At 66.1% G+C, this 57,671-nt stretch carries 38 protein-coding genes, 8 pseudogenes and 1 riboswitch (1 of these 47 only partly in view); of the genes and pseudogenes, 25 read left to right on the top strand and 21 right to left on the bottom strand.

Annotated features, from left to right (window positions below; translation table 11 throughout):
- Positions 1-100: 100 nt before the first annotated feature.
- A complete protein-coding gene (locus tag SHTP_RS12090; protein WP_096370715.1) occupies positions 101-3,259 on the bottom strand; it encodes an MFS transporter in 3,159 nt (1,052 codons plus the stop codon).
- The gene (locus tag SHTP_RS12095) at positions 3,210-5,042 is read right to left on the bottom strand and encodes an FAD-dependent oxidoreductase (RefSeq protein WP_096370716.1); all 1,833 of its coding nucleotides are present in this window, start codon (positions 5,040-5,042) and stop codon (positions 3,210-3,212) included. Before SHTP_RS12095 ends, SHTP_RS12090 begins: the two co-directional genes overlap by 50 nt.
- A 225-nt stretch (positions 5,043-5,267) precedes the next feature.
- On the opposite strand from SHTP_RS12095, the pseudogene SHTP_RS12100 reads away from it, so the two are divergent.
- Positions 5,268-8,504: pseudogene (locus tag SHTP_RS12100) on the top strand (LuxR C-terminal-related transcriptional regulator).
- A 46-nt stretch (positions 8,505-8,550) separates the two neighbouring features.
- Here the strand turns inward: SHTP_RS12100 and SHTP_RS12105 are convergent.
- Both SHTP_RS12105 and SHTP_RS12110 read right to left on the bottom strand, forming a co-directional pair.
- Positions 8,551-8,883, bottom strand: coding sequence for a YnfA family protein (locus SHTP_RS12105; RefSeq protein WP_096370717.1), 333 nt, complete (start codon positions 8,881-8,883; stop codon positions 8,551-8,553).
- Positions 8,884-8,903: 20 nt separating this feature from the next.
- Positions 8,904-9,503, bottom strand: coding sequence for a TetR/AcrR family transcriptional regulator (locus SHTP_RS12110; RefSeq protein ID WP_096370718.1), 600 nt, complete (start codon positions 9,501-9,503; stop codon positions 8,904-8,906).
- A 76-nt stretch (positions 9,504-9,579) separates the two neighbouring features.
- Here SHTP_RS12110 and SHTP_RS12115 point away from each other — a divergent pair, with 76 nt between their 5' ends.
- From SHTP_RS12115 to SHTP_RS12125, 3 genes and pseudogenes are all read left to right on the top strand, one after another.
- The gene (locus SHTP_RS12115) at positions 9,580-10,608 is read left to right on the top strand and encodes a zinc-dependent alcohol dehydrogenase (protein ID WP_096370719.1); all 1,029 of its coding nucleotides are present in this window, start codon (positions 9,580-9,582) and stop codon (positions 10,606-10,608) included.
- Positions 10,609-11,212: 604 nt separating this feature from the next.
- Positions 11,213-11,410: pseudogene (locus SHTP_RS12120) on the top strand (GMC oxidoreductase); the annotation flags it as partial.
- 328 nt (positions 11,411-11,738) lie between these two features.
- Positions 11,739-12,566 carry a DUF1906 domain-containing protein gene (locus tag SHTP_RS12125; protein ID WP_096370720.1) on the top strand — a complete coding sequence of 276 codons (828 nt, stop codon included), beginning with the start codon at positions 11,739-11,741 and terminating at the stop codon, positions 12,564-12,566.
- A gap of 92 nt (positions 12,567-12,658) precedes the next feature.
- Here the strand turns inward: SHTP_RS12125 and SHTP_RS12130 are convergent, their stop codons facing one another.
- From SHTP_RS12130 to SHTP_RS12140, 3 genes are all read right to left on the bottom strand, one after another.
- Positions 12,659-13,384 carry a ParA family protein gene (locus tag SHTP_RS12130; RefSeq protein ID WP_231991416.1) on the bottom strand — a complete coding sequence of 242 codons (726 nt, stop codon included), beginning with the start codon at positions 13,382-13,384 and terminating at the stop codon, positions 12,659-12,661.
- A gap of 292 nt (positions 13,385-13,676) precedes the next feature.
- Entirely contained in the window at positions 13,677-14,105 is a 429-nt protein-coding gene (locus SHTP_RS12135; RefSeq protein ID WP_012394646.1) for a cellulose-binding domain-containing protein, read from the bottom strand.
- 192 nt (positions 14,106-14,297) lie between these two features.
- Positions 14,298-15,269 carry an NAD(P)-dependent alcohol dehydrogenase gene (locus tag SHTP_RS12140; RefSeq protein WP_096370721.1) on the bottom strand — a complete coding sequence of 324 codons (972 nt, stop codon included), beginning with the start codon at positions 15,267-15,269 and terminating at the stop codon, positions 14,298-14,300.
- Between the two features lie 91 nt (positions 15,270-15,360).
- Here SHTP_RS12140 and SHTP_RS12145 point away from each other — a divergent pair, with 91 nt between their 5' ends.
- Entirely contained in the window at positions 15,361-15,750 is a 390-nt protein-coding gene (locus SHTP_RS12145; protein ID WP_231507238.1) for a hypothetical protein, read from the top strand.
- A 102-nt stretch (positions 15,751-15,852) separates the two neighbouring features.
- Positions 15,853-16,419 (top strand): FKBP-type peptidyl-prolyl cis-trans isomerase, encoded by a 567-nt coding sequence (locus tag SHTP_RS12150; protein ID WP_373122364.1) that lies wholly within the window; start codon positions 15,853-15,855, stop codon positions 16,417-16,419.
- A gap of 59 nt (positions 16,420-16,478) precedes the next feature.
- Here SHTP_RS12150 and SHTP_RS12155 read toward each other — a convergent pair whose 3' ends face one another.
- Positions 16,479-19,061 (bottom strand): PE family protein, encoded by a 2,583-nt coding sequence (locus tag SHTP_RS12155; protein ID WP_096370722.1) that lies wholly within the window; start codon positions 19,059-19,061, stop codon positions 16,479-16,481.
- 118 nt (positions 19,062-19,179) lie between these two features.
- Positions 19,180-23,122, bottom strand: a pseudogene (hrpA, locus tag SHTP_RS12160) (ATP-dependent RNA helicase HrpA).
- A gap of 172 nt (positions 23,123-23,294) precedes the next feature.
- On the opposite strand from hrpA, the gene SHTP_RS12165 reads away from it, so the two are divergent.
- A complete protein-coding gene (locus tag SHTP_RS12165; protein WP_096370723.1) occupies positions 23,295-23,765 on the top strand; it encodes a DIP1984 family protein in 471 nt (156 codons plus the stop codon).
- Positions 23,766-24,036: 271 nt separating this feature from the next.
- Here the strand turns inward: SHTP_RS12165 and SHTP_RS12170 are convergent, their stop codons facing one another.
- Complete coding sequence (locus tag SHTP_RS12170; protein ID WP_012394641.1) at positions 24,037-25,026, bottom strand: 1-aminocyclopropane-1-carboxylate deaminase/D-cysteine desulfhydrase; 990 nt, start codon at positions 25,024-25,026, stop codon at positions 24,037-24,039.
- A 385-nt stretch (positions 25,027-25,411) separates the two neighbouring features.
- Positions 25,412-25,624: riboswitch (cobalamin riboswitch) on the top strand.
- A 222-nt stretch (positions 25,625-25,846) separates the two neighbouring features.
- Here SHTP_RS12170 and SHTP_RS12175 point away from each other — a divergent pair.
- Positions 25,847-27,555, top strand: a pseudogene (locus tag SHTP_RS12175) (PPE domain-containing protein).
- Between the two features lie 31 nt (positions 27,556-27,586).
- Here SHTP_RS12175 and SHTP_RS12180 read toward each other — a convergent pair.
- From SHTP_RS12180 to SHTP_RS12200, 4 genes are all read right to left on the bottom strand, one after another.
- Entirely contained in the window at positions 27,587-28,159 is a 573-nt protein-coding gene (locus tag SHTP_RS12180) for a cyclic nucleotide-binding domain-containing protein (protein ID WP_096370724.1), read from the bottom strand.
- An 868-nt stretch (positions 28,160-29,027) separates the two neighbouring features.
- Complete coding sequence (locus tag SHTP_RS12190) at positions 29,028-30,992, bottom strand: serine/threonine-protein kinase (protein WP_096370725.1); 1,965 nt, start codon at positions 30,990-30,992, stop codon at positions 29,028-29,030.
- 140 nt (positions 30,993-31,132) lie between these two features.
- Positions 31,133-32,296 carry a DUF3179 domain-containing protein gene (locus SHTP_RS12195; protein WP_096372442.1) on the bottom strand — a complete coding sequence of 388 codons (1,164 nt, stop codon included), beginning with the start codon at positions 32,294-32,296 and terminating at the stop codon, positions 31,133-31,135.
- Positions 32,296-32,841, bottom strand: a complete 546-nt coding sequence (locus SHTP_RS12200; RefSeq protein WP_096370726.1) for a MarR family winged helix-turn-helix transcriptional regulator — start codon at positions 32,839-32,841, stop codon at positions 32,296-32,298. The genes SHTP_RS12195 and SHTP_RS12200 overlap by 1 nt, the downstream gene beginning before the upstream one ends.
- 123 nt (positions 32,842-32,964) lie before the next feature.
- Between SHTP_RS12200 and SHTP_RS12205 the strand changes: the two genes are divergently transcribed.
- Together SHTP_RS12205 and SHTP_RS12210 are read left to right on the top strand one after the other, a co-directional pair.
- Positions 32,965-33,594 carry a nitroreductase family protein gene (locus tag SHTP_RS12205; RefSeq protein ID WP_096372443.1) on the top strand — a complete coding sequence of 210 codons (630 nt, stop codon included), beginning with the start codon at positions 32,965-32,967 and terminating at the stop codon, positions 33,592-33,594.
- Between the two features lie 109 nt (positions 33,595-33,703).
- Positions 33,704-34,252: a thioredoxin family protein gene (locus SHTP_RS12210; protein WP_011740216.1), complete on the top strand. Its 549-nt coding sequence runs from the start codon at positions 33,704-33,706 to the stop codon at positions 34,250-34,252.
- Between the two features lie 39 nt (positions 34,253-34,291).
- On the opposite strand, the pseudogene car reads toward SHTP_RS12210, so the two are convergent.
- Positions 34,292-37,819 (bottom strand): annotated as a pseudogene (gene car / locus SHTP_RS12215) (carboxylic acid reductase).
- Positions 37,820-38,163: 344 nt separating this feature from the next.
- Between car and SHTP_RS30400 the strand changes: the two are divergent.
- The 3 genes from SHTP_RS30400 (at position 38,164) to SHTP_RS12230 (ending at position 40,177) form a co-directional block, all read left to right on the top strand.
- Positions 38,164-39,048, top strand: a complete 885-nt coding sequence (locus SHTP_RS30400) for a YcaO-like family protein (protein ID WP_420866662.1) — start codon at positions 38,164-38,166, stop codon at positions 39,046-39,048.
- Positions 38,931-39,431, top strand: coding sequence for a YcaO-like family protein (locus SHTP_RS29800; RefSeq protein WP_420866691.1), 501 nt, complete (start codon positions 38,931-38,933; stop codon positions 39,429-39,431). Before SHTP_RS30400 ends, SHTP_RS29800 begins: the two co-directional genes overlap by 118 nt.
- A gap of 104 nt (positions 39,432-39,535) precedes the next feature.
- Positions 39,536-40,177 (top strand): cutinase family protein, encoded by a 642-nt coding sequence (locus SHTP_RS12230; RefSeq protein WP_020725426.1) that lies wholly within the window; start codon positions 39,536-39,538, stop codon positions 40,175-40,177.
- Positions 40,178-40,220: 43 nt separating this feature from the next.
- Here SHTP_RS12230 and SHTP_RS12235 read toward each other — a convergent pair.
- Positions 40,221-41,883 (bottom strand): annotated as a pseudogene (locus SHTP_RS12235) (PecA family PE domain-processing aspartic protease).
- Positions 41,884-42,141: 258 nt separating this feature from the next.
- Between SHTP_RS12235 and SHTP_RS12240 the strand changes: the two are divergent.
- The 4 genes and pseudogenes from SHTP_RS12240 to SHTP_RS12250 all read left to right on the top strand — a co-directional run bounded on the left by SHTP_RS12240 (position 42,142) and on the right by SHTP_RS12250 (position 45,066).
- Positions 42,142-42,357, top strand: coding sequence for a ferredoxin (locus SHTP_RS12240; RefSeq protein WP_015355775.1), 216 nt, complete (start codon positions 42,142-42,144; stop codon positions 42,355-42,357).
- Positions 42,354-43,121 (top strand): annotated as a pseudogene (locus SHTP_RS30405) (NAD(P)/FAD-dependent oxidoreductase); the annotation flags it as partial. The gene SHTP_RS12240 and the pseudogene SHTP_RS30405, both read left to right, overlap by 4 nt.
- 208 nt (positions 43,122-43,329) lie before the next feature.
- Complete coding sequence (locus tag SHTP_RS30410) at positions 43,330-43,755, top strand: oxidoreductase C-terminal domain-containing protein (RefSeq protein WP_231991417.1); 426 nt, start codon at positions 43,330-43,332, stop codon at positions 43,753-43,755.
- A gap of 42 nt (positions 43,756-43,797) precedes the next feature.
- Positions 43,798-45,066: a cytochrome P450 gene (locus SHTP_RS12250; RefSeq protein WP_231991419.1), complete on the top strand. Its 1,269-nt coding sequence runs from the start codon at positions 43,798-43,800 to the stop codon at positions 45,064-45,066.
- A gap of 113 nt (positions 45,067-45,179) precedes the next feature.
- Here the strand turns inward: SHTP_RS12250 and SHTP_RS12255 are convergent, their stop codons facing one another.
- The gene (locus tag SHTP_RS12255) at positions 45,180-45,503 is read right to left on the bottom strand and encodes a DUF732 domain-containing protein (protein ID WP_096370729.1); all 324 of its coding nucleotides are present in this window, start codon (positions 45,501-45,503) and stop codon (positions 45,180-45,182) included.
- Between the two features lie 494 nt (positions 45,504-45,997).
- Between SHTP_RS12255 and SHTP_RS12265 the strand changes: the two genes are divergently transcribed.
- Positions 45,998-47,200 (top strand): ISAs1-like element IS2404/ISMul1 family transposase, encoded by a 1,203-nt coding sequence (locus SHTP_RS12265; RefSeq protein ID WP_420872999.1) that lies wholly within the window; start codon positions 45,998-46,000, stop codon positions 47,198-47,200.
- 32 nt (positions 47,201-47,232) lie between these two features.
- On the opposite strand, the gene SHTP_RS12270 is transcribed toward SHTP_RS12265, so the two are convergent.
- Positions 47,233-48,561, bottom strand: a complete 1,329-nt coding sequence (locus SHTP_RS12270) for a PPE family protein, SVP subgroup (RefSeq protein ID WP_096370732.1) — start codon at positions 48,559-48,561, stop codon at positions 47,233-47,235.
- 227 nt (positions 48,562-48,788) lie between these two features.
- Between SHTP_RS12270 and SHTP_RS12275 the strand changes: the two genes are divergently transcribed.
- The 5 genes from SHTP_RS12275 (at position 48,789) to SHTP_RS12295 (ending at position 53,706) form a co-directional block, all read left to right on the top strand.
- On the top strand, positions 48,789-49,202 hold the full coding sequence (locus SHTP_RS12275) for a VOC family protein (protein ID WP_096370733.1): 414 nt from the start codon (positions 48,789-48,791) through the stop codon (positions 49,200-49,202).
- Between the two features lie 164 nt (positions 49,203-49,366).
- Positions 49,367-50,467, top strand: a complete 1,101-nt coding sequence (locus tag SHTP_RS12280) for an NAD(P)/FAD-dependent oxidoreductase (protein ID WP_096370734.1) — start codon at positions 49,367-49,369, stop codon at positions 50,465-50,467.
- 164 nt (positions 50,468-50,631) lie between these two features.
- Complete coding sequence (locus SHTP_RS12285) at positions 50,632-51,891, top strand: MMP alpha-(1->4)-mannosyltransferase (RefSeq protein ID WP_096370735.1); 1,260 nt, start codon at positions 50,632-50,634, stop codon at positions 51,889-51,891.
- Positions 51,885-52,643, top strand: coding sequence for a class I SAM-dependent methyltransferase (locus SHTP_RS12290; RefSeq protein ID WP_096370736.1), 759 nt, complete (start codon positions 51,885-51,887; stop codon positions 52,641-52,643). Before SHTP_RS12285 ends, SHTP_RS12290 begins: the two co-directional genes overlap by 7 nt.
- Positions 52,630-53,706, top strand: a complete 1,077-nt coding sequence (locus SHTP_RS12295; protein ID WP_096370737.1) for an MMP endo-(1,4)-3-O-methyl-alpha-D-mannosidase — start codon at positions 52,630-52,632, stop codon at positions 53,704-53,706. Before SHTP_RS12290 ends, SHTP_RS12295 begins: the two co-directional genes overlap by 14 nt.
- Here the strand turns inward: SHTP_RS12295 and SHTP_RS12300 are convergent.
- The 3 genes from SHTP_RS12300 to SHTP_RS12315 all read right to left on the bottom strand — a co-directional run bounded on the left by SHTP_RS12300 (position 53,687) and on the right by SHTP_RS12315 (position 56,152).
- Positions 53,687-54,370, bottom strand: a complete 684-nt coding sequence (locus SHTP_RS12300) for a class I SAM-dependent methyltransferase (protein ID WP_096370738.1) — start codon at positions 54,368-54,370, stop codon at positions 53,687-53,689. The two genes, SHTP_RS12295 and SHTP_RS12300, sit on opposite strands and share 20 nt — an antisense overlap.
- 106 nt (positions 54,371-54,476) lie before the next feature.
- Positions 54,477-54,755: a hypothetical protein gene (locus SHTP_RS12305; protein WP_096370739.1), complete on the bottom strand. Its 279-nt coding sequence runs from the start codon at positions 54,753-54,755 to the stop codon at positions 54,477-54,479.
- A 533-nt stretch (positions 54,756-55,288) separates the two neighbouring features.
- The gene (locus SHTP_RS12315) at positions 55,289-56,152 is read right to left on the bottom strand and encodes a cyclopropane mycolic acid synthase family methyltransferase (RefSeq protein ID WP_096370741.1); all 864 of its coding nucleotides are present in this window, start codon (positions 56,150-56,152) and stop codon (positions 55,289-55,291) included.
- A gap of 246 nt (positions 56,153-56,398) precedes the next feature.
- On the opposite strand from SHTP_RS12315, the pseudogene SHTP_RS12320 reads away from it, so the two are divergent.
- Positions 56,399-57,094: pseudogene (locus SHTP_RS12320) on the top strand (DUF899 family protein).
- A 133-nt stretch (positions 57,095-57,227) separates the two neighbouring features.
- Positions 57,228-57,671: the 5' portion of a sulfurtransferase gene (locus tag SHTP_RS12325; RefSeq protein WP_096370742.1), read on the top strand. Its footprint extends 411 nt past the window's final position; the window shows 444 of its 855 coding nt (coding positions 1-444); the start codon lies at positions 57,228-57,230; its stop codon lies off the right edge, out of view.

Consider the following 57,671-nt stretch of genomic DNA (forward strand, 5'->3'; position numbering starts at 1 on the left):
TCAGTTTGCTGGCGGTGCCACCGGTGGTGGGTGGTTCACGCCCAACCCCGCTGGCGTCCTGGTGCGTCAGGCAGGGGGGATTTGTTGGCGGCCTGTCGGTTCACGGGAACACCAGCTTCATGATCTGCGGCAGCGCTTGGCGGGCAGCCATCCGTCCCGCCTCACGGGCGCGGTCGATCTGGTGGAACTCGAGAAACCCAATGCCGCTGGGATTGGGCTGAATCACCACGTCGGCGTGCGCTAGTACCTCGGAGGAGGTCATCGCGCTGCCAATCGTCAACGCGCGCAACAGGGTATCGGTGATCCCTGGCACCTGTAGCCGCTTACCATGCCGACTGTCTGGAGCGCTGTCCCGATTGCCGCCGGCCACGTTCACCGCAATCACCGGGCCTTCCGGCCCGGCGAGCGCGGTCACGGGCACGTTGTCGAGGATGCCGCCGTCGACGTGCAGGGACCCCGCATGGGCCATCGGCGGGTACATCACCGGCAGCCGCATCGAGCAGCTGATCACGTCGGTGAGTAGACCGCTGCGGTGCACGACCGACTGGCGGGCCAGTAGATCGACACTGACGCAGCGGAACTGCTTCGGCAACTCCTCGACCAGCCGGTCCCCGAAGGCACTGCGCAGGGCGACCTCGGTGCGCTTCCCCCGCAGGAATCCCTTACTCGGGAGGGTGAAGTCGCTGTGGTTCTTGCGCACGAAGTACTCGTAGATGTAGGCGTCCACTCCGGCCGCGTCCACGCCGTCGGCGGCCAGCGCCGCCATGAGCGCGCCCATACTGGTGCCGGCGTAGCGGTCGACGGTGATCCCGGCCGCCTCCAGCTCCTCCAACACGCCTAGGTGGGCACACGCCAACGCACCGCCGCCGCCAAGGACCAGCCCGACCGAACGGCCGGCGATGCGCGCGGCCAGAGGGCGCAGGTCGTCGGCAATCGTTGCGGGGTGAACCGTATGCACCGACCGCGGGGTGATCAACTCCTCCCACTCCCGCCGGTACACGGGAGCCGCCGAGGGGCCGGTGAGGACCAGGTCGACGCCCGGTGCTTTGGCCGTTAGTCGCCGAGGAGGCGCCAAGAAGTCCCGGGCCACCAGCACCACCCGATCGGCGACGCGCACGCAGAAGTCCAGCCACGGTCCGTCACCGACCGTCGCCTGCAACACCACCCGGTCGGCGGACCGCTCGGCACGCTCCAGCCCGTCGGCGTTGACCCGGCCGGGGGCCACCGCCCGCAACCGCTGGGACAGGGCGGCGCACAGTTCGGTGGCCACCACCGTCGCGGGCGCGCCGGCGTCGACACCGATGACCGCGACGACGACCTCGCGTGCCGGCGGCCGGCTAGCCGTGCGCGATGTCGGCACCTGACGATTGGCCAGTACCGAGGCCAACACACCGAGCAGCCGCGCGTCGGCGATCTTGGCGAATTCGGACTTGGGCACGCGCAGCAGGGACGAGTCGCGCACCGCCAGGACCGACGCGCTGCGGGGCGCGTCGCGCAGCACCCCGACTTCGCCCACCAGTTGGCCGCGACCCAGTACGGCCACCAAGCCGTGTTCGTCGATCACCTGCAGGCGCCCGCTGCGCACCACGTAGAGCGAGTCCGATACGTCGCCGGCCCGGAACAGGTACGAACGCGCTTGCAGCTCAACGTGTTCGGCGTGGCGATGCAGGTCGGGCACGGCCTGCAGCACGTCGATATCAGGGGAAGTCGACACAACCGGGGCCACGCTCGGCTGCGGTAGGGGCGCCTGCGCCGGCGGTACGGATTCGGGCGTGACGGCCTCTGCGGGGGCAGGGCGGATGCGGCCCAGCCAAACCGCGCCGAGCGCGACGGCGACGAAGCAGATCGCCGCCATCGTCCAGCCGCGGCGCAGAGACTCTTCAGCCGCACCAGGCGCCGGTGTGCCCACCAGAATCACCAGCAGCGCGACGCCGATTACGGCCCCGACCTGGCGGATGGTTCCGGTCACCGCCGAAGCGGTGGCATAGCTGCTGCCCGAGGCCAGCCCGGCCAGGGCGGCGCTGCCCAACAGCGGGAACGCGGCGCCCACACCGATGCCCTGCAATATCTGGCCGGGAAGCCATTCGCCGAGGAAGTTGGGGGTGGTCCCGACGCAGGTCAGGGACCACAGCAGGCTGCCGGCCCAGATCAGCGCGCCGACGCCGATGATGACGCGGTAGCCGTGCCGGTCGGCAACCCGGCCCAGCAGCCCCGCGGTGACGGCCGCGATGATCGCGGCCGGACACACCGCCAGGCCGGCCTGTAGCAGCGTGTAACCCCACACGTAACTCAGGAACAGGACATGGGTAAGCAGATAGGCGTAGAAGCCGGCGCTCGCGATGGCGGTGAGTGCGCTGCCGGCCACGAACGAGCGGATGCGCAACAGCGCCGGCTCCACCAGCGGCGTCGGGTGGTTTCGCGAGCTCATGACAAATCCGATCATCGCCAGCGCCGCGGCCACCAAGGACCCGATTGCGGGCAGGCTGGACCAGCCCCAGTCCGGGCCCTTGATCAAGCCCAGGGTCAGCAGTCCCAGCGCAGTGGCCAGCATCGCCGCGCCTCGAACGTCGGGCACCCGTCGACGCCCGCAAGCCCGGCTCTCCACCAGCGCCCGGCGCGCGGCCAGCACTGCCACGATGCCCAGCGGCAGATTCACCAAGAAGACCCAGCGCCAGTTCAGCGCCTCGACGAGCGCGCCCCCAATGGGTGGGCCGAGACCGGCCGCGATCGCCCCGGCGGCACCCCACAGGTTCACCCCGTGGGCTCGCCGCTCGGCGGGAAAGCTCTCCACGACGAGCCCGAGTGACGCCGGAACCAGCACCGCCGCGCCGATGCCCTGCAGCACCCGGAATGCAACCAGCTGCTCGACGCTGTCGGCGGCCGCACAGAGCCCGGACGCGATGGTGAACAACACGACGCCGTAGACGAAGAGCCGCTTGCGCCCCAGCAAGTCAGCGAGCTTGCCCGCGGCCACCAGGAATGCGGCGAAGACGATGTTGTAGGCGTTGAGTACCCACGATAAATCGCTGATGCCGCTGTGGAAGTACCGCTGGATATCGGGGAACGCGACGTTGACGATTGTGGAGTCGAGAAACGCCAGGAAGGCGCCGAAGGCCGCTACCAGCAACACCGTGGCCGGGGAAGGCTGGCGTCGCCGGCCAAGCCGGAAATGAGGGCCGCCAAGGCGCCCGGATCTATCGGGCTCCGCGTCACCGACGGGGGGCGCTTTCCGGGTGGGGGACAGGGGTTGGACAGCCATGGGGGACTCCGTTCTCTGATGGGCAGGCTGCGCCGGGTGGATCGCAGGGTGATTCGGGAGGGCGGCGACGGTTCCAAAACCATCGATCCACCCGTCGCAGAACCGCGAATGGGACGGGATCGTTGAAGTCGATCCGTAATTCGGGTGCGGCGTCGGCAGCGCCGACACCGAGGATGTTGTGGGCCGCCAAATAGCCTGAGCTTGCGGCCTTCTCCATGGTGGGGACCAGAAAAGTCAACTCCGGTGAATAGCTGGCCTCGCCGGCCGGAAAGAGGTTGCCTACCTCGGTGCGAATGCGTGGCGATCGGTCGCGCGCACCGGGCAGCAAAATAGTGAGCGGTGACAGATTGGCCATGCGCTGTCCGCGGGCCGGCGCGCTGGCCAGATGCGGAGGCAAATCACTGGCCAGTCTTTGATAGTCGGTCTCGCTCAGGTGTTTCAACTCATCATCAATGTGCCAACCCGCTATGTGCGAGCGATCAAGGCCGCATTGGGCCAGACATTCGGTCGCGATTTCATCCGGCGTGCACTCGCTTGCCGGCTGACCGAAAACCGGGCCAGGCGTGTCGACGTCACTCCAGGTGATCGACAGAACGTATTTGGTGCCCGCGGGCAGCGCGACATCTGCCCAAAACCCTTCGCCCTGCAGAACCGAAACCAGCGCCCACTCGCTTTCGAAGTGCGTACCGACGACTCCCGGTCGCACATGCGCAGGCCATGTTGGGGGAATGTCGCGCAAGAAGACCTGCAATCCGTTCGATGACTCGAGCGCGATCGCGTGCTGCTGGGTGAGGTGAGGGAGATGTCGGCTGACACAATCTCGTTCGGCTAGCCGGCGCAGCGTGAGATAGGGCAGGGCAAGAACGGCGAAGTCGCAGCCAAACCGACGCCCATCAGCCGACACCAACGCGGTGACGCGGCCGTCTCGAAACTCGAGATCGTCTATGCGCGTGTCGAACTTAAGGTCGACACCGAGGGTCTGCAGGTGCCGAATCCAGGGATCGACCATGCGCTCGCTGGGCGGGCCGTTCATCATCATGATTGACGGCGCGGTAATGCCGTTGAGGGCCGCCGGTCGGCTGGTGAAGTGGAACAGGCCCTTGAGGATGATCGGTGCAATCGCGGCTGCCTCGGCATTAGGTCGCACTGCGACGAAAATGCGTGGCAACGCTGAAAAGAACGCCTGCGCGCGAGGGGCCTTCTTGCCGAGTTGCAGATAATCCTCATACGCGACATCGGCCAGCTCCGCAGTCAGTCGCTCTGGGCACATCCAGAGCAGCCGCACGTGTGCAGGCAGGTAGCGGATGGCATCGATGGGTGACACTCCCCTGGAGGCCATGCCGACGATGACCAGTGCGCTGCGCGCCACCATCCGGCTGAATTGTGCAAGTGGCTCAAACACTCTGGCGAGCAACGCGAAGGTCGTCCGCCGGCGTCGCGCCGGAGCGGGGGCGGCGGCCCGACCGAAGGTGCGGTGACGGTATACGCGAACCGCATTGACCCCGACGAGATTGTCGAGAACGGTTTTGCCGCTTTCGGTGGGTATGCGCAAGAACAGCGTCAGCAGAGTTTGGTAGTAGTCCAGGTAGACCCGAAGACTGTGTTCGGTGGGGTGACCATCCGGTCGGCGCAGACTCTTTGCTTTCCCACCGGCTTCGGGTGCCGCCTCGCACACCGTGACCCGAACCCCGGCTTCTGCCAGGATCATCGCGGCAGCCATCCCGGCAATTCCTGCTCCGGCAATGACCACGTGCGGGATTGGCGATTTTTCGGGGTGACGCACGACAGAATTCCTTCAGGGCTGGTACTGGAAATTGCGGATGATCCGACGGTCCCATGCGCGCTGCCCGAAGGAATCGGTCGGAACGCGTAACTCGGTCGGTCGGGGGGTCGTAGCTTTGCGAGCGCCGTCGTCCGTGCATACGTACTTCGACCGATATTTGGGCTATCGCCGTTGAGCTGCTGGTTAAGATGATGACGTTGCAGACCGGCCGTCATTGACTGGAGCGTGGATGAGTTGCTGCTGACGGACACGGTGACGCTGCTATCGGCCGATATCGAGGATTCTGCGCGGCTGCGGCAGACACAACCCACCGAACTCAGTGCGGCGCTGGAACGGCTGGATCAGATCCTGACCGATGCCGTGTCGGCATACGGCGGTGTTCGAGCTGTCGAGCAGCCCCCCGGTGAGAGCCTGGTGGTCGCGTTCGGACGTGCGCAGGACGCGGTGGAGTGCGCGTTGCAGTTGCAGCAGGCGCCGCTGGCGCCCATTCGGTTGTGTATCGGAATACACACCGGTGAGGTGGCACAGCCGCGTGACGACGGCACCTACGTCGGCCCGACGATCGACCGCACGGCGCGGCTGCGGGACCTGGCGCGCGGCGGCCAGACGCTGCTGTCGGCCGCGACCAAGGACATTGTTATCAACCAGCTTCCGGAGCAGGCCTGGTTAACCGACCGCGGATTGGCGCCGCTGCGCGATCTCATTCACTTCGAACGCGTAGCGCAGCTGTGTCATCCCAACCTTCGCAACGAGTTCCCGCCGCTCTGTGTGACGAAAAGCCCTGCCGCGTCCGGTCTTCCGGTGCACCTGACAAGTTTTGTGGGCCGCGGCCGCGAGCTGGCCGAGGTCCACGGGCTGGTGGTGGAGAACCGACTGGTGACATTGATCGGGTCCGGTGGGGTGGGCAAGAGCCGCCTAGCCGAACAGGTCGTTGCCCAACTGGCGGCGCAGTTCGTCGATGGTGTGCGCTACGTCGATCTGGGCTCGATCACCGATCCCGCCGTCGCGCCGATCACGATGGCTCGCGCGCTGGGCCTGCCGAACCAGCCCGGCCGCTCGGCGATGGACACGCTGCTGCACCACCTCGGTGATCGCCAGATGCTGCTGCTGGTCGACAACTGTGAGCATCTACTCGATGCCAGCGCCCCGCGTCTGGGCGCCATGCTGCGCGACTGCCCCGGCTTGAGGCTGCTGGTCACCAGCCGCGAGCCGATCAAGGTCGCCGGCGAGGTGACCTGGCGGGTGCCGCCGTTGGCCGTTGGCGACGCGATCGCATTGTTCACCGATCGCGCCCGCCTGGCCCAACCCGATTTCGCCCTCACCGATGACAACGCGGGGACCGTGAGCCAGATCTGCCGACGGCTGGATACCCAGCCGCTGGGCATCGAGCTGGCGGCGGCGCGGGTACGGACGCTGTCATTGGCCGAGATCTCTGCGGGCCTGGACGACAAGATTCGGCTGCTCACCGGCGGCGCGCGTACCGCCGTCCCGCGCCAGCAGACCGTGCGGGCATCACTTGAGTGGTCCCACGGTCTGCTCACCGATACCGAACGAGTGTTGTTTCGCCGCCTCGGTGTGTTCGTTGGCGGATTCGACCTGCAAGCGGCGCAAGCGGTGGCCGCCTTCGGCGACGTGCACCCCCGCGACGTGCTGGGCGATTTGTCGCAGCTGGTCGATAAATCGCTGGTGGTAGCCGACAGCTCGAACGGCAGAACGCGCTATCGGCGGTTCGAGGGGGTAGGCCAGCTGGCCTTGGAGAAGCTGCGTGAGGCCGGCGAGGCCGATATCGCGCGTGCGCGTCATTGTGACCATTACACGGCTGTGGTCGCCCCGTTGGATCTACCCGCGCGAGCCGACTATGACTTCCTGCTGGCGCGGGGCGAGGGCGAACTAGAGAATCTGCGCGCCGCGTCGGCGTGGTTGTTGGAGAGCTCCGATGGTGAATCGGCGCTGATGCTGGCGTCGCGGCTGCAGCCGCTGTGGTTGGTCCGGGGCCGGATCAGCGAGGGACGCAGCTGGTTTGATGCGGCCCTGGCCGGCGCGAGCGTGCTCGAGGTCAGCCCGACGGTGCGGGCCCGGGCGCTTGCCGACGCGGCCGTTCTGACGATGTTCGTCGACGTCGCAACAAGTCTGGAAAGCGCCGCCGCGGCGTTGGCGATCGCACGTGAGCTCGATGACCCGGCCTCGTTGGTCCGGGCACTGACCGCCTGCGGATTGACCGCGAGCTTCAGCCATCACACCGAAGCGGTGGGGCAGTATTTCGCCGAGGCGGCCAGCCTGGCTGAGGAATTGGACGATCAGTAGGGCCTGAGCCAGATTCTGAGCTGGCAGAGCAATGCGGCGGTGGTGGCCGGTGACGCGATTGCGGCACGGCGAATCGGTACCGAAGGACGCGATCTTGCCGATGCGATCGGGGACCGGTTCAATTCGTGGCTGTGTCGGCTCAGCTTGGGATACGCGCAACTCTGGCAGGGCGACTTGACCGGTGCCACCACGCAATTCGGTGCGCTGTCCGAAGCGGAAAACCTTGCTTCTTTGAGCTCTAAGGGGCTCGGCGACGCGCTGGCCTATCGCGGCGACGTCGACGCAGCCAGGACGGCGGCCGAGGCGGCGCTGGAGCGTGCCGCCGAGTCGAGCGAATATGCTCTGGGACTGGGCTATTCGACGGTGGCGCTGGCGGCGCTGGCCGGTGGTGACGTCGAAACGGCGCGCAACGCAAGCGACCTAGCCTGGCACAAGCTGAGTGTGCAGCCCTACGCGGCGATGTTCTGGCACAGCTTCCGGGCCGAGATCGCCCTTGCCTGTGGAAACGTGGCCGGGGCCAAGCGCTGCGCCGATGAGGCCGTCTCGGTGACGACGGGGTGGCACCGTGCGCTGGCGCTGACCACCCGCGCTCGGGTGGCGATGGCCGAGGGCGAGCCGGAACAAGCCGAACGTGCGGCTTACGAAGCGCTCACGTGCGCGGCTGACGTCGGGGGGCGCACCTGCCTGCCGGATATCCTCGAGTGCCTCGGCGCGCTCGCCGCCGATCAGGGCAGAGATCGCGAGGCGGCTCGCGTGTACGGCGCGGCCGAGGGCATCCGACAGCGCATCGGCGCGATGAGGTTCAAGATCTATGACGCCGGCTATCAGAAGTCGGTAGCCGCCTTGCACGCCACGATGAGCACTGACGAATTCGACACCGCCTGGGCCCACGGCGCCGCATTCTCCGCCGAGGAAGCGATCGACTACCTCCAACACCGCCGCGGCGAAAGAAAGCGGGCGACAAGCGGCTGGGTGGCCCTGACCCGAGCCGAACTCAACGTGGTACGTCTTGTGGGGCAAGGCCTTTTCAACAAGGACATCGCCCAGCGGCTGTTTCTCTCGCCGCGCACGGTGCAGACGCACCTCACCCACGTCTACACCAAACTCGGCTTCAACTCCCGCGTCCAACTCGCTCAGCAAGCGGCGCAGCATTCCTAGGAATTGCGCTACCGGGCAGTGACATTCCGGCTTGTTTAGGCGCGATCTAGTGTGCGCGTGGGGCGTACATGATGACGCCCACTCCGGCCAGGCAGATGAGGGCGCCGACAATATCGGCGCGGTCGGGCCGGAAGCCGTCGAAGGCCATGCCCCACAGCAGTGAGCCGGCGACGAAGATGCCGCCGTAAGCGGCCAGGATCCGGCCGAAGTGGGCATCCGGCTGCAGGGTGGCCACGCATCCGTAGAGGCCCAGGGCGATGACTCCGGCGCCGATCCAGGCCAAGCCGCGTTGCTCACGTACTCCTTGCCAGACCAGCCAGGCGCCGCCGATTTCGGCGACCGCGGCGACAATGAACAGCAGTATTGAACGCACAACCATGGTGGCTGACCCTACGAGATCTAGCTGTGGGCGTCCGGTGACGTGGCCCCGGGCAATACGGCATCGATGGCACGGCCGAGCTGAGCGGTCACGAGGTCCAGCGGCGCGATGCTTTGTTGGGCGCGGCACATCGCGACGGTGCCCTCGACGGAGGCCACGATGAGAGTTGCGACCTGTTGTGCGTCTTGCTCCGCAGCGCCGGCGTCGCGCAGGGAATCGGCCAGCATTGACGTCCAGCGCTGGAACGCGGTGGTTGCAGCACTCCGGGGCGCGTGATGCTCCTCGGGGAGGTCCTCCACTGACACCGCCAGGACTGGGCATCCAGCATGAAAATTGCTGTCAATCACGATTTTTCGCCACATCGCCAGGAAGGCCGACAAACCGGCCTGTGGTCCTGCCGCCAGCTCTCGGGCGAGGACACCAACGGTGAGGTCGTCGGCCCACCGGACGGCTTCGGTCGCGAGGTCGTATTTGCCGCCGGGGAAGTAGTGATAGGTCGAGCCCAGGGGCGCTTGAGTGTGTTTGGCCAGTTCGCGAACGCTGGTCGCGTTGAGCCCACGACGGCTGATCATCTCTGCGGCACCGGCGACCATGCGCTGTCTTCCGGAATCTTCGGCCACGACGGTACTCCTTGCTATGACGATCGTTATAGTCTAGCGTCGGCACCAGGTTATAACGGTCGTTATAGGAGTGTCCATGAGGAGCCTGACTTTCGTTGCACCCGGCACGTTGCGATTCGATGAGGTCGACGCTCCGACCATCCTGGATCCGGGCGACGCGCTGGTTCGACCGTTGGCGGCCACCACGTGCGACCTCGATCATCACGTCATCGCCGACAAGACCCCGTTCTCCATGGCTGCACCGTTCGCCCTCGGTCATGAATGCGTGGGTACCGTCGTCGAGGTCGGCAGCGAATGTACCGATTTCGCGATCGGCGATGTAGTGGGAGTGGCGTGGCATATCGCCTGCGGAACGTGCGCGCAGTGCCGTATCAACCATCCCGCCCGATGCCTGCGTTACGGAGATGCGCAATATGGCCTGCCCGTAAACGGCCTGTGGGGTGGCACGTTCTCCGAATTGATTCGGGTGCCGTTCGCGGACTACAACTTGGCGCCACTGCCGGCCGGCGTGGATCCCGTGCACCTGGCCTCCATCGGCGACAACCTAGCTCTGGGATGGGAAGTGGTGGTGCCCACGGTCGCTGAGATCGCCGACCCGCGGGTGGCGGTCTTCGGGGGTACGGGTTCGATCGGGCTCTACTGCGTTGACGCCGCGGTGCACTGTGCTGGTGCGCACACGGTCTACTACGACGACGACCCGGTGCGGATGGCGGTCGCTGAGCAACTTGGAGCCGAAGTCGCCGACATCAACGGCAAGCGGGAGAAAAACTTCGATCTTGCGGTGGATGCCTCTGCCGATCCCGAACGGCTCAAGATGGCGCTGCGGTCGGTGATGCCGGAAGGACATGTCAACAGTGTGGGCATCTACTTCCAGGATGTCGCGTCGCCGATGCTGCAGCTATATATGCGTGGAGTCCATTTTCACAACGGCAAAGGTCACGCTCGGCCCAGCATGACGCCGACACTCGACGCGGTTGCCGCGAATGTGCTGCATCCCCAATTGGTCACCTCCGGGATCTACGGATGGGACGAGATGCCGGAGGTGCTCACCTCAAAGCAGGCCGGGCATAAGCCGATCTTCGTACTCGACGCGTCTGGCCATTGAGCTCGGGGATCTCGCCCATCGATTGCCATTACGTCACGTGACGTAACTGCGCTGCGCTAGGCCTCGATCTGGGGCTCGGGTGCGGGCTCTTTGGGTGGTGGGGGGTACGCACGGGGGGTAGATCCGCGGATGGTCAAAGCGGGGTCATGCAATCGGGTCGGTCCCGTGTGTTGTGTGGATCCGCGGCCGGTCCGTTCGGGATGACTCGTCGCGATGATCGCCTCGATAGTTTGTGGAGATGCGCTCGTTGGATATTGTCACGTGACGAAAACGTGTGCGCATGGCGCGGGGAAGGTCGGGCGCCCACTTCGGTTGGTCGGTAGGCATAGGCGGCCGAGTGGTCAAGGAATGGCATGTCATTCATCGCCGGGTCAACGTGTGCCCAGGGGTGTGCGTGCGCAGCACATCGGCGTCGATGTCGTCGTGGCGGTGTTGGCAGGCGACGTCGGAGACCTGGCTGTGTCAACAAGCGACGGTCACCAAGACGTGTGTGGCGATCCCTATATATGCCACCCAATGTGCCGATAAGAGACATTATGTCAAGTTAACCACTGCATATTGCATCAGATGAATCAACGCCTGACCTGTTTCTCGCCACCGCTGCACCTGCGCGATGGGAGCCTTTGACGCACGCGGTAGGCCGAGGTCGGCCGCCACGGTGCTCGACACCGACTGTCGCGTGTACCGCGTCGCCGGTCTTCGAGTGGCCGATGCGTCGGCGATGCCCGCCATCACTTCCGGGAACACCAACGCGCCAGTCATGCTGGTCGCAGAGCGCGCAGCGCGGGCGATCCTGGGATGAGTCGGTCAATACCGAGTGGTCCCCAACCGCCACGCCCAAGCATTACTTGGCAGCTCGGAGTCGCGGGCGTTGGACACACTTTGGACGCACACTCGAGACTGTTCGGACACTTGGGCCGAATGACTATGCAGAGAACCGAAGATGGCGGGTTACCAGTAGCCGCCACCTGAAGCGTACGTCGACGGCCCCACCAACGACACGCCGAGGCGTTCTCATTCGGCGTGGCCATTGCCGAACGGTCACCGCTTGGTATCCATTTGGGAACGCACCCGCGTTTCGGCTGGCGCAGGTCTATCGGCAACAGCAGTCACATCGTTAACATCGCGCGATGCACAATTTGCCCCTGCCGCCCAGCGCTGTTCGATCGCGAGCGATTTCCCGGCGCGACGCGCTGCGCTACACGACTGCGTTGGCCGGGCTCGGTGCCGCATCGGCGGCCTGCGGCATGCCCACCGCGGCCGCCGCCGCTCCCCCTCGACTGATCGACTTCGCCGCGCATCAGATTCCGGCGCAGCAGATCCGGGCTGCCGGCTACAGCGGTGTGGTCAACTACGTTTCGCTGTCGCGTCCCGGCTCATCGTTTGGCGCTAAGCCGATTACCCGGCGCTACGCCGATTCACTGACGGCCGCGGGCTTGGTGATAGTCAGTAACTACCAATACGGCAAACCGGGTGGGTCAGCGCCGTCGGACTGCACGCGGGGCTATGCCGGCGGCGTCGCGGATGCGCGCACCGCCTGGCAGCTGCACACCGCCGCGGGCGGCGGCCAAGGTGCGCCGGTCTTCTTCACGGTCGATGAGGACATCAATCGCGATACCTGGAACCGCGTTGCGCTGCAATGGTTTCGCGGAATCAACTCGGTTCTTGGGGTTCAACGTACCGGGGTTTACGGAGGAATCGATGTGTGTCAGTGGGCCGCGGCCGATGGTGTTATCGGATCTTCGGGCACACCCGGCCGCCGGTGGGCCTGGCAAACTCGAGCCTGGTCCGGCCATCGGATCTACCCGGCCGCCGTTCTCTACCAGCGCGTCGTGAGCACCAAGTCCAGTCCTGGCCCGCGGGTCGGCGGATTCGAAGTCGACGTCAACGACGTTCTGGCACCGGACTGCGGACAGTGGAACCTCCATCAAGGGCATCGGAATGGCGATGCGCGATAGCCGCTGCTGGCGTTCGCTGAGCTCGGCATCATCGCGTGCGACATACAGACCCCAAGAGCCTCACCGGTGTTATTGCGCCAACCACCGATTCGTCAGGGCTGCACGTTCGGGGGCGTACTAGCGGGTCGACCCAACAGGTCGCGTTCCAGGAAGCCTTGGAAGACTCGCGCGAGATTGGTCGCGATGGTGTCGTGGCAATCACCGAGCCGCGTGCCGCCTTGGAAAGCCTCATTTATGACGGCACGCCTCGGCACCTCGGCGCGGACTTCGTCGCCAAACTCGCGGTACGCCTTTTCCCGGATCGACCGCTCGATGCCGATCCGACTGTCGAAGGCGGACAAGACAACACCGCACCATCTGAGTGGATGTGTTCGTTGGACACTTTCCACCCTGTTCCGCGCCTCCTTGGCCTTCCGTAGCGCATCGAGGGTTGGGGTGATCGGCGCGTATGCCACATCACCTAGATGCATTGCCAGCGCTTCCAAAGAGCCGGTGCGACCGCCGGTGTCGATCAGCAGAAGTTCATAGCGGTCGAATATCCCCGCAACTGTAAAGATGCGTCGCAACAACCCGGTGTCCGATACGCCTATGCCCGCGACGCGGCCTAACGAAGCGCCGGCGGGCACCAAATCCACCGAGGGCCATGTGGTTTCAATAATCTCTTCGGGTATCCGCTTGGCGCCCTGGTCGGGCTTGCCCCAAAAGTCGATTCCGGCATCTTCTAGGACGGAACCCAAGCCGGTTGAATGCTGCGACACCCCAAAGTGATTAGACAGATCCCGGCTCGCGACGCTTCCCCTGCCAGCATCATCTGCCAAAGCGTTTTCGCTGTTCCGCCCTTGCCGGAAAGCACCAGCGCCGACACGGCTACCACTGCGTGCCCCCGCCGAGTGCCTGACTCACCTGCGCTACATCCCTCCGTCACGTTCGCGCTATGGCCAGACATCGCGCGCGGTAGTTAGCCTATAGGTTGCCGGAATTCTGCACAGCCGATCATCGAGCTCAACTTGGCGACTCCTGTCGGACGCCCAGGCAGGACATGGCACATCCAGCGCCGATGCTGCACCGGCGCATCGCGAGGGCTGATGACTTCTGGACCTCGGAGTGCTCCTAGGAGCAACGATATTGTCGGTTGAGCATGCAATTGGTCGGTGGCGAGTACGTGCCGAGCAACACTCCTCGGAATCCACCGGTAGCTGAACCGCCAGGTGCAATGACGCGATTCCAGTTCGCGGGGCTCACAACATAGTGCGTGCCGGATTGCGCGACGGTGCTATTCCACGCGTGCGAGATGGATTCTCCCGCCGGCAAGTCGAATTCAAGCCGCCAGTCGCTCATCGGTACCAGGCTCGCATTGGTGATCGCGAAGCGCGCGATGAAGCCGGTCTGCCACGTATGTTCCACCGTCAACGTTGCCGTGGCCGCGGCCGCGTGAGCCTCGGGGCTAATGGCGAGTCCGGGGATGGCGACCATCAACGCCAACAGAGTGACGTGAAGCGCTGTACGCCAGCGCTTCACGAAGCTGTCCAGTCTGGCCATGACAGCCAACACTAGAGACATCAAATCGATATTGGCCGTTGCGTCGCGGGTGGGCTGCAGTACCTTTGCGCAACCGAAACCGTCATGAGATGTTGGCATCGCCGCACTCGTCGGGCCCCGGGGTGCCCCGCATTGGCCCCGCACTGTCGCGCAACTGACCGTCGGCACAGTCAAAGCGCCCGGCAGACGATCTCAGGGTTCGAGGATCAGTTTCCCGGTCATGCGGCTGGTCTGGCTGAGCCGGTGGGCCTCCTCGGCGCTGGTGAGTGGGAGCTTCTGGGCGATGCTCACCCGCAGCTTGCCGGCGGCCACAGCATCCACCAGCGGTTCCAGCCGCGCGCCGTTGGATCTGCCCAGGATTGCCTTGGATTTGAACGGGGGCACCACCACTTGCACGGCGGAGCTGGGCTCGTCACCGGCAACCATGATGTGGCGGTCGCGCGAAGACAGCAGTGCCCGACACCCGGCGCCGGAGTAGCTGCCCACGCAGTCGATCACGACGTGAAATGGGGCATGCGGCTTGGCCTGCGCCAGTGCGTCGCCCTGGTTGTAGTCCAGAACGAGGTCGGCCCCTAGGTCCTTGACCATCTCGACGTTTTTTGTCGAGCACACTCCGACCACGAAGGCCTCCTGCAGCTTGGCGATCTGCACGGCCAGCTGGCCCACGCCCCCGGAGGCACCCAGCACCAGCACCCGCCGGTCGGCGGGCGGCACTTGCCGGATTCGGCCCAGCTCCACGACCGCCATCCAGGCGGTGACACCGCCCACGGGCAAGGCGGCGGCCACTGCGGTGTCGACCGTGTCCGGGACGCGGCAGAGCTGGTCCTCGCGCACCAGCACGGTGTCGGCGTATGAACCCCGCTGACCACGGGAGAAGTTGGTGCCGCCCACCACCCGGTCTCCCGGGGCGGCGCGCGTCACGCCCGGACCGACCGCCTCGACCACTCCGGCGAAGTCCACCCCCACCACCACCGGTGGCTTTGGTCCGATCAGGCGTGCCGCCAGCCGCAGGGGGCCCGAGCTGCGCATCTTCCAGTCGACCGGGTTGACCCCGATCGCCTGGACCTGTACCCGGACTTCGCCGGCTTTCGGTTCGGGCGTGGGTAGCTCGATGAATTCTAGCGGTTCTGCCGGATTCCACGTTCGCTGCGCCATGGCCTTCATGCCCCAGAGGCTAGTGAAACGGGTTCCCTACCGGTGACACCGGACCGGTCCCCGGGTCTCGGGTCGGTCAGGCGCCGGCGGGACTTACGGCATGGAAGATCGCCGTGCGATATGCATCGATTTCCTCGGTACCATTGATGGCGCTAGAGAAAGAAGGATTATTTCGATGAGGTTGACGACGTTTTCTGGTGCCCGCCGTGGCTTTGGAAAAGTATTGGCAATAGGCGCTTTTTGCGCCGCATCTGCCCTCATTGCTGCCGCCCCCGCCGGCGCGGACCCGGTCAACCCGTTTGACCCTGCGGATTGCATGGCGAATGCGGATGCCCTATGCAACCTCGGCCCGTATGGGCCGAACAGTCCTCTCAACCCCGCGAGCCCGATGGATCCGGTAAACCCGATGAACCCGGCAAATCCGGCAAATCCGATGAACCCGGCAAATCCGATGAGCCCGATGAACCCCGCTAATCCCAGCCATTTCTGAGCGGTTCCAAAGGGCACAGCTCAATGCGCCGCGTGGCGCCGCCGCTTCGCCTGGTCGGCTACGGCAGGGCTACCAATTGGGGCGGTGACCAGTGGCTGTAGCCTGAGCGCCGTGAAGTCCTTCCGGGTTTATTCCTCCGCTGTACTTGCCGCCTGCGTCGCGGCAATCGGCGTTCCGCTCGCCGCATCGGGAACGGCAACCGCCGCCGCTTCGTGTCCAACCGCGGCGCCGTCCAGTGGCACGACGCCGGAGTGGACGCTCAACGGGGCCACCGGCAGCGTTGCCGTCACCGGATCCACCGAGACGGCGGCTCCAGTCGTGAAGGTGTCGACCCCTTTCAGCGTGAATCAAACCCAGGTGCACACGCTGCAAGCCGGCGACGGCCCCGTGGTCCCGGGTACCGCGAGGGTTTCCGTCTGCTACATGGGCGTCAATGGGCGCGACGGGTCGGTCTTCGACAGCAGCTACGAACGGGGCGCCCCGGTCGTCTTCCCGCTCAATGGGGTGGTGCCGGGCTTCCAAAAGGCCATCGCGGGACAAAAAGTCGGCTCCACGGTTGCCGTCGCAATGACCTCCGCCGATGGTTACCCCGACGGCCAGCCCAGCGCTGGCATCCGTCCGGGCGACACACTGGTCTTCGCGATCAAGGTCCTCAGCGCCTCGAACTGATTCGCGGCCTGCGGGCCGTGCGACCTGAGTTGGCGGTCCCCGTCGTTTGGTTGCCTCGACTAGGGCGAGCCGTTGAGCCCTTCGTCGCCCAGCAGGACCCCACCTGACCCACCGGCGCCGGGGGTGCCGGTTCCAACGTTGCCGCCGTTGCCGCCGTTGCCGATCAGCACGGCGTTGCCGCCAGTGCCGCCGTCGCCTCCAACGCCGCTCGATAGCGACTGTCCGCCGGCCCCGCCGGCCCCGCCGATTCCCAACAATTGACCGCCGGCACCGCCGTTGCCGCCCGAGCCCCCGTCGCCTGCACCGACCACGCCACCGAACCCGCCGGCTCCACCGGCCCCACCGAAGCCTAGCCACCCGGCTGCCCCGCCCATCCCGCCGTCACCAGCGGTTTTCGTGCTGGAACCGCCAAATCCTCCAGATCCCGCACTGGAGAACAACAGGCCGGCGTTGCCGCCGTCCCCGCCGTGTCCACCCACGACACCCAGGCCAAATCCACCGTCACCGCCGGCCCCGCCGCTGCCGAACAGCATCCCGGCATTGCCGCCGGTGCCACCAATCCCCCCAGCCACATCGCCAAATCCGCCGCTCCCGCCCGCACCGCCGGGCCCGCCGAACGCTCCGGCATCGCCCCCGGCCCCGCCGGCGCCACCGTTTGCCGACTCGCTGGCTCCCCCCGCCCCGCCGTCGCCGCCACCGGCGCCGACCAGCCCACCCAGTAGGCCGCCGGCCCCGCCGCTCCCGCCGTCACCACCGTCTCCGTTGACGTCAGCCCCGCCGGCACCGCCCAGCCCGGCCGCACCCAACAGCCCGCCGGCCCCGCCGGCACCGCCGCTCCCGCCGGTACCGCCGGTCAGTGAGAATCCGCCGACCCCGCCGACCCCGCCGGCACCGGATAGCCACCCGCCCGCCCCACCGGAGCCGCCGCCGCCGTCATCGGAGGCCGAGCCAGCGCCGGCGCCGCCGGTGCCGCCGGTACCGATGAGCCCGGCTGCCCCGCCGTCACCACCGGCGATACCCGAGCCGGCAGCTCCGGAGCCGCCGGCCCCGCCGTCACCAAGCAACCAACCCCCGGGCGACCCACTCGCGCCGCTGCCGGTAGCCCCCGGGGCTCCATTGCCGATCAGCGGGCGCCCGGTGGCCGCCTGAATGGGGGCATTGACCGCGGTCAGCGCTTGTTGCTGCAAACTGTGCAGCGGTGAGCTGCTCGCCGGGGCGTCGAATCCGTCGGCTCCCAGCAGCACACCACCGGTACCGCCGACACCATTGCCACCGTTGCTCGGACCCGCTCCGCCGGTACCGGCGTTGCCACCGTTACCGATCAGCACTCCGTTGCCGCCGTTACCGCCGTCGCCTCCAGCCGCCGTACCTTCGCCACCCGCGCCACCGGCGCCTGCGTTGCCGATCAGCAGGCCCGCCCGGCCTCCCGTTCCCCCCTGGCCCCCAACACCGCCGGTGCTGGAGCCGCCGACTCCGCCGACGCCGCCGTCGGAGAACAGCAATCTGCCGGCCCCGCCGCCCCCACCCGGGCCGGCGGTCGCGTCGGCACCGTCTTCCCCGCCGGCCCCGCCGCTGGAGAAGAACAACCCACCGTCACCGCCGGTCCCCCCGGCCGCCCCGGATGTACTGCCGAATCCTCCGGCCCCGCCCGCCCCACCGGTGCCGAATAGCCCCCGCACGCCGAACACCCCGCCGGCGTCACCGCCGGAACCACCGCCGCCGCCGCCTGTCACACCGCCGTATCCGCCGGTGCCGCCGGCCCCGCCTGGGTCACCGAGCACCCCAGCGCTGCCACCCGTCCCGCCGGCTCCGCCATTGTGTTGTCCCATCCCGCCGATGCCGCCATCGCCTCCGCCCGCACCGACCAGTCCGGCCCACGGCCCCCCGGCTCCCCCGGCTCCTCCGGCCCCACCGGTCGCGCCACTCCCGAGACGGCCCGCTCCGCCTGCCCCGCCGGTTCCGTCGGCACCCAGCAGACCCCCGGCCCCGCCATCGCCGCCGGCCCCGCCGACCGCGCCAACGTCGCTGGTCGCCCCACCTGCCCCGCCGACTCCGCCACTACCCGACAACCAGCCCCCGGTCCCCCCAACCCCTCCGGCACCACCGTTACCGACCGTGGAGCCGCCCCCGGCCCCGCCCGCACCTCCCGATCCCAGCAGCCCGGCCGCCCCGCCGTTACCTCCCACTTGGCCGGTGGCGCCCGACCCGCCGGCGCCGCCATCGCCGAGCAGCCAGCCGCCATCGCCACCATTGGCGCCGGTGCCCGGCGCACCGTTGGCGCCATTGCCGATCAGCGGCCGCCCGGTCAACGCCTGTACCGGCGAATTGATCGCCTCCAGCAGCTGCTGAAGCGGTCCGGTGTTGGCGGCCTCCGCAGCTGCGTAGGCGCCTCCGGCGCTGCTCAGCGCCGGCACAAACTGCTCGTGAAAAGTTATCGCCTGCGCGCTCAACTGCTGATAGGTCTGACCGTGAACAGAAAACAGCGCCGCGATCGCCGCTGATACTTCGTCTTGGGCCGCGGCGACGATGGTTGTGGTCTGCGTCGTCGCCATGGCGTTGGCGGTGTTGACCGAAGAACCTATGTCCCTTAGCTCGGTGGCCGCGTGTACCACGATTTCCGGAACCGCCGTCAGCGCGGTCATGTCGAACCTCCATAAAGCTCACAACCAGCCGGGGGGTTCCCGGCTGGTTTCGACGAGCTCGGGTCAGCAACAGCCTATTGTGATGCGGGCCACTTTCGCTTCGGATTCCGGCGCGAACTCAGCGCTCCGTGTCGCTGTGGTGCACGGCGTCGATCGCCCGGTAGATCCGCTGTTCACTGACCGGACGCGGGGTGCCGAGCTGCTGGGCCCACAGGCTCACCCGCAACTCCTCGATTTGGCGGCCGATGTCGCGGACGTCGGCGGCGCTGGCCCGTGCCAGCGGCAGCGCGTGCACAAGTTCGTCGTAGGCCTCCACAACGGCTTGTACCCGCTCCATCCGGTCCCGGTCGGCCGCAACGGCATGCGGCAACCGGTCAAGGCGTCGACGGATCGCGATCAGGTAGCGGGCGAGGTCGCCGAGATGTGCCCGCCCGGTTGCGGCCACGAAGCCCGGTGGAACCAACCGGTCCAGCTGGGCGCGGATATCGGCGATCGCGTCGGTCTGCGCCGACGGTGGCTTCGCGGGCAAGGCGAGCTGCACCTCCTGCGCGGCGGCGAGCACCTTCGCGACGCGCCCCACGATGTCGATGGTCATCGGGATTAGCGCTTTCGCCACGTCGGCGCACAAGGCGACGAACTCGGCCCGCGTCCATACCGGCCCCGGTGTCAGTGCGTCGGTCGCCGCGTCGGCGCAGTCGTCGAGCAGCGCGGTCAGCGAACCATCCGGGTTGGTCCCGAGCAGCAGGCGGGTGCGTGGGTCCAGCTGGCGTTCGACGGCTTTCAGCGGTGCGGCCACACCGAGCCGCACCAGCCGCCGGGTGCCGGGTGCCATCGCATGGTCACGTTCGGCTGATGTCGCGAACACCCGCAAGTCCACGTGCGAGCCTTGATCGACGAGCCCCGGGAACCCTCGCACGGCCCGCCCGCCGACGCTGCGCTCGACGACGCACGCCAGTTCGTCCACGTCATCGGGCCAGGCGCGCAACCCTTTTCGTTCCAGATCGCCGGCAACCGCGTCGGCGACCGCCCGCTGGGCGGGGGCCGCCAGCTCGGCTTGCAGCGCCTTGAGGTCCTTGCCGCGGGCGACCTCGGTGCCATCGGCGGATTCCACGGCGAAATTCACCCGCAGGTGCGGTGGCAGCTTGGTCAGGTCGAAGGCATCGATGGGTACCAAGACGCCGCTGCGACGCCGTAGTTCGCGCTGCAACGCCTGCATTAGCGGCTCTTTGGCCGGGTCGATCCCGGCCAACACCGCCCGGGCGGCATCGGGGGCCGGAACGAAGTTGCGGCGCAAGTCTTTCGGGAGTGAGCGGATGAGTTTGGTGACCAGTTCTTCGCGAAACGCCGGCACCTGCCAGGCGAACTGGTCGTCCCCCAAGCGGGCAAGCACGTCGACCGGCACGTGCACCGTGACGCCGTCATCGGCGGCGCCGGGCTCGAACCGGTAGGTCAGGGGCAGTGCCGCGTCGTCGGTCTGCCAGGCGTCCGGCCGATCGGTGTCGGCAGGATCATCGCTGCGCAGCAGCTCATTTCGGGTAAAGGTGAGCAGATCCGGCGTCTGGTGGCGCTGCTTTTTCCACCACGTGTCGAAGTGCCGTGCGGAGACGACCTCGGCGGGGATGCGGGCGTCGTAGAGCTCATAGACGTCATCGTCATCGACCAGCAGGCCGCGTCGGCGGGCCCGCTCCTCCAGTTCTTCGAGTTGCGTGCGCAACCGCGCGTTGTCGGCAAAGAAGTGATGACGGGTCTGCCAGTCGCCCTCCACGAGCGCATGGCGGATGAACAGCTGCCGTGCCACCGTGGGCTCGACCCGCGAGTACCCCACGCGTCGGCGCGCGGCCAGCGGCAAACCGTACAGCGTCACCCGTTCGTAGGCCATCACCTCGCCGCGCTTGGCGTCCCAGTGCGGTTCGCTGTAGCTGCGTTGGGCCAACTCCCCCGCAACTCGCTCGACCACTTCCGGCTGGATGCGGGCGGCGATGCGCCCGTAGAGGCGACTGGTCTCGACCAGCTCGGCCACCACGACCCAGCGTGGCGGTCGCTTGGTGAGCACCGATCCGGGCGCCAGAACGAACCTCGAGTTGCGCGCACCCAGATACTCCCGGCCGTCTTCACGGCGCATCCCAACATGCGAGAGCAGCCCGGCCAGCAGCGCCGCGTGCACCCGGGCGGGCTCGGCCGGATCATCCGATTGCGGTCCTGACTCGGCTAGGCCGAGGTCGCGACAGATGCTGCGCAGCTGTCCGACCAAGTCCTGCCACTCCCGGATGCGCAGGTAGTGCAGGAACTCGTTGCGGCACATCCGCCGGAAAGCGCTGCGTGACAGAGCCCTTCGCTGCTCGCCGAGGTACCTCCAGAGGTTGAGGTAGGACATGAAGTCCGAGTCCTCGTCGGCGAATCGGGCATGCTTTTGGCGGGCTGCCTCTTCGCGGTCGGTTGGTCTTTCCCGCGGATCAGGGATCGTCAGCGCCGCGGCTAGGACCAGGACCTCACGCAGACACCCCTCCACCCCGGCCTGCAGAATCATCCGGCCCAGCCTGGGGTCAACCGGCAGCCTCGCCAAGCGACGGCCGAGATCGGTGATCGCGCCGGTTGGGTCGAAGGCGCCGAGTTCCTGCAACAGCTGTACGCCGTCGCGAACGCTGCGCCGATCCGGCGGGTCGAGAAATCCGAAGGTCTCGATCTCGCCCAGCTGCAGCGTCGCCATCTGCAGGATCACCGCGGCCAGGTTGGTCCGCAGTATCTCCGGGTCGGTGTATTGCGGTCGGGCGGCGAAGTCGTCCTCGGAGTAGAGGCGGATGCAGATGCCGGGGGCAACCCGACCACATCGGCCGGCCCGCTGCGCGGCGGACGCCTGGGAGATCGGTTCGATCGGTAGCCGCTGCACCTTGAGGCGGCGGCTGTAGCGCGAGATGCGGGCATTGCCCGGGTCGACGACGTAGCGGATGCCCGGCACGGTCAGCGATGTCTCGGCCACGTTGGTTGCCAGCACGACGCGGCGCCCGGTGTGCGGCGCGAACACCTTCTGCTGCCCGGCGGTCGGCAGCCGGGCATACAGCGGAAGCACCTCGGTGTGTTCGAGGCCGCTGAGTGCCTCGGCCGTATCGCGGATCTCACGCTCCCCGGACAGGAAAACCAGGACGTCTCCGGGGGCTTCGTTTTGCAGTTCGTGGACCGCGTCGACGATCGCCTCCACCTCGTCGCGGGTCTCGGTGCGGACGATTTCGTGGTCCGGGTCGTCCGGGTCGCTGGAGTCTTCCGGGGACCCCGTCGAAACGGGAACCTCCAACGGCCGGTACCGAATCGCGACCGGGTAGGTCCGTCCGGACACCTCGATGATCGGCGCCCCACCGAAGTGGGCGGCGAAGCGTTGCGGCTCGATCGTCGCCGACGTCACGATCAGCTTCAGGTCCGGGCGGCGCGGCAGCAGCTCGCGCAGGTATCCGAGCAAGAAATCGATGTTGAGGCTGCGCTCGTGGGCCTCATCCAGAATCAGCGTGTCGTAGCACAGCAAGCGTCGATCGCGCTGGATCTCGGCGAGCAGAATCCCGTCGGTCATCAACTTGACCAGGGTGCGCTCGCTGACCTGGTCGGTGAACCGGACGGCGTATCCGACCGCGTCGCCCAGCGGGGTTTGCAGCTCGTCGGCGATGCGTTGCGCGACCGTGCGGGCGGCTAGCCGCCGAGGTTGGGTGTGTCCGATCGTCCCGCGGACCCCGCGGCCGATGTCCAGGCAGATTTTCGGTAGCTGGGTGGTCTTGCCCGACCCGGTCTCCCCCGCGACGACGACCACCTGGTTCGCCCGTATCGCCTCGGCGATCTCCTGGCGACGCTCGCTGACCGGCAGGTCGGGGTAGGTGATCGTCGGAACGGCGGCTTGTCGCGTCGCAATCAGCGCCTCGGCCGCAGAAATCTGGACAGCGATCTGCTCGGTCAGCTGCTGCAGCCTCTCCGGCTTGGCGCCGCGAAGCCCCCTTCAAGCGCCTGCCCAGACGCACGGCGTCACGGGTGCTCAGACCGTCGAGACGGCTGCGCAGCTGCGCAACGGACAGATCGGCCACTCCGGTCAGGATAGGCGGTGCCGCGTTGCCCCTCGATAGCGCGGTCCGCGGATCTGACCGGGCACCGGAAATACGTTGCCAGCTACCTGATTTGGAGCCATCATGCTAAGGGCTTGCAGCCGGGCCTTGGCGAGAGCCGGCGCTTGGGGTGACGAACTGAGGAGCAGGGATTGTGAAGCTGGCAGAGGCGTTATCGCTGCGCGCGAACGCGGCGCGGCGGGTCGAGCAGCTGCGCACGCGCATCGTGGGCAACGCCCGCTATCAAGAAGGCGAGGAACCGGCCGAGGATGCCGCGGCTCTGCTCGCCGAAGTCGGCGAGACGCTGGATGAGTACGAGACGCTGATCCGGCGCATCAACCGCACCAACGCCGCCACGGCGATCGGCGCGGACGGCACGCTGACCGACGCGCTGGCCCGCCGAGACGCCCTGCGTCTGCGTCACTACGTGCTCACCGCCGCCGCGGACGCGGCCGCCGGTAGCAACCAGCCCGCCTACTCGCGCCAACTGCGGTCCGAGCTCAAGATGCTGCCGGCCCTGCCCGTTGCCGAACTGCGCGCCCAGGCCGACGAGCTCGCCCGCGAACTTCGTGAGCTCGATGTTCGGATCCAACAGTCCAACTGGGAGGTCGAGGGGCTGGATTAGCGGGCCGAGGTGGAGCAGGTAGTTGTCGCGGAGGCGTGCACAAGCCCAAGATCGGCGGGCAAAGTCCGGTCTCTGCTGGCGCGCGGAGGGCAGCGCAGAGGGTTCGATTCCCTCCTTGACATCGCAGCCCAGCATTGCGCGCCGGTGATAGGGCACAGCACACAGCACATCACCACGTGCAGATCCGTGATGGCGAGGGCGGGTAAGGGGCACCCACCTTGGCGTAGCAGTGCGGGCGGCACCGGGGTGCAACACGGCACCCCGGTGCGCGCTACCGCGGCCCGTTGGTGTGCAGGTAGAGCGTCGGTCCCACTGGCAGCCGGCCGCTGGTGGTCAGGTCGAGCAGGGCGGCCATCGCTTTGGCCGTGTAGACGGGTTCGAGATCGAGATGCTCGGATTCGCGCGCGAGTTTCAGTGCCAGAGTCCCCTGGCTGGTCGGGTGGCCGTAACCGGGCCCCAGCCAGTCGCGCAGCAGGGTCAGCCGTTCGGCAGGCAGGTCGATGGACGGTAGCTTGGCGCCGCGATCTTGCAGCAGACGTGCGGCCCGTCGAGCCAGCGATGTGATCGATCGATGGTCGAGTCGGAGCTTGTCGTTGACAACGACGCCGATCACCTGAATATCGGTCAGGCCGGCGAGCGTGAGGCCCAGGTGCAGGCCGGCCACCGTACCCCCAGACCCGACCGCGGTGACGATCGACGATGGCGTCGGCAGCGCACCGTCTCTAAGCTGCGCGGCGAGTTCGAATGCTGCCTCGACATAGCCGATGACTCCCAGGGGTGAGGACCCGCCGGCCGGTAGCAGGTAGGGACGTCGGTGGCGCAGGTATAGGTACGGGGCGGCGGCCACCGTTCGGGCCTTGGAGCGCGTCAGATAGATGTCGGCACCGGATGCCCGAAGGCGGTCGAGCTGGGCTTCGACATGCTCGTCTACCGGCTGGTCGATGAGTGCCAGAGCGGTGTGAATGCCCAGCTCGGCGGCGTAGAGCGTGGCCGCGAGTCCCCAGTTGGTGCCCAGCCCACCGAAGGTTAGGATCGTGCTTCGCCGTTGGCGTCTTACTTCGGGCAGCAGCCATTCCAGTTTGCGGACTTTGTTGCCGCCCCAGCCCCCGTTGCCGTAGGCGCCGTCGTCTTTGATCCAGATCGACGGGCAAGCGCTGATCAGATGGGACAGGGGGCGCACGGGTGTGGGACCGTCGCCGAGGGTGACGCGCTCGAGGGTGGTGCGCAGCTCGGGGAATCGCTGATGCAGGTAGGCGTTCACGCGGCTACCAGGCCTAGGGAGCCTCGCATCCGTGACCTCGCGAACAGCCACCTCTGGGCCGGTCGAGTATCAGCATCATTGGACGTCCACACTTCGGCCATTATCACCGATGCCAGCGCGGCGGCGGCGAATATGAAGCCCGGTCACGGCAGTTGTGACCCAACCTCAGCAAACTCGTCGCCAACATGGCTGTTCCAGCCGCTCCCCCTCGAACGGATTTGATGCTGCCGCCGAGGGGGGCACCCCACCTACATTTGGATCTCAATCCGCAACAGCGTCGCCTATCCGCCTGGCTTCCCGCTGTGATTTAGGTGTGAGCGTTGGGCCCAAAGCGTGCGCGTCGAGTAATCTAAGCGGCGCAGCTGGTTTGCTGGCGGCATTCTGAGTGTTGTCGGCATCAAGCGGCGGAGGCTTTCGCAGCTTCGTCGTGAGAGGGAACCCGGTGGGAATCCGGGACTGTCCCGCAGCGGTATGCAGGAACGAACACCGTCATCGGCACTGGCCCCACAGCCTGGGACTGGGAAGCGACGGTTAGTAGGAGCACCATCGTCGGTGCGGGCCTGCGAGTCCGAAGACCTGCCAGTTGCGCCGGGCACGTTGTGTTCGGCGCGCGTCGCCTCGTGGATTGGGCGAATGGTCGTAGGTATGCAGACACGGTGCCGGGCAGACGGCGCCATTCATCGGCTCTAGCGGCTAACACGGTTTACCAGGCGCGGGCATCCCGTCGTACCGGAGGACTATTGATGGCCCCACGTGCCCACACCGTCAGGATGTCGGCCGCGCCTCACATCGGTGAGCATCGGTTCGCTGGCGGTGATCGATGACCGCGCCGATCTGGATGGCGGCGCCGCCAGAGGTGCATTCGGCCCTGTTGAGCAGCGGCCCGGGCCCCGGTTCGTTGCTGGTGGCCGCGGGCGAGTGGACTTCGCTGAGCATCACCTACGCCGAGGCGGCGGAGGAACTTGCCGCTCTGCTAGCCGCCGTACAGGCCGGAGCGTGGGACGGTCCGACCGCCGAAATCTACGTGGCGGCCCACGTGCCATATCTGATGTGGCTGATACAGGCCAGCGCCAACAGCGCTGCAATGGCCGGTCAGCAGCAAACCGCTGCCGCCGCCTACACCGCCGCCCTGGCGGCGATGCCGACATTGGCGGAGCTGGGAGCCAACCACACGATCCATACGGGGCTGGTAGTCACAAATTTTTTCGGCATCAACACCATCCCAATCGCGGTCAACGAAGCCGATTACGTGCGGATGTGGATTCAGGCCGACGCGGTCATGGGCGGCTACCAGGACGTCTCGGCCACGGCGGTGGCTGCCGCGCCGCAGCCCGCCCCGGCCCGCCGATCATGAACGCCGCCGCGCCGGCGGCTGCCGCCGCACAGGCAGCGGAGCTACCTCCCGACCGGCAAAGCCAGTTTCTGCAATGGCTCAAGGACATCGGGTATGTCGACCTCTACAACAAGCTGATCAAGCCGTTCGTCGATTGGCTGGCGAACATCCTCTTCCTGCAGGCGCTGTTCTCCGGATTTGACCCGTATCTGCTCACCCTCGGCAATCCGCTCACCTACCTCATCCCGCTCAACATCGCCTTCGCCCTCGGCTACCCGATGGACTTTGCTACGTATGTCACCCTCCTGTCACAAACGTTCGCATTCATCGGTGCCGACCTTGCCGCCGCGTTCGCGTCGGGCAATCCCATGACCATTGGCCTCACCATCTTGTTCACCAGCGTGGAAGCCATTGGCACGATCATCACCGATACGATCGCGCTGCTGAAGACCCTGCTGGAGCAGACCGCTGTGCTTCTCGCGGCCCTGGCACCGATGTTGGCCGCTCCGCTGGTGCCGTTGGCGGCCGGCGCGGTGCTGGTGCCGCTTGGTGCCAAGGGGTTGGCGGCGCTGGTCGCCGTGCCGCCACCGGCGCTACCGGTCGCCGCGCCCGCCGCTCCGCCGGTCGCGCTAACCCCCAACGTCCCGCCCACTCCCCCGGCGCCAGCACCCGTGGACGCGAGCACCCTTACCCTCACGCAGGCCCCGCCGCCACCGCCGTCGACCGCACCACCGCCGGTAAGCGGTGCTGGTCTGGGAGTGGGGATGGAGAATTTCGGCTACATGGTGGGTGGCCTGGGCGCGGATGCCAAGAGCGCCGCACGTGCCAGCGCCCGCAAGAAGGCCCCGCGGCCCGATGGTGCCGAGGTGCCGGTCGTCGCGCCGGCCCCATCGGAGCCGGCTCGCTCGCAGCGCCGCCGGCGCACGAAGGTCGGCCAGCTCGGCCGCGGCTTTGAGTACATGGATTTGGAATCGGAGACGGCTCCCGACTCGATGACGGGCAGCGAGCGGATCACCACCGCGTCCGGCTTGGCAGGTAGTGCGGGGACTTTCGGGTTCTCCGGTGTCGCCGGCAAATCCGGCGACCGCACCGCAGCCGGGTTGATCAAGTTGGCCGGTGACGGGTACGACGACGGCCCGCGAACACCTGCGATGCCGAGCACCTGGGATGGCGACCCGGCGCCCTCGCCGGACTAGCCCGCAGACCTGGCTCGATGACCGCCTACGCCTACTGGTTCCGGTCGATCCACTGGGTGAGCGCATCCTCGAGCGCGGCCCCGACGCTCACCCCGGCAGCGGCGGCTGCCTGCTCGAAACGTTCGACCACTTCCGTCGGCGCCGAGGCATTCAGCGGTGAGCGTTCGGGTTTTGGCTTCGGCGGCTGGGCTACCGGCACATGCCGAGCGGTGGTGGCCTCCATGGTCTCGCGCAGTGCGGGAAACTCATCAAGCAGGCGGGCGAGATCGTCGCGGCCGATTCGCAATACCTCGGCCGGGCCGGTTGTCGTTACTGTCGCAGACCGCAGTTTCCCACGGCGAAGCGCAGATTCACCGATCACTTCGCCGGGCCTTAGTACGGCGATGCGGTCCCGGCCGACGTAAACGCCGGCCTCCCCTCTGAGCAGGATGTAGCAGGCATCTGATGGAGTCTGTTCGCGGATCAAAGGCCACGGCACGGACTGCGAAATGCGCTGTGCCGCCTCCACGACACGCTCCAGCTCAGCATCGGAGAAGGCGTCGAAAGCGGAGAATTCGCGTAGCCGACGGGCATCTTCGGCGTTGCTCTCGATGTCGACATCCATGCTGCGCCCCTGACCTGCGATGTGTCCTTGACATCGTGGAGCCTACGCGGGTTTTGCCCCGAGACGAGGACGAATTTTTGCAGGTGGCATGCCGACGATCCCGGCCCGCTCCGGTGCGCGACGGATCCGTTCGTTGTTGGACCGCCTACACCGCGGTTGGGGACTGCGACTGCCCGCCAAGCCCGTGACCGTTGACAGCGGGACCAGCGGGGGGCGGTCCGTCGGGTCCGCCCGGTCCGCCGGGGCCGCCGGGGCCGAATCCGGCAATACCGGGTCCGCCGGGTCCACCGGGTCCGCCCGGTCCGCCGGGGCCGCCCGGTCCGGCTGGATCAGGGGGCCCGCCCGGTCCGCCGGGACCGAATCCGCCAATACCGGGACCGCCGGGTCCGCCCGGTCCGGCTGGATCAGGGGGGCCACCCGGTCCACCCGGTCCGCCGGGGCCACCGGGCCCAAGCTCGCCCATGCCGGGTCCGCCGGGTCCGCCGGGTCCGCCCGGACCGCCTGGCCAACCTGGGCCGGGGTCGCGCGGGTTGGGTCCTTGGGGACCGAACTCCGCAAGATCGGACAGTTCAATTTTCGGGCTGTCTTGGGCGATGGCTGCCCCGGCTTGGGTAGCGGTGGCCATACCCGAACCGACTACCCCGAAGCCGGCGATTGCTAGGGCAGTCGTTGCGGTGAAGTGCGCGAATCCTGTCATATGTGTGTTGATACACAGGCGATCTGAAACCAACCTGAAGACTGCAACTGTCGTCGGTGCTGCGCCCGGCGGACGAGGCCGAGTAGCGCCGGTCAGCTCTCAACCGTCCTGCCGGCGGGCGCTCATCGGCGAGATAGCCATGGCGGGTCCGCCATGGGCGAGAGTGCTGGATTAGCGTGCGCGCAGCGTGATGTCGGAGATCGCGGTACGGCTCTCCCCCTTGGTTGTGCCCAGCTTGCTGATCCACACCAGCACATTGGCCGTTTTCGTCGTGCTGTCCACCCGGATGCGGTTGTGCCCCGGATGAAGTGCCACGTTGGGCGTCAGCGCAGTGGTGTCGGACAGGCTGGCCGGAGTCGCGCTGCCGGCCGCACGGATCTGCACTTCGGTCCCGGTGCTGGGCACGTCGATGGTCACCTCGCTCAGCGCGGTCGGCTTGGCAAGCCGCAGTATCAGACCCACCCCCTGCTTGAAGGCGGGGAACGGGGTCGCATCGACATAGGTGTCGGTTGGCCAGGCCGAGTTCGGGTCGCCGTCGATGGCGAGGCCGGCCTGCCCGGGATGATCGGGTGTACCACCCGGAGAGAACACGGTGGCCTGCTGCGCTTTCACCACCGGACCCGGTTCGCTGGTCGACCACAACCCGAACCCGTGGGTTAAGACAGCGGCCACCGCAATCGCCGCGAGCGCCAGCAGCGCCGCGACGATTGCGAAGGCCCGGCCTTTGCGTGACTTCGAACCGGGGGGTCTGGCCGGTGCGCTGGCCTCGCCCTCTTTCAGGCCCCCCTCGACCTTCAATGCCGACGATCGCCGTCGGCCCCGATTTGCGGCGGTGTAGTTGACGACCGCATCGGCGAACAGCGTGCTGCCATCCCAGATTCCGCTGACCCCGACCGCGTCGCCGTTGGCGAGTTGCCCGGTGATTGACGTGCCGCGCAATTCGACCGGAATGACGGTGTGTGGTTCGCCGGTCGACTCGTAGCGCTGCACGCAGAACAACCAGACTTCTTCATCCTGCTCGGGTCCGGCCGGTCGCTTCTGGACCGAGACGGCGGTGCCGTCCACCGTCATGCGCTCCAGCCGCTTGGTGTGACGCGCCTTGCCGGCACCGGGCTGGTCGGCAGCACCGAGTGAAGCGGTGGACACGCCTGCCTCTGACGGGTGTGGCTGAGCTTGCGCCGACGGGGCCGTGCCGGACGGACGTGCGGGTTCTAACGCTTCGGCCGACATCTCCGCGTTGACGTCGAACGGCTCGGTGGATGTGACGCCGCGGCGGGCCTGGTGCGCGGCGATGCTGCCGGGCCCCGCGGCAAGAGCCTTGGCGAAATCGATGCACCGGGGATACCGATCATCGGGATCCTTGGCCAGCGCCTTGGCGAACGCGGCATCAAGGTGCGCGAGTTTGGGGTGGCGCTTGGAGATCCGGGGCGGAGGCATGTTGAGGTGTTGGCCGACCACCACGGCGCGATTCGAGTGATCGAAGGGTGGCACACCGGCCAGCAGGTGGAAGGCCGTCGCCGCCAGCGCGTATTGGTCGGCGCGACCGTCAAGCGGCTTACCGGTGAGCTGTTCGGGTGCTGCGTAGGCCACGGTGCCGATGGCCATTTGGGCCTCGGTCAGACGGTGCTTGTCATCGATTTCGCGGGCGATACCGAAATCGGTCAGCAGTACCCGGCGCAGGGCGCTCTCGGATGGCTCTGTGACCAGGATATTCGCCGGTTTGACGTCTCGGTGCAACAGGCGACGCTCATGCGCAAAGTCCAGCGCTTCGGCCACCGCGGTCACGATCTCGATGACGTCTTCCAGCGGCATTCCGGACCGGTAGCGCTGTTCCACCAGGTGGCGGGCGTCGGTACCGTCCACATAGTCCATCGAGATCCACAGCCGGCCGTCGAACTCGCCGCGGTCATGCACGCCGACGATGTGCGGATGCCACAGTGTGGCCGCGAGCTCGGCTTCACGGGTGAATCTGGCGCGGAACTCGTCGTCGTCGGTGGCGTCGAGGGACAGGATCTTGAGGGCGTCCAGACGGGGCAGACGGGGATGCTGGGCGAGGTAGACCTCACCCATGCCGCCGGTGCCGAGCAGCCGCTGAATGACGTATCCGGCGAAAATGTCACCTTCGTTCAGCGGCATATTCGAAAGCCTAGCCGGGTGGCTGCCGCGGCCCGTGGCCTGTCATTGGCCCGCGGGCAGGTCCGGTGCGACATCGACGGACGGCCCAATCTCGACCGCCGGGGTGGGGTTCTCCGTGCGGCGGGCCCCGCGCGGAGCGCTCAGACGTCGATCACCCGGGTATCGGGGTGAAAGTACTTCCAGGAAAACCAGTACTCGTCAGAGACCGCGATGGGCGTGAGGTTCGCATTGAGCCGACCGCGAACACGGTGTCCGGTGAGGTCCCAGGTTGTTGCGCTGGTCTTGTCGTGCAGCAGCAGGTCCGCACCGAGGCTCAGAGCGACGTCGTGTCCATCGACGCGGGCCCGGAAACCGTTGACGGCACCGTGCACCGCGACTAGGTAGCAGCCCGTCTCCGGGTCCTTCACCACGCCATGCTCGAGCAGCTTGTCCTTGACATAGACCGGGCTCGGGCGGCCTGCGGACTCCAGAACGCCGACGACCCGGGTGCGGGCTGGCATCGACTGATCGCGTTCCTCGCGCCGCAATCCCGGTGTGGCCTGGCTGGCGAGGATCCGCCGCCACACTCCGTGGATGGGCAGCGCGAACGGCCGCAGATCCTTCTCGGTGGCGTCGACAACCTGTGGGAGCGGCTCGAGCTGTTTCACATCGGCCCAGGAAAGGATCTGAAACGAAATCATGTTCAGCGTGTGCGGATGCAGCGGGCCGACGATCGAGCTGAAGGTGCCCTGTTGGAAGAACGTCTTGGTGCGCCGGTCCGCGACGATCATGTTGGCGTTCTTGAAGGAGCCGACGAACAGCGGTCCGATGTCGGTGACGTCGAACGGAATGATGCTGCGACACATGGTGCAGTACGTCAGCGAAACGGTGGCCTCGCCGAAGCGGTCGTTGACGATGTGGTGGTGGATCACATAGTCGAGCGGGTACGCCTTGCTGACTCCCTGGTACTCGATCAGGGCCAGTTGCATGTCGTCGTGCAGGGGCAGCCGCAGCGCATCCGGTGCCATCGGTGGGAAGTCCACCGCGGGGAACACCACCTCCTGGTGCAGGCGGTAGGTGAACACCGTTGCCAGTGCCAATAGCAGCAGAGGCCACAGCGCGGCGAGTGGAAACGTCCCCTGCCGAAGGGCCGCCCACCCGACGACGAGAACGCCCACGGCGAACAAAGTCCACACCGCAGGCTTACGTACCCGGTAGTGGTAGTAGACCCAGGGGGCGGGAAAAGCCGGGATGAGCGTCAGATAGAACGCGCCGGTGCTGACGACGAGTGCGACCAGGGCCAGAACGTAGAGCAGCGCGAGCATCATGCATCCCTTTCGTTGAGCAGGATTTCACCGAATCGGTCCAGCAGGCCCATCGCGGCGCGCAGAGTGTCCCGATCGGCCGGCGTGAACTCCCCCATCGCCGCGGCTAACCGCCCAAAATGGTCGGGCGCGATTTCTGCGACGAGCCGGCGCCCCCGCTCGGTCAGTTCCACCAGCTGATTGCGCCGGCTTGTCGGATCGGCGCTCCTGCGCACCAGTCCGGCGCTTTCCAATCCGTTCACGATCCCGGTCACGGTGGGTCGTCGTACGGCGATGCGTTCGGCGATCGCCGAGGGTGTATGGCGGCCCTCTGGCGCCGCGCCCAATGTGATGAGCACCGCGAACCGGCCGGACGACAGGCCGTACCGCTGCAGGTGGCTTTCGACGGTCCGCACCAGCCGAACCGAACCGGCAAACAACGCGGTGCCCAGTTCCGCGTCGTCGACGGCGAGTCCGGGTGCGGACGCGGCGACCCATTTCAGCGTCTCTTGCCTGGTGGTCTCGATCGGCTGCGGCAGCTGAGGAACCTTGCGCGTCCCGGACATAGTTAGGAGCCTAATCATTATTGGGCGTGGCGTCGAGACCGCACCCAATCGCTCCGGCATGCTCGGCTACCGGGGTTTGGTTGTGCTGGAATCGGGGTTATGACGCAGGCAGAGCCTTTGACCATGCCGCTGGAAGACGCGATGCGCACACAACGGTCGATTCGACGGCTCAAGAGCGACCCGGTAGACGACTCGCTGGTACTGCATCTACTGGAGCTGGCCATGAAGGCGCCGACCGGTTCCAACGCGCAGAATTGGGAGTTCATCGTCGTCAAGGACCGCGAGGTGGTCGCCAAACTGGGCCGCCTCAATCGCCGCGCCATGCAACTGTTCGGCCCGATCTACCGGCGTTCCATCGCGCGCCGAGGCGACGAGAAGATGCTGCGGCTGCAGAAGGCCGTGCAATGGCAGGCGGACCACTTCGAAGAAATCCCGGTTGTCGTGGTGGCCTGCCTCAGGGGCGTCATCGCGCCCTGGCCGCGGATATCGACCAGCAGCGCCTACGGTTCCATCTATCCCGCCGTGCACAACCTCTTACTGGCCGCGCGTGCGGCGGGACTGGGCGCGGGGCTGATCACCGTGCCGCTGTGGAGCACGGTGCTGGCGCGGCGTGCGTTGGGCCTTCCGTGGAACGTGACGCCATGCGCGGTGGTGCCGCTTGGATGGCCGATCGGTAAGTACGGGCCCACCACGCGCCGGCCTGTCGCAGAGATCGTTTCGCTGGACAGATACGGCAATCGAGCGTTCCGGTAGGAACCGGTCGCCGGACCCGAATTGCGACCATCCGCCGGGCATCGGATCCGTGAACCCGCGGCGCGGCAACCCTGTGGCGCGCTACGCCCTTGGCCCTACGCTGGCGGACATGGCTATCGAATCCACCATGCTTGCCCTGGGCACCCCCGCACCGCACTTCTCACTGCCCAACCCGGCCACCGGAGCCACGGTCAGTCTCGAGGAGCTGACCGGTCCTGCGCTTGTCGTCACCTTCATCTGCAACCACTGCCCCTATGTCCAGCACGTCGCCGCCGGGCTCGCGCAGCTCGGTCGTGATCTGGCGGATCAGGGTGTGCCGATGGTCGGCATCTCCAGCAACGACGCGGTCACCTACCCCCAGGACGGGCCGGACCAGATGGCCGCCGAGGCTCGCCGGCACGGGTGGACGTTTCCCTACCTCTACGACGAAAGCCAGGACGTCGCCCGCGCCTTCTCCGCGGCATGCACACCCGACACCTTCGTGTTCGATGGCGAGCGCCGACTCGTCTACCGTGGCCAACTCGATGACTCACGCCCACGCAACGACCTGCCGGTGACGGCCGCCGACATCCGGGCCGCCGTCGATGCCATCTTGGCGGGGCGTGCGGTGCAGCCCGATCAGCGGCCGTCGATCGGCTGCGGCATCAAGTGGCGCTGAGCACGGCGCCATTTGCCGGTTCGCCCCGGCGCTCGCCGCTCAAGCCAGGCCGAGAAGCTGCAGTTCGCTGGCGTACTTGGCGATGATCGCCGGGCCGACATGGGGAATGTCGTTGTCGCGGCCGATTTTCGCCTGCCGTACCGCACCGCGAAACCGTGGTGCGGGCGCGATGCCGCCCCGGATCGGCTCGGCGGGTTCTCGATAGTTCTGCAGCAGCGGAAGCAGTGAATGACGACGCTTGCGATCCGGCAGCGCGTGCAGCGCCGTCTCGAATCGACTCAGCCACTCGCCATAGTCGGGAATGCGCCGGATGGGGCAACCGGCATCGACTAGCCAGTCGACGTACTCGTCCAACCCAACGCCGTCGTGGTGCGGATTCGCCACATGGTGGACCTGGAACCCGTCGTGGCGTCGCGCCCCCAGGGTGGCCACCGCCTCGGCGATGAATTCGACGGGCAATCCGTCGAAGTGGGCGGCCTGGCGTTTGCCGTCGGGGCCCAGCCGGTAGAACGAGGCGGGCGCGATCCCGGTGGCCGCCACACTGAGCATCAGCCGGGTAAAGGTATCGGCGAGGTTGAGCTGGCCGGCGTAGCTGGTGTCCGCCAGGATCATGTCGCAACGAAAGACCGTGACCGGCAGTCCGCACAGATCGTGAGCCTCACGTAACAACACCTCGCTGGCTCACTTGCTGGTGGTGTAGCCGTTGGCATAGCTGTCATCGATGGTTCGGGTGCGGCTGATCTCCCGGATGTCGGCGTCTTCGGTGAATGCGGACGGTTCGATCTGGTTGGCCACGCTGACGGTCGAGACGTAGGCATAGGGCTTGCGTTTGGTGGTGAGTGCGAGGCGGAGCAACTCGGCGGTGCCCGCCACGTTGGGGGCGAACAGCTGCCGGTACGACAGCACGTGGTTGACCAGCGTGGCGGGGTCGACGATCAGGTCGACCGTGTCGGCCAGTCGCTGCCAGGTTGGGCCGTCCAGACCGAGACCTGGTTCGCTCTTATCGCCGGCGATGACCTCCAGGCGGTCGACAGCGAGCTGCCGAAAGTGCTCGGGCAGCCGCGGATCGCCGCTATCGAAGGCCGTATCCAGCCGAACCCGGGCTTGTTCGTCGGACGCGGCTCGCACCAGACAGATCAGCTTGCCGCCGACGGCCCGCAACCGGCGCAGCCATTCCAGCACCAGGTAGCGTCCCAGGAATCCGGTTGCGCCGGTGAGTAGCACCGTCCGTGCCCGGGCATCGGCAGCGGGCAGGCTCGTGGCAGCTGCGAGCGTCTTGGTGTCCAGGAACTTGGCCAGTTTCAGGTCGCCGGCGTGTACCGAGGTCGCCCGCGGCGCGTGCACCGACGCGAAGCTGGGCCCCGACCATTCGGCACCGCGCCGGCTCTCGACGTGGCTGGCCAGCGCCCGCAAATCGGTTGCCGGGCCGAGGATCACACCGACCGGAACATCGAAACCGTAGATGTCGTATAGCAGGTTGGAGAACGTCACCGCCGATACCGAATCCCCGCCCAGATCTTTGAAGTGGGCCTCGGGCCGCGGCTCGGTGGTCGCCGTGCCCAACAGCGCCCCGGCGGCACGCCTGATGGTCTCGAGCGCCGGCAGCCGCCCACCGGTTTGACGCAATCGGTGCAGCCGGCGGGTCTGGCTGTCGGCCAGCTCGGTGTACAGCAGCTCCAGACGTGCGCCATAGCGCTGCGTGAGGTGCGGCCGGGCCAGCTTGTGGATTGCGGTGAGCAGGCCGTTCTGCGGTGTGAAGGGGGTTGTCTCGACAATGAAGTCGCGTGGGATCTCGTAGGGTGCCAGACCGGCCGACATGGCAACGCGGTGCAGCGATGTATGGGGCTCGGCCTTGAGTTCGGCGCGACCGTGGCGCGACTGTGCGTCCTCGGTGGGCACGACTACCGCCAGTGGGTAGGCGCGAGCACCGTTGGCATAGACGAAGATCTGCCGGACCAACGGGCTATTGGCAAATATTGCTTCTAGTCGCGAGACCGCGACGAACTCCCCCTGCGACAGCTTCAGCACGTTGTTGCGCCGGTCGAGGTAGGCGAGCCGATCGGGGCCGACTTGGGCCATGATGTCGCCGGTCCGGTAGAAGCCGTCCGGGTCGAAGACCTGGGCGCCGTCTTCGGGGTCCCGGTAGTAGCCGGAAAACAGTGTCCACGTTTTGACCAGCAGTTCGCCTCGCGGATATGGCCGGTCGGTAAGGAAATAGCCCAGTTCCGCAACGTCGACCAGCTTGTAGTCGATCACCTGGGGACGCTGAACCTCGTTGTTGATGATGACCGTTCCGGCTTCCGTGGAGCCATAGCCCTCCATGACGTCCAGATCGAGCAGGGATTCGACGGATGCTTTCATCTGCTCGGAGATTGGCGCGGAGCCCATCATCGCCAGCGCATACCGTCCGCCGAGCAGCACCTGGCGTAGGTCGGCCGCCACGCGAGCCTTCAGCGCGCCCGGGTCGGCGCCCTCGGCTGTGCCGTCCCCGAGCCGACGGTCGACTTCGCGCCCAAACCTCTCCAACAGCATGTCCCAAATGCGCGGTGGAAAGCCCAATTCGGTGGGCCGGACCAACGCGAGATCATCGAAGAGCGTAGAGAGGTCGCTGCGGGCCGTGAAATACGCGGTGCCGCCGTTGGGCAGCGTCCCGTAGAGCACCTGGCGGCCGTTCGCGTGGCTCATCGGCATGAAGTTGAGGGTGATCGAAGGAGCGGTTCGTTGTTCGGTCGGTTCGACCTCGGCTTTCGAGGTACGCCAGAAGTCCGCCACCCGGTTGCGGGTGTAGACGACGCCCTTGGGCGCCCCGGTGCTTCCGGAGGTATAGATCAAAAGCGCCGGTGCATCAGCGGACTGGGCGCCGCAATCGGCCTCGGCCGGCCGCACCGTTCGACCGCGCGCGATGATGGCGGTGAGCGTTTCGACGGTCACCGGGATGGCGGCCAGGCGCGCGCGAGCGGCTTCGAGGGCTTCGCGGTGTGCGTCGAGTTCGGGGCGGTAGTCGAACACCACCACCCGGTGTGGTGCGCGGTGCGACAGCACCAAAGAGATTGCATCGGGCAGGTTTTCGGTACTCGAGGCGATCAGGCTGGGCTGGGTCTCGGAGACGATATGGCACAGCTGGGCGCGGGCCGAATTCGTCGGCAACGGAACCGATACCGCGCCGAGCAACGTCAGCGCCAAGTCGATGGTGGCGTAGTCGATGCTCGCGAATCCCAGCACACAGACCCGCTGACCGCGATTCGCAAATGCCTCGGCGGCGAATGCGTTGGTCAATGCATTGGTGCGGTTCCACAACTCCCGGTAGGTGATGGTCTCGAACTCCGCCAACAGCTGCGCCGAGCTACGCCCGGTATTCGGATCGGTAACAACGCGCGTCGCCCGCTGCCCAAGTGCCGGACGTTGCGGGTATCCGTCCATCACCGTTTGAATGATCTGTCGTAATCCCAACCCGGACTTGCTGATTGCGATACCGACCGTCGTACTGGGCCGGGCGGCGGCGAATTGCGCATCGGTGGAGTAAAGCTGCTCGATGCGACGAGCGCTCCGCTGTGCACGGGTATCCACACAGGTAATTGACAACAAACTTCACCTCCCGTGGAGGTTGACCCGGATAAGTGGCAGGCCCATACTACTACCCTGGGGGGTATGGTATACACCGAAGGGAGATTGATGATGAGGATGAAAGTTCGGCCAACCCGATCGCCTTGGCTCCGGCCCGTAGATGACGCGGAAGCGAAGCTGACGCCGGCTGAGCAGGCCGTGCTGAAGTTGCTGCGCACCTAAGTTTCAAAGCGCGTACCGCGCCTTTCCGGGCGGAATTTCAGGGGCTCGCACACCTGGGCCCGGAAAGGCGCCTCCCTTCGGAGGTCGGAGATCTCCTGTGAACACGATGCATTGGGGCAAGACAAGTGTTGACCATCGCAGCTAGCGCGGGCAACGTCCGACACCAGCACGGTGAGCGACAGCTACCGCTTACCGAGTCCGAGGCCCACGGGATGGGTTTGCTCGAAGAGCTAGGCCTGACGGCGCAGTTCCGCTACTACGGGGGTGACCCCACCGCGTGGCACTGCGAGTTGTTCGACACCAATAGCCAAGCCCGGCAGGGCATCGGGTTCGGCAAGGGCCAAGTCGCCGAAGCGCGCGTCGGTGCCCTCTACGAGGCGCTCGAGCACTACCTGATCCATCGAGAGAGCCTGACCCCGTTCAATATCGAGTTACTGCCCTGCGGGCAAATCGCGCACTCGGCGCTATCCGGCGAAGCGTACGCGGCCATCCTCGCCGACCAGCCCGACAACCACATCACCTGCCGGCGATATCAAACCATCGACGGCAGCGACACTTTGGTCATACCGCAGTTCCTGTCCAATCCATGGTGGGCGGAGGCGGCCACCGCCGAACGGCGTGCCGAGGTGGGCGACACCGCGGACTACACAGCGGTGGCGCGCTATTCGTCCAACAACGGTTCGGCGATCGGCACGAGCCGCACCGAAGCCACCGTGCACGCGATAAACGAGGCCATCGAGCGCGACGCATTGTCGTTGTTTCTGGCCAAAATGTTTCTTGCCGAGGAACCCGATGCGCCGGTCGCGCTGGCAACCGAAACTCTGCCGAACGAGCTGCTGGAGCTGCTGCGCGGGTTCAAAACCGAATCGGCCGCCAGGTCTGGCTCATCGACATCACCACCGACTTGGGAGTACCCAGCACCTTGGCGTACTCCCCCGGTTCCCGAGGCCGGTATTTGCTGGGCAGCGGAGCCTCGCTGTCGCGGCACTATTCGGTCTATCGGGCCCTAACCGAGCTGGTTCAAGTCCAGCTCGAACAAGAGCGGGCCGGAGCCGGCCAGGCCGCCAAACGTGTGCTGGCGATAAGTCAACTGGCTGACTATCCGGGGTTACAGGCCGCCATGGCGCTCGATCTCAGCAGGTTCGCCACCTCCATGTCCGCGACGGGATTTATCGACACCCTCGTGGCGTCCACCCCAGACGAGCACCTACAGCAGTTGCTGCAGATGTTGCACTCGCGCGGCTTCACTGCCTACTTCCGGCACCTACACACCAGCTCCAACGGGGTCACCGCAGTCCACACCCATATCCCCGGCCTGGAACACTTCCACCTGATCACCGACGCGGCCGTGGTCCCCGGCCAACGGGGCCTGGCCGCCATCGGACTGCGCTGACAACGCATTGACGGCGCTGGCATCAGCACCGGCAGTTAGGGCCCTGACGTGCGGAAGCTCCGACCCCACCGGCACCCCCGCCGCCGATATGTAAGCATTTGGGAATGATCGCACGCAGTTTTGCTCGCATCCTTGGTGCCGCGGTGGTGGCTTTGGGAGTGCTGAGCGCACCCATCTACAGTCCGTCCGCCACTGCCGACCCGTGCTCCGACGTCGCGGTGGTTTTCGCCCGGGGCACCCACCAGGAACCCGGTCTCGGCAACATCGGGCAGGCTTTCGTCGATTCGCTGACCTCGCAGGTCGGCGGGCGCTCAGTGGACGTGTACGCGGTCAACTACCCGGCCAACGACGACTACCACACCAGCGCGTCGCTCGGTTCCGACGATGCCAGCGCGCACATCCAGGGCACCGTCGCCAACTGCCCGAACACCAAGATCGTGCTCGGCGGGTACTCGCAGGGGGCGACGGTAATCGATCTGGCCAGCACCGCGATGCCGTCGACGGTGGCCGATCACGTCGCGGCGGTCGCCCTGTTCGGTGAGCCGTCGAGTGGATTCTCGAGCATGTTGTGGGGCGGTCAACCGCTGCCGACGATCAACCCGCTCTATGGCGCCAAGACGATCAACTTGTGTGCCGCCGATGACCCGATCTGTACCGGCGGCGGCAACATCATGGCGCACGTCTCCTACATTCAGGCCGGGATGACCGACCAAGCGGCCTCATTCGCGGCCGGCAAGCTCAACTGAACTTGCCGCCGCGGCACGGGGCCGCGTTGATCGTCTGAGGCCACTACGGGTTGTTGAAGACCGTCGTCCCGGTACCGGCCGGGCTGTAGTCGATATACACCGGCTGCATCCAGAAGGGCAGGAACCCGGTGTTCATCAGGCCCGACGAAATCACCGTCGGCTGGTAGTCGTTTGTGCTGTAGTGGTAGACCTCGTTGGTCATCGTGGAGTCGGTATAGACGGTGATGTTGGTGTTGGCGGGCAGGGTCGAGCCGCCGATCACCGAGGATGGGATGGTTCCCATCACGCCGCCGGAATCGATGATCGAGGGAACCGCGACCGGCGCGCCGCCATTGACCGACACCCACAGGGTGGATATCGGCGCTCCGCTCACCGAGAAATTGGGTGTCAGCGGGGTTGGGGCCGAACACGAGCTCGCCGCCCTGCATGTCGATGAGCAACCCCTGACCCAGGCCTCCGCCCAGCGCCTGAGTCGGGATGCTGGGGCCCGGGCCCACCGCGTTGGGGCCGACCCCGAGCACGCCGTCGACACCGGCGGACTGGAAGTATGCGTCGAACGGGGTGGTCAACGGATTGCTCCACAAGGCGTTGAGCCAAGTCGTCAAGGCGTACGGCGACGTCGGGATGGAGAACAGGACAACGTCGACACCGGTGGTCGAGGTGACGATTCCATTGCCGAAATCCACCGTGGTGGGGTACGTGGCGAATAGGTAGGTCAGTCCCCCGCTGTAGGCGCTCATGCTGATTCCGCTGGGTAGCCCCATGCGCAGTAGCCCCAGTGGGCCGCCGACATCCTTGACTTGCATCACCAGTCCGGCGGATCCGGTGTCAATCAGAACCGGGGTGCTGTGTCCGCCGTTGACGTTGACGTTGACCACCGGTTCAGTGACGTTGACAACCTCCAGCGGCACGGTACGACCGTCACAGCCCGCACCGCTGACCCTGTAGTCACCCAGCAAGAAGCCACCGGTGCCGCCCGCACCGCCCGTTCCGAGATCCCCGCTGATGCCGAGGCCGCCGGCGCCGCCGTTGCCGCCCCCACCGAACAGGCCCGCCGAGCCGCCGAGTCCACCTGTCCCACCGGTGCCCCCGGCGTTGGCGCCACCCGTCCCGCCGATTCCACCGCTACCGAAGAGCCATCCGCCGTTGCCGCCGGCACCACCGGTCGCGCCGGCACCGCCGGTGCCCCCAGCGCCACCGTTGCCGATCAGCCCGGCCGAACCACCGGCCCCGCCGACTATCCCCGACCCAGTCTGGGAGTAGCCAATGCCGCCGTTGCCGAAGAGCAGCCCGCCGGCTTCCCCGTCGGGGCTGGTGGCGGTCCCATTCGCTCCGTTGCCGATCAGGGGACGCCCGAGCAACGCTTCGGTGGGCGCATTGATTGCCCCGAACACGTCGCGTCCCAGCTTGTCCAGTACCGACACGGACTGGGCCTCGGCGGCCGCGTATGACCCGGCCGATGAGTTCAGGGTCAGGGCAAACTGCTGTTGAAATGCGCTGAGCTGCGTGCTGATCGCCTGGTATTCCTGGCCGAATCCGGCAAACAACGTCGCGACCGCGGTCGATACCTCGTCGGCCGCTGCGGCGCCCAGGCCCGTGGTCGGAACGGCGGCTGCCGCATTGGCCGCGCTCAGCGCCGATTCGATGCTCTGCAATTCTGCAGCCGCTGATGTCAGCCACTCGGGCGCCACCACCAGAAGCGACACGCCGCTCCCCTCCGCATCAACCCTTGATGTTGTTGCGAGTAAGACTATCCAGATACCCGCTTCCCCACCCCGGTTTTACGCACAGGTCACACCGCGATTCGCCTTCCCGCACCGGTCTGGGGCCGCGATCGACTCGCTCCGGCCACCCGCTTGTGCGAGGTAAAGCGGACCGATCGCGATTATTTCTGCGCTTGTTGGCCGCGACGCAGTAGTCTCTGCGCGCGAGGGCACCAGGCGGCGGAGACGAAGGGTCGGGATATGCGATTGGTGGTCGATCTCAACAAGTGCCAGGGCTACGCCCAGTGCGTCCCGCTGGCGCCCGAGGTATTCAAGCTGGTCGGCGAGGAAGCGCTGGCATATGACCCCAACCCCGACGACTCCCAGCGGCAGCGGGTGTTACGTGCGGCGGCGTCGTGTCCGGTGCAGGCGATCATCCTCGAGGTGGACCCGCCGGCAGATCGGGACACCAAATGAACCCGGGGTCGTTGGTCGGCCAACTCGTCGACACCTTCAAAGCCCAGGGACGCGTGGTCATCGTGGGCGCTTCGCTGGCTGGCCTGCGCGCTGCGGAAGCATTGCGGGACAGGGGTTTTGCGGGGCATCTCACTATCATCGGAGACGAGCAATACGAACCCTACGACCGGCCTCCGCTGTCCAAGCAGGTGCTCAAGGGTTGGGTGCCGGCACACCACACGAAGCTGCCCCGGCTGCGTCCGGTTGACGCGCAGTGGCGGTTGGGCGTGGCGGCGGTGGGTCTGGACCGGTCCACCCGCCAGGTGCTGTTGGCCAACGGTGAACGGGTGGAGTACGACCGGTTGCTGATCGCTACCGGAACCCGGGCGCGCCCCTGGTTCAACCCGCAGGAGGCTGCGCTCGAGGGTCTGTTCACGGTGCGCACTTGCGATGACGCCGAGAAGCTGGCCGCGGCCTTGAAACGGCGGCCACGCCGGGTGCTCATCGTCGGCTCGGGTTTTGTCGGGTCGGAGATCGATTCGGTGTGCCGGGATCTCGATCTCCCGGTGACGGTGGCCGAGCGTGGCAAGGCGCCACTGGTCGGTGCGCTTGGCGGCGTGATCGGCGATATCGCGGCAAAGATGCAGTTGGAAGCCGGAGTCGACCTGCGGACCGGCGTGGCCGTAGAAGGCCTCGAGGGCGACGCGGAAGGACACGTCCGGGCGGCCCGCCTTTCCGATGGAACCGTGTTCGACGTGGACGTGGTGGTCGCCTCGCTGGGCTCGATCCGCAACGTCGAATGGCTCGAAGGCGCGCAACTGCAAGCGGGTTCTGGGGGGGGCCTGCGATGCGGGCTGCCGCGCATTCGACATCAACGGAGTGGTGACCGACAACATCTTCGTCGCCGGAGACGTAGCGCGGGCCCCGCATGTGCTCTACGAGTACGAATTCATGTCTCAATAGCATTGGGAAAACGCTGTTTTCGGTGCCGAGGTGGCGGCCAACAACATGATCAGCCTGGAAATGGGTCGGCGCCCGCACCTGCCGCTGCCCTCTTTCTGGTCGGGGCAGTTCGGCGTCAACATCAAGAGTGTCGGCGTGTGCTCATTCGGCGACGAGATCGTATTCACCCAGGGATCGATCGAACAACGTCGCTTCGCGGCCGCATACGGCTACCGCGGCCGCATCGTCGGCGCGGTCACGTTCGATCATGGCAAGTGGCTGCCCTACTACGCGAGCCTGATCGAGCAGTCTGCCCCCTTCGCGCCGCCCCCGCCGGGCTATGACTGCCCCGTCAGTTGCGAGCCGATGCCGGCCCGGTTCCCGGACCCACGCGAACCGACCGCAATGCCCGATGTGGTGCTGACCGGACACGATCCGACCTCGCGGGGTGCCGAATTCCGGCCCCGCCGAGGCTGACTTGCTGCGCAACTGGTGACATGAGGATGTGAGGAGATGGCGATGAATGCCGAAACCGCTTGGGCCGAGGCGATGAAGTTCGAGAACCGCCCCAACCCCTATCCCTATTTCGACGAGTTGCGCAAGACGCCGGTGGCCAAGGTTGCCGAGAAGACCTATGTCGTCACGGGCTACCGCGAACTGCTCGCCCTGGCTCATGACCCGCGGATCAGCTCCGACATCACCCGAAGCCCTTCGGGTTTCGGTGGTGAAGCCCCCCAGCCCGAACCGGGCAGCGAACACGTGCAGGCCTACGGACAAGATGCCAGCATCATCGTCTCCGACCCGCCCGATCATGACCGGGCCCGCCGGCAGGTGATGCGTCATTTCGCCCCGCCCCACTCCCCCGATCAGATTCCAAGCATGGAGCCGTTCGTGGTGCGGCTGGCCAACGACCTCCTGGACCAGGCCAGCGCGCGCGGTAGCACCCGCCTAGACGTCGTCGAGAACTTTGCGTACCCCATACCCGTCGCCGTGATCTGCAAAATCCTCGGCGTGCCGATCGAGGACGAGCCGAAATTCCACGCCTGGATCTTCGATTTCATGGCGGGCACCGACCTCGGCCCCGAGGGGGACACCGAGGAGGGACAGGTGCTGGCCGAGAAAGGCCGGGTCAGCACCGCGGCATTGACGGACTATTTGGGCGACCTGGTGCGCAGCTATGCAAAGACCCCCGGCGAGGGCTTGTTGTCCAAGCTCCTGCACGACGACGGACCCGATGGTCCGATGTCGGTGCCAGAGACAACCGCCAACGCCCTGCTGTTGCTGGTCGCCGGCCATGACTCGACGGTCAACACCATCACCAACTGTGTGATGACGCTGCTGCGAAACCCCGGCTCGGGGGATCTGGTGCGCCAGCGCCCGGAGTTGATTCCGCGCACCATCGAAGAGGTGCAGCGACTGCAGTCGGCGGTGCAGTTCTTCTCCAGCCGCAGCGCCACCGATGAAATCGAGATCGGCGGAACGGTGATTCCCGCGGGTTCGGCGGTGCATCTGATTTACGCCGCGGCCAACCGGGATCCGCGGCGATTCGACAAACCGAATCGGTTCGACCCGCTGCGCGAGGACAACGAGCATTTCGGTTGGGGCAGCGGGATCCACACGTGCATGGGTGGCCCGCTAACTCGGTTGGAGGTCGACCTCGCCTTGGAGATCTTCCTGCGGCGGGTGCAGTCCCCCAAGCTGGTGGTCGACCCGCCTCCGTATCGGCACAATCAGATATTTCGCGGGCCCCGCCACTTGTGGGTGGATTTCGCAGCGATCACCGAATAAATTGCACGACTCAGTGAGCGGTTGCGCGCCTCGAGGGAGCCGGGGCGTGCCAGGAAAAAGGACAACTAGGTTATTTGTATCTTACGGCCACAGTTGGCGGTGGCCGCAATTTGCTAATCCGAGCAATACGTTGATTCCGCGGCGCTAACCATGGATGTCACGTCCGCGAACGTAATGCCTTTTTCGCCCAAGGTCGTGTGAATGTCCTGGGCTATCGCGTCCGGCGCCTTGCCGCTCATGCGGTCAGCGCAGATCTGGTGACCCATGGAGACGATGTCGGAATCGTCGCCCGCTGGCCAGGTAAATCCCAGCTTGTGCATCTGGGCGAGGAACGCGTCATCGGTCGCGTCGGCCGTGGCGACAGCGGTGCCGAATACTAGCGCGGCACCAACCGCGACAGGGGCAGTGCAGGCGGCTAGCCAGTGACGTGCAGACATGTCATGCCCGTCCTTTCTTTCTGGGATAAAGATCCGATGTGGAGTCAGCGAGTGTGCGCAGGACGTGAAACAGATTAAGCCCGCCGGCTTAGCCGCGCTAGATCCAAAACTATTGCCCATTAATACTTATCCAAATTTCCAGGGTTAACCTGGGATATATTTCGCCACTGCATTGTTCTATTGCTGGTCCAGAACGCGGCGGGCGCTCGAAAATTGCATATTTCGGCGCGGGGAAATGCCGGCCATTTACCCGAACTTCCTGCGGTTCGTTCTCGGCCGCTGCGACCTGCAATCATGCTGGGCCGCAAGAGGTTTCGGCGCAGCGATCAACACCGGCTTTCGGCTTGCCGACAGGGCTCCGGCGTTGTTGATTAGCAGGCTTGTGGGCTGGGTTGATGATCTTTGGTGCCGCGCTATTGGGGCCGGAGTGTAGGCACGGGCTATCTGGAGAACGATCGAGTTGGTTACTGTTCGTCGTTGGTCTGGAGTTGCCCGTGCCTACCGTTTCAGTATTGCCTGTGTCGTCGGTTCCAGAGGTGTTCGACCGCTGGAGTCCTGGTGAGCGCAGCGAGCTCATCGGATCGGAGTTTCTCGATGTGTTGGCCTCGGTGCCAGACCCGAGGGACCCACGCGGTCGGAGGTATTCGCTGATGGCTTTGTTGGCGATCGCGGTTCTGGCCACTGCCGCGGGGATGCGCGGCTATGCTGGTTTTGCCACATGGGCGGCCACCGCTCCCGATGATGTGTTGGCCCAATTAGGGGTCCGGTTCCGGCGGCCCAGTGAGAAGACCTTCCGCGCTGTTTTGTCTCGGCTAGACCCCGCCGACCTCAACGCCAGGATGGGCAGTTACTTCACTGCACACGTGGCCAGCAGCGACCCCAGCGGATTGGTGCCGATCGCGTTGGACGGCAAGATGCTGCGTGGTGCTTTACGCGCCAAAGCGACAGCCACGCATCTCGTGTCGGTGTTCGCCCACCGTGCCCGATTGGTGCTCGGTCAACTCGCTGTCGCCGAGAAAAGCAATGAAATTCCCTGCGTACGTGCCCTGCTCACGCTGCTGCCGGGTAGCTTGCGGTGGCTGGTCACCGTGGATGCGATGCATACCCAGGTCGTCACCGCGAAGTTGATCTGCGCCACCTTGAAGTCGCACTACCTGATGATCGTCAAGTCCAACCAAGCCAAAATACTTGCGCGTATCACCGCGCTGCCCTGGGCCGAGGTGCCCGCAGCCGCTACCGACGACTCCCGCGGCCACGGCCGTGTCGAGACCCGCACCCTGCAAATCATCACCGCTGCACGAGGAATCGGCTTCCCCTACGCAAAACAAATCATCCGGATCACTCGTGAACGCTTGATCACCGCCACCGGCCAGCGCAGCGTGGAGGTGGTCTATGCCATCTGCAGCCTGCCGTTCGAGCACGCCCGCCCTACCGCGATCATGACCTGGATGCGTCAACACTGGGGAATCGAGAACAGCCTGCACTGGATACGCGACGTCACCTTCGACGAAGACCGTCAAAGGGCACATACCGGAAACGGCGCACAGGTCCTAGCAACGCTACGCAACACCGCGATCAATCTGCACCGCCTCAACGGCGCCGACAACATCGTCGAAGCCTGCCGGATCACCGCTTTGACCGCCAACCGCCGCCTAGACCTCCTCAATCCACAATTCCCCAGCTCACAAGCCTGCTAATCAACAACGCCGGAGCCCTGGGCTTGCCGGGATCAGTGTGGCAACAGGCGTTGCTTCTGCTCGGTGAACTCCTCCTCGGTGAGGATTCCCGAATCGCGCAGGGCCGCCAGCTCACGTAGCTCAGCGGCAATGCTGGTGATCGGCCCGGTTGGCGCACCGGTCTGCGGCGCTGCCTGATCACGGGTGGTAGCGCCGCCGGGCCGGTCTCGCCGTCCCAGGCCGCTGGTGCCGGCGATCGCCCGGCCCGCGACACTGGCCAATGCCATCTGTCCCAATAGGCCGCCGCTGGAGGCTTCGGCGGCGGCCGCGACGCTGGTGCCGGGCAATTCCAGGGCAAGCGTGCGTATTGCCGGCGCCGACACGGTCCAGGCTGACGGTACCGAGAGCCCACTGATGGAATTCGCCTCACCCAAACCCGCCGATATCGCCGACCCGCCCAGGTTGGTGATCGCTGCCGGGAATGGGGTTGGTGGCACCGAAGCCAGCCCCGGCCAGGTCTCGAGCCCAGCCCACCCACTGACGATGTCGTCGGTGTGTACACCGATCAGATAGCCGACGATGTCGTAAGGCAGGGCCGTGATCCCGACAAATGAGTCGACACCAAGTCCCGCTGCGCCAATTTCCGGGTCGATGAACAGCCCGCTGAGGCCAGACAACAGATCCAGCAGCTCCAGCGGCGTCAGCGTTGGGAGCGCCGCCGGTGCGGCCAGGCTGTTGAGCGTATTGGGGACGGCGGCCAACGCCTGCGGCGTGCGCGCCACGGTGGACTGCACGTTGCCCGCCGACGTCTCGGCGACTTGGGCGACTGCCGCCGCTTGCGTCGCTAGCCCACTGGGAGCGGTGTCCGACGGCGGTGAGTCGAAAGGCGTCAACTGCGTCGCGGACGCCGACGAGCCGGCGTAGCCATACATCGCCGCGGAATCCTGGGCCCACATTGCGGCGTACTGCGCCTCGGTACTGGCGATTGCCGGGGTGTTCTGACCGAAGAGGTTGGTTGCCACCAACATCATCAGCAGAGCGCGGTTGGCCGCCACCTCTGGCGGTGGCACCGTCTCCGCGATCGCTGCCTCATAGGCGGCCACTGCCGCCGCGGCCTGACTGGCCGCCTGTTCGGCTTGGGTGGCAGTGATTCTGGTCCATGCCACGTACGAGGCGGCGGCAGCAGCCATCGACACCGATGACGGACCGACCCAAGGGCCGGTAGTCAACCCCGCGACCACCAACTGATACGAGCTTGCTGTCGAATGCAATTCGGCCGCCAACCCGTCCCACGCCGCCGCGGCGGCCAGCATCGGCCCGGACCCGGGACCGGCATACATCCGGGCAGAGTTGATCTCTGGCGGTAGTAGTGCGAAATCCATCTCGTGTCACTCCGATCGGTCTAGCGAACGCCAGCGTGTTGGCGGCGTCGGTGACGGCATCCTAGGTTGCTCGGCCACTACCAAGTCGGCTAACGGCCGCCCTCCCAGGAACGTGACACGTCCTTGAAACACGACAGGTCGGTCAACCCCGGGGTCCGGTGCGCTTTCCGGATGGCCTGGATCCGCGGTGCTTTGTCATCGCGGTATAGACCGGGTAGACAAGGGTGATGCGGCTGGACCACATCGTTTTGTGGACGACAGATCCCCGTGCCTCCGTGGATTTCTACACCCAAGTGGTGGGGCTTGCGCCGGTACGGGTCAGCGAGTTCGAGGCTGGAGACGCACCGTTTCCGAGTGTGCGGGTTTCTGCCGACTCCATCATCGACCTGCTGCCGCGGGATAGCGTTGCCGACACCGAAACCCTCACCGGAGGCCCGGGCAGCGCCGGCCATCGGGTCAACCACGTCTGCCTGGCTATGACGAAAGCCGAATACGACGCGCTCGATCAGCGCTTGCAGGCGGCCGGTGTGGACACCAGTGCGCGGCTTAACCGCAGCTATGGCGCCCGGGGATGGGCGCCGCAGGGATATTACTTCGCAGACCCGGACGGCAATGTGGTCGAAGCCCGGTACTACGAGTGACCAATCGGCCTCGCGCGCAGCGTGCCGGACTGCCGTCGGAGGCGAAAACGCGGGCACTGAAAGTTTTTTCAGTGCCAGCCGTATTCGTTGCCAGGTCGTCGGCACCTGGGTGAGGCGGGTGTCGCCCGACTGACAAACATCGACAGTCGTGGTTGATTGGGAGTGTGCGTTGCACCGATGTTGGGGTTGTCGGGGCCGGGATCGTCGGTCTGGCTACCGCCTACGCCCTGTCCCTGGGCGGCATCTCGGTGACCGTCTACGAGCGTGGGGTGCCCGGTCACGGGCAATCAGGCGGTGAGTCGCGCATCTTTCGGCATGCCCACGACGATGCCCGCATGGTTGCCCTCGCCAAAAGGAGCCGGCTGATCTGGGACGAATGGGGGCGGCGCCTGGGTGTGGAACTGCTCTGCAGTGATGGAGTAGTGGCTATTGGCCCGGTGGCCGAGCGTCGGTTGGGTGTGCTCGAGGCTGTCGGCGACTGCCCTGCGCGGCGGATCGGCACCGACGAACTGCACCGTCGGCTACCGATCTACGCGGACTTCGACGGCGTCGCGGTGCTCGACGAGCGCGGTGGGGCGATTCGCACCACGCGGGCGATCTCGGCGCTCACGGCCGCGCTGGCTGACCGGTTGGTCACCGACGGGGTCCTGCTGGTCCGCGCCACCTCCGCCGGCACGGTCGAAGTTCGCACCGGCGGCGCGGTTGCCGAGCATGGCCGCCTGGTCGTGTGCGCCGGGCGCGGGACCGCTGCGCTGGCTCGCGGTGTCGGTCTAGCGCTGCCCGTGCGCGAGGGTGCCCACGTGCGTCTCACCTATCGCGTTCGCGGCGAGCCGCCACCTCGGCTGGCGTGCCTGCAGGACGGTGCCACCGGTTTCGGTGAGACCGGCATCTATGCGGCCGCGGAGGCTGGCAACCGGCGCTACCCCGTCGGACTTAACGAATACGTTGACGCTCCCGGCGGTGGCCTGCTGGCGCCCGCTGCGCTTGCCCGGCTAGGCGAGCGGGCCAATGCCTACGTTGAGCGCGCTTTGCCGGGGCTTGATCCCGCTCCCGTCGACATCCGGCATTGCTGGGTCACCGAGCTACCGTGGGGTTCCAACGGCGTGGGGGTCTGGCAGTGCGACGGGATCTTCTTCATCGCCGGGCACAACCTCTTCAAGCACGCACCGGCGCTGGGCAGCGAGCTGGCCGCGGCCGCCGGTGGTGACCACCTGTTCGACGACTTGCGGCCCGAGGCACAGCTGGGTTCGCGAAGCCCGCAGTAGCGGCCGGTGGGCATGAGCCAGCGTCTGCACGCGTTGCGTCGATTAGTTCATCGAACTATAGTCTGGACAAATGTCCAGTTTGCTGTCGCGGTGTCCGAGGCTTCGTTGACCGCCCTGGGCTTGGCGCGCTTCCCTGGCCGCTCACCAGTGGAGAAGAGTTAAGTATGCGAATTGCCCTGTTGTCCTATCGCAGTAAGACTCATTGTGGCGGACAGGGTGTCTATGTGCGTCATCTCAGCCGCGGGTTGGTGGACCTCGGCCATGACGTCGAAGTTTTTTCCGGGCAGCCCTATCCGGAGCTGCTTGATCCGCGGGTGCGGCTGACCGAAGTGCCAAGTCTTGATCTCTACCGCGAGCCGGATCCGTTTCGGGTCCCGCATCCGAGCGAGATCCGCGATTCAATAGACCTGCTGGAACTCTTCACCATGTGGACAGCGGGCTTTCCCGAGCCGCGAACCTTCTCGCTGCGCGTCGCCCGACTGCTGGCCGATCGCATTGGCGACTTCGACCTCGTGCACGACAATCAGAGCCTGGGAACCGGCCTGCTGCGCATCGCCGCCATGGGGCTACCGGTGGTGGCCACCATCCACCACCCCATCACGCGGGACAGAGTGCTTGATCTCGCGGCCGCGCGATGGTGGCGAAAACCGTTGGTGCACCGCTGGTATGGATTCTCTGCCATGCAGAAGCAGGTGGCGCGCCAGCTGCCGCACCTGCTGACCGTCTCCTCGTCATCGGCCGCGGACATCGTCACTGATTTCGGAGTTTCGCCCGATCAGCTAAATGTGGTGCCACTCGGCGTCGACACCGAATTGTTCGAGCCCGGAGTCGGCCCACGGAAACCGGGCCGCGTCATGGCGATCGCAAGTGCCGATACGCCCCTCAAAGGGGTCAGCACACTGCTTCACGCAGTCGCCGAGCTGCGGGTGAACCGCGAGATTGAGTTACGGCTGGTGGCGAAGGTGGAACCCAATGGCCCCACCGAAAAACTCATCGCCGAACTGGGGGTCTCCGACATCGTTCACATCAGCAACGGGCTCTCGGATGCGCAGCTAGCGGCCTTGTTCGCTTCGGCTGAGGTCGCCTGCATTCCTTCTCTCTACGAGGGATTTTCGCTTCCCGCGGTAGAAGCGATGGCGAGCGGAACTCCGATAGTCGCCAGCCGGGTAGGAGCATTGCCCGAAGTGTTGGGCACTGACGGTGCCTGCGCGCAGTTGGTTCCGGCCGCCGATGTCGGCGCGCTGGCCCACGCGCTGGGCGAGCTTCTCGATTCTCCGGACAAGCGTCGCAGCCTCGGCGAAGCCGGGCGGCAGCGGGCCCTCGGTGTGTTCAGCTGGGAAGCGGTGGCCGCGCAAACCGTGCGAGTCTATGCCGCTGCGATCGAGCGAACAACGACCGCACCTGAAAGCAATGCTCAATGCTGACAGTTGATTTCGACCGCCTAGGTATCGGTCCTGGCGCCACGGTCATCGACGTGGGCTGCGGTGCTGGCCGGCACGCGTTCGAAGCGTATCGACGCGGTGCCGATGTCGTCGCCTTCGACCGGGATGCGGCAGAACTGCGTGCGGTGGACACCATGTTGACTGCAATGGCGCAGACGGGTGAGGCGCCGGCCGCGGCATCGGCGAAAGTGGTTCTCGGTGACGCGCTTGCGTTGCCGTATCCGGACGAAACATTCGACTGCGTCATCGCGTCCGAGATTCTGGAGCATGTGCCACAAGACGACGCAGCAATCGCTGAACTGGTCAGGGTGCTCAAAGTCGGTGGCACCCTTGCGGTTAGCGTGCCGCGATGGCTTCCCGAGCGAGTGTGCTGGCTGCTCTCGGACGAGTACCACAGCAACGAAGGTGGCCACGTGCGGGTCTACCGGGCCAGCGAGTTGCGCGAAAAGATCACTCGCCACCCAATGGCCTTGACCCACGCCCATCACGCCCATGCGCTGCACTCGCCATTCTGGTGGCTGAAATGCGCTGTCGGTGTGTCGAATGCGGACCACCCCTTGGTGGCCGCGTATCACAAGCTGCTGGTGTGGGATCTGATGCGGCGGCCCAGGGTAACGCGGATGGCCGAGTTGGTTCTCAATCCGCTGGTGGGTAAGTGTGTCGCGATGTATTTCGACAAACGGGAATCGGCGCAAAGCCCAGCAGATTTGGGACATTCAGTTGCATCGGCCTAGTCCGCCGGCGGTGCCGGGTGCCCTGACTCGCGATCAATGTCGGCAGACGGCCCAATCCATTGCTTCCGCACAAGAACCCTCGGGCGCCATCCCGTGGTTTGTGGGTGGCCACACCGACCCGTGGGATCATGTGGAGTGTGCGATGGCGCTCACCGCTGCCGGACTTCTCGAGCAGGCGCGCGCCGCATTCGACTGGAGTTGCCGCGCGCAGCGGGCCGACGGGTCATGGCCGATTGAAATCCGCACGGGCACTGTCGAAGATGAAAACAGTGACAGTAACTTCTGTGCCTACATCGCGACCGGAATCTGGCACCATGTGCTCGTGACCGGCGACAAGTCATTCGCCGTCACGATGTGGCCGATGGTGCGCAAGGCGATCGACTTCGTCATCGACCTGCAGGTGGGTAATGGCGAAATATGTTGGGCTCGAAGTGAGTCCGGGCCACTGACGGAGGCCCTGATGACCGGGTGCGCCAGCATCTTTCACGCCATGAGGTGTGCGCTGGCGCTGGCGGATTTTGTCGGGGAGCCCCAGCCGGAGTGGGAACTGGCGCTCGGTCGGCTTGGCCACGCCATCGTCGCGCACCCGGAGGCGTTCGCTGAAAAGGAGCGCTACTCGATGGACTGGTACTACCCCATCCTCGGCGGTGCGCTACGCGGGCCGGCAGCGGCCGCCAGAATTGACCACCGCTGGAATGACTTTGTTGTCGGCGGCCTCGGTATTCGCTGCGTCGACGACCGGCCGTGGGTGACGGGAGCCGAAACATGCGAATTGGTGCTGGCGCTCGACGCCATCGGTCACCGCGCCGCGGCGCATGAACAGTTCGCGGCGATGCAGCACCTGCGCGAAGACGACGGGTCCTACTGGACGGGATTGGTCTTCGCAGACGGGAAGCGTTGGCCCGAGGAACGCACCACCTGGACCGCTGCGGCGATGATCCTCGCCGCGGATGCGCTATCGAATACCACTCGGGGTGCCGGCATCTTCCGTGGGCATGCGCTGCCCACGGGCCTGCAAACCGACTTCGATTGCGAGTGCGTCGTCAGCAGGCCCGGTTGCTAACCTCGATCTGGTCGCCGGGGCCCCCGCTAGTGCGCTCGAGAAGCCGTAGTGACCCGGTCGCCGAAATCTCCTGAAATTGACTAGAATCGATGGCACGGCGGTAGATGCGGTACGGCGCCCTGCCACCGTCTGCGGGGTTGGGGAACACATCGTGGATGATGAGCGCTCCCCCTGGGCTCACCCATCTGGCCCAGCCCTCGAAGTCCTGCGCGGCGGCAGCCTCGGTGTGACCTCCATCGATGAACAGCAACTGCAGCGGTGATCGCCACCCCCGGGCCACGATCGGCGATTTGCCCACGACGGTCACCACATGGTCGTCCAGGCCGGAAGAGTCCAGCGTGCGCCGGAAGGTTGGAAGGGTGTCGAACAGTCCAGTGATCTCATCGACCAGTGAATCGTCGTGGTATTCCCAACCGGGCTGGTGTTCCTCAGAGCCGTGATGATGGTCGACGGTGTAGAGGACGCTGGAGCATTGTTGCGCCGCGGCGCCGAGCAACAGGGTGGACTTGCCGCAGTAGGTCCCGATTTCCACACCGAGCCCGCCATTGAAGTACCGCAGCGCGGCGTTGAACAGGGCCTCCCCCTCATCGGCCGGCATGAATCCAGGCACCTGGTCGGCCAGCGCGAAGATTCGCTGCACCGCACTGGGGATGTCGCTGCTCATCACCAAAATCTAGCGTCACGCCAATTCTGGTTACACCGTGGTCCCGCAGGTTGCTGGGTGATAGCCAATACGTCCCGTCCTGGACAGGCGTCCGGCGAAGATGGTGCTAGCCGTGTGGCGCTTCGGAGATCTTGGTGTCGGGCTTGCCCAACGTTTGGCAGTAAGTCATTGCGGACAGACGAGTGGCCGAGATCTCGAGGTTCGTCGGGTCTTTGCCGCTCTTGTCCTTGAGCATCTTGCAGACTTCTTCGCTCTGTTTCTTCTCGTCTTGCGTGGTGAAGTCCTTGCACTTGGTGTCACCGCCGGTGTTGACGATCTCGGAGGCAGAGCATCCGGTGAACAGCAGCGCTGCGGTCGCTACGGTGGTTGGCACAATGAGCCGCATTGTCGCCCTTCCTCAATTCGGGGTATGCGTTATCTATAGACCAAACGCCGCAGTCGCAAACGCTCGGTTCGACTAATCCCTAGCAAGCTACTGGCGTCGGCGCCGCGGTGCGGGTTCGGAGACTGCCTCAGCCGACCAGTTGAGAAGGATCTAGCGGTGCATGCACGTCCCGGACAATGGTGCAAGAGTGGGTCAGCGCCGGTCGATACGTGGTAGCGCCGCATTCGCATTCCCAGCAGGTGTGCCGACCACACGAGCATCGGATGACCGCAACGATCATGTGCCCCGGAAGCAGCCAGTGGCCACGCTAACACCGCCGGGGCGGGGCGTCCATCCACTGGGTGCGGGAGCCGTGCTCGAAACGGCCGACGTCAACACTCACCGCAACACCGTCGCACCCGTGGTCAGGCGATGCCAGTGCGGTGTGGAAATCGTGATGAATTGTGGCCGTTCGTTGACCGTGTCGTTGTAGTCCAAGCTGCGATGGCGCGCCGACCTCGAGAAGATGCAGCGCCCGGAACGCCGATCGCGGGCTAGTTCTGCAGGGTGAACTGATTGACGTCAATGTGACCGCGGCGGAAGGCATCTGCGCAGCCGGTCAGGTATTTCAGGTAGCGCTCATAGACTTCTTCGGATTGAATCTCGATGGCCTCGTCCCGGCGGGCTTGCAGGGCTTGGGCCCACAGAGCCAGGGTTCTGGCATAGTGTGGCTGCAGCGACTGGCGACGGGTCAGCGTGAAGCCCCCCCTGCCCGCGTGCTGCTGCACCATGTCGATCGACGGCAACCGGCCGCCCGGGAAGATCTCGGTCACAATGAATTTGACGAATCGGATCATGCCAATCGAGATCGGTATTCCCCGATCGCTGATCTGCTCTCGGGTTAAGCCGGTGATCGTGTGCAGCAGCATCACCCCGCCGCGCGGTAAGACCCGATGCGCCATCGCAAAGAAGTCGTCGTAGCGGTCGTGACCGAAGTGCTCGAACGCGCCGATCGAGACGATGCGGTCGACGGGCTCATCGAACTGTTCCCAGCCCTCCAGCAGCACCCGCCGGGTGCGTGCGGTGTCCAGCTGGTCGAACGATTTCTGCACGTGGGCGGCCTGGTTCTTGGACAGGGTGAGGCCGACGACGTTGACGTCGTATTTCTCGATCGCGCGGCGCATGGTGGCGCCCCAGCCGCAGCCGACGTCGAGCAGTGTCATGCCGGGCTCCAAGCCCAGCTTGCCCAGCGCCAGGTCGATCTTGGCGATCTGCGCCTCTTCCAGCGTCATGTCATCGCGCTCGAAGTAGGCGCAGCTGTAGGTCTGGGTGGGGTCCAGAAAAAGCCGGAAGAAATCGTCGGATAGGTCGTAATGCGCCTGGACGTCGTCGAAATGCGGTACCAGCCGTTGAGCCATGGTTGTGTGCCTTTCCGGGCCCATCGGCCCCCAAGATTTCCCGTCCCCCAACCCCTGCAGGGTTTCCCGCCAGCCGAGAACGGCAAACACTGCCACCTCCGATGCGGTGCTGGCCTGCACTTATCCGTCAGAACCGCTCGGTGAAAGGCCACCGTAGGGGCATCGACGGCCCTGGCGCGATGACTTCCGGCCGCCGCGGCGATCATAACAAGTGATCACCAAACATCGACCTCAAAGGCGGATTCCATGGCAAAGGCCCTGCCAGCAAGCGTTGATCACCTGACCTGGCGCGCCGCGCTCGGCGAGCTGCGCGAGCGCGAGAAGGCTGCCACTCGCGAACTGGATGCGATTGCCGCGCAGCGGCGCCGGTTGCCGATGGTGCGGCTGGCCGACTACACGCTGATCCGTGCGGACGGGCCGGTCCGGCTGGTCGATGTGTTCGATGGCCGCGCGCAGCTGATCGTCTACCACCACATGTGGACCGATGGCGCCGAGTGGCAGTGCGGCGGGTGTACCGGCTTCACGTCGCAGTTCACCCGGCTGGAGTTCCTGGCTCACTAAGACGCGCGTTTTGTGATCGTCACGACCGGGCCGATCAACGACGCGCTCGCCTACAAGCACAAGGTGGGCAACAGGATGCCGTGGTATTCGTCCTCGGAGAGCTCGTTCGCCGCTGACCTGGATGCGCCGGCCGGCGGAGGCTTTGCGGTCAATGTGTTACTGCGTGATGGTGACACCGTCTACCGCACTTGGCATACGACCGGTCGAGGCCCCGAGCAACTCAGCTACATGTTTGGGCTGATCGACCTGCTGCCGTGGGGGTGCCAGGAGCAATGGCAGGATTCGCCCGCCGGATGGCCGTCCCGACCGACCTACTCGGGCTGGCTGGGCTCACGCGTGATCGCCTTGGCCTACGGCCCCGGCGACACTGCTGGCCCCTAGCCACTGGTCGCGGGGCCGGGAAAGGCCGTCGCGGTGCGTTCGTCGCACCGGCGACGGGTACTCGGGAGGTATCCGTAGGCTCATCGGTGCGTGTCGCCAGCTCGCAGAAGACTCCTGAAGAAGAGGTGGACAGGTGCAGGCTAGAGGGCAGGTGCTGATCTCTGTGGCTGAGTTGACCGACCACATCCGGGCCGGCTTGCCGGTGACGATATTGGACGTGCGATGGCAGCTCGGCGAACCCGACGGGCACCCGTCCTACCTGCGCGGCCACCTACCGGGAGCGGTGTATGTGTCGCTCGAGGCGGAACTCAGCGACCACACCGTCGCCGGGCGCGGCCGGCACCCGCTACCGTCGGGGCGCAATCTCGAGATCGCCGCGCGCCGATGGGGAGTGCAGCAGGACGAATTGGTCGTGGTCTACGACGACTGGAACCGGACCGGTTCGGCCCGAGCATGGTGGCTGTTGACCACGGCAGGGGTAGCGAATGTGCGCATCCTGGATGGAGGTCTGGGCGCGTGGCGCCGCGCCGGTGGGCACTTGCAGACGGGTGCCGTTCACCCCCGCGCCGGCAATGTG

Source organism: Mycobacterium ulcerans subsp. shinshuense (genome assembly GCF_002355775.1).
Classification (GTDB): Bacteria; Actinomycetota; Actinomycetes; order Mycobacteriales; family Mycobacteriaceae; genus Mycobacterium; species Mycobacterium marinum.

What these genes read in the sequence shown, in the direction of transcription:
- SHTP_RS12090 (WP_096370715.1), bottom strand. Translation starts at nt 3,259, where the DNA reads ATGGCTGTCCAACCCCTGTCCCCCACCCGGAAAGCGCCCCCCGTCGGT.
- SHTP_RS12105 (WP_096370717.1), bottom strand. Translation starts at nt 8,883, where the DNA reads ATGGTTGTGCGTTCAATACTGCTGTTCATTGTCGCCGCGGTCGCCGAA.
- SHTP_RS12115 (WP_096370719.1), top strand. Translation starts at nt 9,580, where the DNA reads ATGAGGAGCCTGACTTTCGTTGCACCCGGCACGTTGCGATTCGATGAG.
- SHTP_RS12125 (WP_096370720.1), top strand. Translation starts at nt 11,739, where the DNA reads ATGCACAATTTGCCCCTGCCGCCCAGCGCTGTTCGATCGCGAGCGATT.
- SHTP_RS12135 (WP_012394646.1), bottom strand. Translation starts at nt 14,105, where the DNA reads ATGGCCAGACTGGACAGCTTCGTGAAGCGCTGGCGTACAGCGCTTCAC.
- SHTP_RS12140 (WP_096370721.1), bottom strand. Translation starts at nt 15,269, where the DNA reads ATGAAGGCCATGGCGCAGCGAACGTGGAATCCGGCAGAACCGCTAGAA.
- SHTP_RS12145 (WP_231507238.1), top strand. Translation starts at nt 15,361, where the DNA reads ATGGAAGATCGCCGTGCGATATGCATCGATTTCCTCGGTACCATTGAT.
- SHTP_RS12155 (WP_096370722.1), bottom strand. Translation starts at nt 19,061, where the DNA reads ATGACCGCGCTGACGGCGGTTCCGGAAATCGTGGTACACGCGGCCACC.
- SHTP_RS12180 (WP_096370724.1), bottom strand. Translation starts at nt 28,159, where the DNA reads ATGGATGTCGACATCGAGAGCAACGCCGAAGATGCCCGTCGGCTACGC.
- SHTP_RS12190 (WP_096370725.1), bottom strand. Translation starts at nt 30,992, where the DNA reads ATGCCGCTGAACGAAGGTGACATTTTCGCCGGATACGTCATTCAGCGG.
- SHTP_RS12195 (WP_096372442.1), bottom strand. Translation starts at nt 32,296, where the DNA reads ATGCTCGCGCTGCTCTACGTTCTGGCCCTGGTCGCACTCGTCGTCAGC.
- SHTP_RS12200 (WP_096370726.1), bottom strand. Translation starts at nt 32,841, where the DNA reads ATGTCCGGGACGCGCAAGGTTCCTCAGCTGCCGCAGCCGATCGAGACC.
- SHTP_RS12205 (WP_096372443.1), top strand. Translation starts at nt 32,965, where the DNA reads ATGCCGCTGGAAGACGCGATGCGCACACAACGGTCGATTCGACGGCTC.
- SHTP_RS12210 (WP_011740216.1), top strand. Translation starts at nt 33,704, where the DNA reads ATGGCTATCGAATCCACCATGCTTGCCCTGGGCACCCCCGCACCGCAC.
- SHTP_RS12230 (WP_020725426.1), top strand. Translation starts at nt 39,536, where the DNA reads ATGATCGCACGCAGTTTTGCTCGCATCCTTGGTGCCGCGGTGGTGGCT.
- SHTP_RS12240 (WP_015355775.1), top strand. Translation starts at nt 42,142, where the DNA reads ATGCGATTGGTGGTCGATCTCAACAAGTGCCAGGGCTACGCCCAGTGC.
- SHTP_RS12250 (WP_231991419.1), top strand. Translation starts at nt 43,798, where the DNA reads ATGAATGCCGAAACCGCTTGGGCCGAGGCGATGAAGTTCGAGAACCGC.
- SHTP_RS12255 (WP_096370729.1), bottom strand. Translation starts at nt 45,503, where the DNA reads ATGTCTGCACGTCACTGGCTAGCCGCCTGCACTGCCCCTGTCGCGGTT.
- SHTP_RS12270 (WP_096370732.1), bottom strand. Translation starts at nt 48,561, where the DNA reads ATGGATTTCGCACTACTACCGCCAGAGATCAACTCTGCCCGGATGTAT.
- SHTP_RS12275 (WP_096370733.1), top strand. Translation starts at nt 48,789, where the DNA reads ATGCGGCTGGACCACATCGTTTTGTGGACGACAGATCCCCGTGCCTCC.
- SHTP_RS12285 (WP_096370735.1), top strand. Translation starts at nt 50,632, where the DNA reads ATGCGAATTGCCCTGTTGTCCTATCGCAGTAAGACTCATTGTGGCGGA.
- SHTP_RS12290 (WP_096370736.1), top strand. Translation starts at nt 51,885, where the DNA reads ATGCTGACAGTTGATTTCGACCGCCTAGGTATCGGTCCTGGCGCCACG.
- SHTP_RS12300 (WP_096370738.1), bottom strand. Translation starts at nt 54,370, where the DNA reads ATGAGCAGCGACATCCCCAGTGCGGTGCAGCGAATCTTCGCGCTGGCC.
- SHTP_RS12305 (WP_096370739.1), bottom strand. Translation starts at nt 54,755, where the DNA reads ATGCGGCTCATTGTGCCAACCACCGTAGCGACCGCAGCGCTGCTGTTC.
- SHTP_RS12315 (WP_096370741.1), bottom strand. Translation starts at nt 56,152, where the DNA reads ATGGCTCAACGGCTGGTACCGCATTTCGACGACGTCCAGGCGCATTAC.